At 70.2% G+C, this 53,754-nt stretch carries 66 protein-coding genes and 1 pseudogene (1 of these 67 only partly in view); 13 read left to right on the top strand and 54 right to left on the bottom strand.

The window, feature by feature from the left end; all coding sequences use genetic code 11:
- Positions 1-886: the 5' portion of an ABC transporter ATP-binding protein gene (locus AB0C87_RS24500; RefSeq protein ID WP_360579621.1), read on the bottom strand. It extends 89 nt beyond the left edge of the window; 886 of the gene's 975 nt are visible here — the first part of the coding sequence; its start codon is at positions 884-886; the stop codon falls past the left edge of the window.
- Positions 887-972: 86 nt separating this feature from the next.
- Positions 973-1,929 (bottom strand): DUF389 domain-containing protein, encoded by a 957-nt coding sequence (locus AB0C87_RS24495; RefSeq protein ID WP_360579619.1) that lies wholly within the window; start codon positions 1,927-1,929, stop codon positions 973-975.
- 135 nt (positions 1,930-2,064) lie between these two features.
- On the opposite strand from AB0C87_RS24495, the gene AB0C87_RS24490 reads away from it, so the two are divergent.
- Both AB0C87_RS24490 and AB0C87_RS24485 read left to right on the top strand, forming a co-directional pair.
- Positions 2,065-2,757 (top strand): HNH endonuclease family protein, encoded by a 693-nt coding sequence (locus AB0C87_RS24490; RefSeq protein WP_360579617.1) that lies wholly within the window; start codon positions 2,065-2,067, stop codon positions 2,755-2,757.
- Positions 2,758-2,983: 226 nt separating this feature from the next.
- The gene (locus tag AB0C87_RS24485) at positions 2,984-3,307 is read left to right on the top strand and encodes a hypothetical protein (protein WP_345176437.1); all 324 of its coding nucleotides are present in this window, start codon (positions 2,984-2,986) and stop codon (positions 3,305-3,307) included.
- Positions 3,308-3,344: 37 nt separating this feature from the next.
- On the opposite strand, the gene glmM is transcribed toward AB0C87_RS24485, so the two are convergent.
- The 3 genes from glmM to rplM all read right to left on the bottom strand — a co-directional run bounded on the left by glmM (position 3,345) and on the right by rplM (position 5,894).
- Entirely contained in the window at positions 3,345-4,688 is a 1,344-nt protein-coding gene (gene glmM, locus AB0C87_RS24480) for a phosphoglucosamine mutase (RefSeq protein WP_345176435.1), read from the bottom strand.
- Positions 4,689-4,830: 142 nt separating this feature from the next.
- Positions 4,831-5,340 (bottom strand): 30S ribosomal protein S9, encoded by a 510-nt coding sequence (gene rpsI, locus AB0C87_RS24475; protein ID WP_345176434.1) that lies wholly within the window; start codon positions 5,338-5,340, stop codon positions 4,831-4,833.
- A gap of 101 nt (positions 5,341-5,441) precedes the next feature.
- Entirely contained in the window at positions 5,442-5,894 is a 453-nt protein-coding gene (rplM, locus tag AB0C87_RS24470) for a 50S ribosomal protein L13 (RefSeq protein WP_345176432.1), read from the bottom strand.
- A 756-nt stretch (positions 5,895-6,650) separates the two neighbouring features.
- Here rplM and AB0C87_RS24465 point away from each other — a divergent pair.
- The 3 genes from AB0C87_RS24465 to AB0C87_RS24455 all read left to right on the top strand — a co-directional run bounded on the left by AB0C87_RS24465 (position 6,651) and on the right by AB0C87_RS24455 (position 10,244).
- A complete protein-coding gene (locus tag AB0C87_RS24465) occupies positions 6,651-7,436 on the top strand; it encodes a CAP domain-containing protein (RefSeq protein WP_360579615.1) in 786 nt (261 codons plus the stop codon).
- Between the two features lie 120 nt (positions 7,437-7,556).
- On the top strand, positions 7,557-8,723 hold the full coding sequence (locus AB0C87_RS24460; RefSeq protein WP_345176427.1) for a hypothetical protein: 1,167 nt from the start codon (positions 7,557-7,559) through the stop codon (positions 8,721-8,723).
- Between the two features lie 24 nt (positions 8,724-8,747).
- Positions 8,748-10,244, top strand: a complete 1,497-nt coding sequence (locus tag AB0C87_RS24455; protein WP_360579613.1) for a hypothetical protein — start codon at positions 8,748-8,750, stop codon at positions 10,242-10,244.
- A 30-nt stretch (positions 10,245-10,274) separates the two neighbouring features.
- On the opposite strand, the gene truA is transcribed toward AB0C87_RS24455, so the two are convergent.
- From truA to infA, 8 genes are all read right to left on the bottom strand, one after another.
- Positions 10,275-11,171: a tRNA pseudouridine(38-40) synthase TruA gene (gene truA / locus AB0C87_RS24450; RefSeq protein WP_360579611.1), complete on the bottom strand. Its 897-nt coding sequence runs from the start codon at positions 11,169-11,171 to the stop codon at positions 10,275-10,277.
- Positions 11,172-11,380: 209 nt separating this feature from the next.
- Positions 11,381-11,893 (bottom strand): 50S ribosomal protein L17, encoded by a 513-nt coding sequence (gene rplQ, locus AB0C87_RS24445; protein ID WP_345176421.1) that lies wholly within the window; start codon positions 11,891-11,893, stop codon positions 11,381-11,383.
- Positions 11,894-11,988: 95 nt separating this feature from the next.
- Positions 11,989-13,002 (bottom strand): DNA-directed RNA polymerase subunit alpha, encoded by a 1,014-nt coding sequence (locus AB0C87_RS24440; protein WP_067454600.1) that lies wholly within the window; start codon positions 13,000-13,002, stop codon positions 11,989-11,991.
- A 104-nt stretch (positions 13,003-13,106) separates the two neighbouring features.
- Positions 13,107-13,733 carry a 30S ribosomal protein S4 gene (gene rpsD / locus AB0C87_RS24435; RefSeq protein WP_345176417.1) on the bottom strand — a complete coding sequence of 209 codons (627 nt, stop codon included), beginning with the start codon at positions 13,731-13,733 and terminating at the stop codon, positions 13,107-13,109.
- A 20-nt stretch (positions 13,734-13,753) separates the two neighbouring features.
- Positions 13,754-14,155, bottom strand: coding sequence for a 30S ribosomal protein S11 (gene rpsK / locus AB0C87_RS24430; RefSeq protein ID WP_021596710.1), 402 nt, complete (start codon positions 14,153-14,155; stop codon positions 13,754-13,756).
- Positions 14,156-14,203: 48 nt separating this feature from the next.
- A complete protein-coding gene (rpsM, locus tag AB0C87_RS24425; RefSeq protein WP_345176414.1) occupies positions 14,204-14,584 on the bottom strand; it encodes a 30S ribosomal protein S13 in 381 nt (126 codons plus the stop codon).
- Between the two features lie 197 nt (positions 14,585-14,781).
- A complete protein-coding gene (rpmJ, locus tag AB0C87_RS24420; protein WP_021596712.1) occupies positions 14,782-14,895 on the bottom strand; it encodes a 50S ribosomal protein L36 in 114 nt (37 codons plus the stop codon).
- A 66-nt stretch (positions 14,896-14,961) separates the two neighbouring features.
- On the bottom strand, positions 14,962-15,183 hold the full coding sequence (infA, locus tag AB0C87_RS24415) for a translation initiation factor IF-1 (protein ID WP_034519601.1): 222 nt from the start codon (positions 15,181-15,183) through the stop codon (positions 14,962-14,964).
- A 260-nt stretch (positions 15,184-15,443) separates the two neighbouring features.
- On the opposite strand from infA, the gene AB0C87_RS24410 reads away from it, so the two are divergent.
- On the top strand, positions 15,444-16,001 hold the full coding sequence (locus AB0C87_RS24410) for a hypothetical protein (RefSeq protein ID WP_345176407.1): 558 nt from the start codon (positions 15,444-15,446) through the stop codon (positions 15,999-16,001).
- 171 nt (positions 16,002-16,172) lie between these two features.
- Positions 16,173-16,988 carry a phosphodiesterase gene (locus AB0C87_RS24405; RefSeq protein ID WP_345176404.1) on the top strand — a complete coding sequence of 272 codons (816 nt, stop codon included), beginning with the start codon at positions 16,173-16,175 and terminating at the stop codon, positions 16,986-16,988.
- Between the two features lie 52 nt (positions 16,989-17,040).
- Here AB0C87_RS24405 and AB0C87_RS24400 read toward each other — a convergent pair whose 3' ends face one another.
- The 32 genes from AB0C87_RS24400 to AB0C87_RS24245 all read right to left on the bottom strand — a co-directional run bounded on the left by AB0C87_RS24400 (position 17,041) and on the right by AB0C87_RS24245 (position 38,794).
- Positions 17,041-17,487: a DUF1707 domain-containing protein gene (locus AB0C87_RS24400; RefSeq protein ID WP_345176400.1), complete on the bottom strand. Its 447-nt coding sequence runs from the start codon at positions 17,485-17,487 to the stop codon at positions 17,041-17,043.
- 27 nt (positions 17,488-17,514) lie between these two features.
- Positions 17,515-18,342, bottom strand: a complete 828-nt coding sequence (map, locus tag AB0C87_RS24395; RefSeq protein WP_345176397.1) for a type I methionyl aminopeptidase — start codon at positions 18,340-18,342, stop codon at positions 17,515-17,517.
- A 129-nt stretch (positions 18,343-18,471) separates the two neighbouring features.
- Positions 18,472-19,122 carry an adenylate kinase gene (locus AB0C87_RS24390; RefSeq protein WP_149258925.1) on the bottom strand — a complete coding sequence of 217 codons (651 nt, stop codon included), beginning with the start codon at positions 19,120-19,122 and terminating at the stop codon, positions 18,472-18,474.
- On the bottom strand, positions 19,122-20,417 hold the full coding sequence (gene secY, locus AB0C87_RS24385; RefSeq protein WP_345176825.1) for a preprotein translocase subunit SecY: 1,296 nt from the start codon (positions 20,415-20,417) through the stop codon (positions 19,122-19,124). The genes AB0C87_RS24390 and secY overlap by 1 nt, the downstream gene beginning before the upstream one ends.
- 227 nt (positions 20,418-20,644) lie before the next feature.
- On the bottom strand, positions 20,645-21,130 hold the full coding sequence (gene rplO / locus AB0C87_RS24380) for a 50S ribosomal protein L15 (RefSeq protein ID WP_345176393.1): 486 nt from the start codon (positions 21,128-21,130) through the stop codon (positions 20,645-20,647).
- A gap of 1 nt (position 21,131) precedes the next feature.
- On the bottom strand, positions 21,132-21,314 hold the full coding sequence (rpmD, locus tag AB0C87_RS24375; protein ID WP_021596720.1) for a 50S ribosomal protein L30: 183 nt from the start codon (positions 21,312-21,314) through the stop codon (positions 21,132-21,134).
- Positions 21,311-21,934, bottom strand: coding sequence for a 30S ribosomal protein S5 (gene rpsE, locus AB0C87_RS24370; protein ID WP_149259522.1), 624 nt, complete (start codon positions 21,932-21,934; stop codon positions 21,311-21,313). The genes rpmD and rpsE overlap by 4 nt, the downstream gene beginning before the upstream one ends.
- Positions 21,935-21,965: 31 nt before the next feature.
- Positions 21,966-22,352 carry a 50S ribosomal protein L18 gene (gene rplR, locus AB0C87_RS24365; RefSeq protein ID WP_089314936.1) on the bottom strand — a complete coding sequence of 129 codons (387 nt, stop codon included), beginning with the start codon at positions 22,350-22,352 and terminating at the stop codon, positions 21,966-21,968.
- Between the two features lie 2 nt (positions 22,353-22,354).
- Entirely contained in the window at positions 22,355-22,891 is a 537-nt protein-coding gene (rplF, locus tag AB0C87_RS24360) for a 50S ribosomal protein L6 (RefSeq protein ID WP_345176387.1), read from the bottom strand.
- Between the two features lie 16 nt (positions 22,892-22,907).
- Positions 22,908-23,306, bottom strand: a complete 399-nt coding sequence (gene rpsH, locus AB0C87_RS24355; RefSeq protein WP_089314938.1) for a 30S ribosomal protein S8 — start codon at positions 23,304-23,306, stop codon at positions 22,908-22,910.
- A gap of 146 nt (positions 23,307-23,452) precedes the next feature.
- Positions 23,453-23,638: a type Z 30S ribosomal protein S14 gene (locus AB0C87_RS24350; protein ID WP_018657585.1), complete on the bottom strand. Its 186-nt coding sequence runs from the start codon at positions 23,636-23,638 to the stop codon at positions 23,453-23,455.
- 2 nt (positions 23,639-23,640) lie between these two features.
- Positions 23,641-24,216, bottom strand: coding sequence for a 50S ribosomal protein L5 (gene rplE / locus AB0C87_RS24345; RefSeq protein ID WP_185028472.1), 576 nt, complete (start codon positions 24,214-24,216; stop codon positions 23,641-23,643).
- A gap of 5 nt (positions 24,217-24,221) precedes the next feature.
- Complete coding sequence (gene rplX, locus AB0C87_RS24340; RefSeq protein ID WP_141580642.1) at positions 24,222-24,530, bottom strand: 50S ribosomal protein L24; 309 nt, start codon at positions 24,528-24,530, stop codon at positions 24,222-24,224.
- Entirely contained in the window at positions 24,530-24,898 is a 369-nt protein-coding gene (gene rplN / locus AB0C87_RS24335) for a 50S ribosomal protein L14 (protein ID WP_021596728.1), read from the bottom strand. The genes rplX and rplN overlap by 1 nt, the downstream gene beginning before the upstream one ends.
- A gap of 110 nt (positions 24,899-25,008) precedes the next feature.
- Positions 25,009-25,281 carry a 30S ribosomal protein S17 gene (gene rpsQ, locus AB0C87_RS24330; protein ID WP_345176381.1) on the bottom strand — a complete coding sequence of 91 codons (273 nt, stop codon included), beginning with the start codon at positions 25,279-25,281 and terminating at the stop codon, positions 25,009-25,011.
- Entirely contained in the window at positions 25,278-25,517 is a 240-nt protein-coding gene (gene rpmC, locus AB0C87_RS24325; protein WP_185028474.1) for a 50S ribosomal protein L29, read from the bottom strand. The genes rpsQ and rpmC overlap by 4 nt, the downstream gene beginning before the upstream one ends.
- Positions 25,517-25,936: a 50S ribosomal protein L16 gene (gene rplP, locus AB0C87_RS24320; RefSeq protein WP_089314943.1), complete on the bottom strand. Its 420-nt coding sequence runs from the start codon at positions 25,934-25,936 to the stop codon at positions 25,517-25,519. The genes rpmC and rplP overlap by 1 nt, the downstream gene beginning before the upstream one ends.
- Before the next feature lie 7 nt (positions 25,937-25,943).
- A complete protein-coding gene (rpsC, locus tag AB0C87_RS24315) occupies positions 25,944-26,804 on the bottom strand; it encodes a 30S ribosomal protein S3 (RefSeq protein ID WP_360579607.1) in 861 nt (286 codons plus the stop codon).
- On the bottom strand, positions 26,804-27,187 hold the full coding sequence (rplV, locus tag AB0C87_RS24310; RefSeq protein ID WP_179845945.1) for a 50S ribosomal protein L22: 384 nt from the start codon (positions 27,185-27,187) through the stop codon (positions 26,804-26,806). The genes rpsC and rplV overlap by 1 nt, the downstream gene beginning before the upstream one ends.
- 40 nt (positions 27,188-27,227) lie before the next feature.
- Positions 27,228-27,509, bottom strand: coding sequence for a 30S ribosomal protein S19 (rpsS, locus tag AB0C87_RS24305; RefSeq protein WP_089314946.1), 282 nt, complete (start codon positions 27,507-27,509; stop codon positions 27,228-27,230).
- 12 nt (positions 27,510-27,521) lie between these two features.
- The gene (gene rplB, locus AB0C87_RS24300) at positions 27,522-28,355 is read right to left on the bottom strand and encodes a 50S ribosomal protein L2 (protein WP_089314947.1); all 834 of its coding nucleotides are present in this window, start codon (positions 28,353-28,355) and stop codon (positions 27,522-27,524) included.
- Positions 28,356-28,400: 45 nt separating this feature from the next.
- Entirely contained in the window at positions 28,401-28,700 is a 300-nt protein-coding gene (gene rplW / locus AB0C87_RS24295; RefSeq protein WP_173394922.1) for a 50S ribosomal protein L23, read from the bottom strand.
- Between the two features lie 12 nt (positions 28,701-28,712).
- Positions 28,713-29,315, bottom strand: a complete 603-nt coding sequence (gene rplD, locus AB0C87_RS24290) for a 50S ribosomal protein L4 (RefSeq protein WP_345186960.1) — start codon at positions 29,313-29,315, stop codon at positions 28,713-28,715.
- The gene (gene rplC, locus AB0C87_RS24285; protein ID WP_179845942.1) at positions 29,312-29,962 is read right to left on the bottom strand and encodes a 50S ribosomal protein L3; all 651 of its coding nucleotides are present in this window, start codon (positions 29,960-29,962) and stop codon (positions 29,312-29,314) included. Before rplC ends, rplD begins: the two co-directional genes overlap by 4 nt.
- Positions 29,963-29,977: 15 nt before the next feature.
- The gene (gene rpsJ, locus AB0C87_RS24280) at positions 29,978-30,286 is read right to left on the bottom strand and encodes a 30S ribosomal protein S10 (protein WP_018657599.1); all 309 of its coding nucleotides are present in this window, start codon (positions 30,284-30,286) and stop codon (positions 29,978-29,980) included.
- Between the two features lie 108 nt (positions 30,287-30,394).
- On the bottom strand, positions 30,395-31,588 hold the full coding sequence (tuf, locus tag AB0C87_RS24275; protein ID WP_345186962.1) for an elongation factor Tu: 1,194 nt from the start codon (positions 31,586-31,588) through the stop codon (positions 30,395-30,397).
- An 82-nt stretch (positions 31,589-31,670) separates the two neighbouring features.
- Complete coding sequence (gene fusA / locus AB0C87_RS24270) at positions 31,671-33,782, bottom strand: elongation factor G (protein ID WP_345186963.1); 2,112 nt, start codon at positions 33,780-33,782, stop codon at positions 31,671-31,673.
- A gap of 43 nt (positions 33,783-33,825) precedes the next feature.
- Entirely contained in the window at positions 33,826-34,296 is a 471-nt protein-coding gene (rpsG, locus tag AB0C87_RS24265; RefSeq protein ID WP_179845939.1) for a 30S ribosomal protein S7, read from the bottom strand.
- Complete coding sequence (rpsL, locus tag AB0C87_RS24260) at positions 34,296-34,670, bottom strand: 30S ribosomal protein S12 (RefSeq protein ID WP_021597495.1); 375 nt, start codon at positions 34,668-34,670, stop codon at positions 34,296-34,298. The genes rpsG and rpsL overlap by 1 nt, the downstream gene beginning before the upstream one ends.
- A 539-nt stretch (positions 34,671-35,209) precedes the next feature.
- A complete protein-coding gene (locus AB0C87_RS24255; protein ID WP_360579604.1) occupies positions 35,210-36,736 on the bottom strand; it encodes a hypothetical protein in 1,527 nt (508 codons plus the stop codon).
- Between the two features lie 242 nt (positions 36,737-36,978).
- Complete coding sequence (locus tag AB0C87_RS24250) at positions 36,979-37,959, bottom strand: aldo/keto reductase (protein ID WP_345186968.1); 981 nt, start codon at positions 37,957-37,959, stop codon at positions 36,979-36,981.
- Positions 37,960-37,972: 13 nt separating this feature from the next.
- Positions 37,973-38,794 carry an EamA family transporter gene (locus tag AB0C87_RS24245; protein WP_360579602.1) on the bottom strand — a complete coding sequence of 274 codons (822 nt, stop codon included), beginning with the start codon at positions 38,792-38,794 and terminating at the stop codon, positions 37,973-37,975.
- A 34-nt stretch (positions 38,795-38,828) separates the two neighbouring features.
- Between AB0C87_RS24245 and AB0C87_RS24240 the strand changes: the two genes are divergently transcribed.
- Both AB0C87_RS24240 and AB0C87_RS24235 read left to right on the top strand, forming a co-directional pair.
- The gene (locus tag AB0C87_RS24240; RefSeq protein WP_360579600.1) at positions 38,829-39,311 is read left to right on the top strand and encodes an Lrp/AsnC family transcriptional regulator; all 483 of its coding nucleotides are present in this window, start codon (positions 38,829-38,831) and stop codon (positions 39,309-39,311) included.
- Positions 39,312-39,476: 165 nt separating this feature from the next.
- Positions 39,477-39,734 (top strand): hypothetical protein, encoded by a 258-nt coding sequence (locus AB0C87_RS24235; RefSeq protein ID WP_360579598.1) that lies wholly within the window; start codon positions 39,477-39,479, stop codon positions 39,732-39,734.
- Between the two features lie 220 nt (positions 39,735-39,954).
- Here AB0C87_RS24235 and AB0C87_RS24230 read toward each other — a convergent pair whose 3' ends face one another.
- Positions 39,955-40,407, bottom strand: a complete 453-nt coding sequence (locus AB0C87_RS24230) for a hypothetical protein (protein ID WP_360579596.1) — start codon at positions 40,405-40,407, stop codon at positions 39,955-39,957.
- Between the two features lie 327 nt (positions 40,408-40,734).
- On the opposite strand from AB0C87_RS24230, the gene AB0C87_RS24225 reads away from it, so the two are divergent.
- Both AB0C87_RS24225 and AB0C87_RS24220 read left to right on the top strand, forming a co-directional pair.
- Entirely contained in the window at positions 40,735-41,298 is a 564-nt protein-coding gene (locus tag AB0C87_RS24225) for a sigma-70 family RNA polymerase sigma factor (RefSeq protein WP_345186980.1), read from the top strand.
- A 2-nt stretch (positions 41,299-41,300) separates the two neighbouring features.
- On the top strand, positions 41,301-42,506 hold the full coding sequence (locus AB0C87_RS24220) for a CU044_5270 family protein (RefSeq protein WP_360579594.1): 1,206 nt from the start codon (positions 41,301-41,303) through the stop codon (positions 42,504-42,506).
- A 60-nt stretch (positions 42,507-42,566) separates the two neighbouring features.
- Here AB0C87_RS24220 and AB0C87_RS24215 read toward each other — a convergent pair whose 3' ends face one another.
- From AB0C87_RS24215 to AB0C87_RS24205, 3 genes are all read right to left on the bottom strand, one after another.
- A complete protein-coding gene (locus tag AB0C87_RS24215) occupies positions 42,567-42,815 on the bottom strand; it encodes a hypothetical protein (RefSeq protein ID WP_345186986.1) in 249 nt (82 codons plus the stop codon).
- Positions 42,816-42,945: 130 nt separating this feature from the next.
- The gene (locus tag AB0C87_RS24210) at positions 42,946-43,968 is read right to left on the bottom strand and encodes a DNA polymerase IV (RefSeq protein ID WP_360579592.1); all 1,023 of its coding nucleotides are present in this window, start codon (positions 43,966-43,968) and stop codon (positions 42,946-42,948) included.
- Between the two features lie 55 nt (positions 43,969-44,023).
- A complete protein-coding gene (locus AB0C87_RS24205) occupies positions 44,024-44,926 on the bottom strand; it encodes a phosphotransferase (RefSeq protein WP_360579590.1) in 903 nt (300 codons plus the stop codon).
- 147 nt (positions 44,927-45,073) lie between these two features.
- On the opposite strand from AB0C87_RS24205, the gene AB0C87_RS24200 reads away from it, so the two are divergent.
- On the top strand, positions 45,074-45,463 hold the full coding sequence (locus AB0C87_RS24200) for a hypothetical protein (RefSeq protein ID WP_353834815.1): 390 nt from the start codon (positions 45,074-45,076) through the stop codon (positions 45,461-45,463).
- Between the two features lie 51 nt (positions 45,464-45,514).
- Here the strand turns inward: AB0C87_RS24200 and AB0C87_RS24195 are convergent, their stop codons facing one another.
- Positions 45,515-45,883 carry a MerR family transcriptional regulator gene (locus AB0C87_RS24195; RefSeq protein ID WP_353834819.1) on the bottom strand — a complete coding sequence of 123 codons (369 nt, stop codon included), beginning with the start codon at positions 45,881-45,883 and terminating at the stop codon, positions 45,515-45,517.
- Between the two features lie 51 nt (positions 45,884-45,934).
- Here AB0C87_RS24195 and AB0C87_RS24190 point away from each other — a divergent pair, with 51 nt between their 5' ends.
- Positions 45,935-46,816, top strand: a complete 882-nt coding sequence (locus AB0C87_RS24190; protein ID WP_360579588.1) for an NAD(P)H-binding protein — start codon at positions 45,935-45,937, stop codon at positions 46,814-46,816.
- Positions 46,817-46,969: 153 nt separating this feature from the next.
- On the opposite strand, the gene AB0C87_RS24185 is transcribed toward AB0C87_RS24190, so the two are convergent.
- The 4 genes and pseudogenes from AB0C87_RS24185 to AB0C87_RS24170 all read right to left on the bottom strand — a co-directional run.
- Positions 46,970-47,887: an NADP-dependent oxidoreductase gene (locus AB0C87_RS24185; protein WP_345187002.1), complete on the bottom strand. Its 918-nt coding sequence runs from the start codon at positions 47,885-47,887 to the stop codon at positions 46,970-46,972.
- A gap of 532 nt (positions 47,888-48,419) precedes the next feature.
- Positions 48,420-48,656 carry a hypothetical protein gene (locus AB0C87_RS24180; protein WP_345187005.1) on the bottom strand — a complete coding sequence of 79 codons (237 nt, stop codon included), beginning with the start codon at positions 48,654-48,656 and terminating at the stop codon, positions 48,420-48,422.
- Between the two features lie 216 nt (positions 48,657-48,872).
- Positions 48,873-52,745 (bottom strand): DNA-directed RNA polymerase subunit beta', encoded by a 3,873-nt coding sequence (locus AB0C87_RS24175; protein WP_345187007.1) that lies wholly within the window; start codon positions 52,743-52,745, stop codon positions 48,873-48,875.
- 19 nt (positions 52,746-52,764) lie between these two features.
- Positions 52,765-53,754 (bottom strand): annotated as a pseudogene (locus AB0C87_RS24170) (DNA-directed RNA polymerase subunit beta); the annotation flags it as partial.

Below are 53,754 nucleotides of genomic sequence, written 5' to 3'. Positions count from 1 at the left end.
GGAAGACCTCTTCGATGTGGTGGCGGCGCTGCTCCATCCGGATCAGCCGGAGCCCGAGCTCGGCGACGCCGTCGCGGACCAGGTCGTAGGTCTGCTCGCCGGCGATGTCCACGACGAGGAACCGGCCCTCCGGACGGACGGCCACGCCCTGGTCGTAGAGGTGCTGCCCGAGCGTGTCGCGCCCCTCGTCCACCTCGACGGTGAGCACGCCGCTCTCGGCCGTGTACGCCTCGACGGCCTGGGAGCGCAGCAGCCTCCCGCCGTCGACGATGACGACGTGCTCGCAGACCCGCTCCAGCTCGCCCAGCAGGTGCGAGGTGACCAGGACGCTGATCCCGAACTCGGTGCCGATCCGGCGGATCAGGTCGAGCATCTCGTCGCGTCCGGCCGGGTCGAGGCCGTTGGTGGGCTCGTCCAGGAAGACGAGCTTCGGGTCGTGGACGAGGGCCTGCGCGAGCTTCACCCGCTGGCGCATCCCCGTCGAGTAGCCGCCGATGGGACGGTAGCGCTCCTCGTACAGGCCGACGTGCCGCAGCGTGTCGGCGGCGCGCTCGCGGGCCGCGGTCGGCGGCAGCCCGCACATCCGGGCCATGTGCACGACGAACTCGGTCGCGGACACGTCCGGCGGCAGGCAGTCGTATTCGGGCATGAACCCGACGCTCTCCCGGATCCGCAGGCCCTCGCGCGCGATGTCGAGGCCGAGCACGGTCGCGGTCCCGGAGGTGGGCGGCAGCAGCCCGAGGAGGATCTTGATGAGCGTCGACTTGCCGGCGCCGTTGGCGCCGACCAGGCCGACGACTCCGGGCTCGACGGCCACGGAGAGGTCGTCCAAGGCGGTCACCCGGGGGAACCTCATCGTCAGGCCCTGGGTGGCGATGATGGGCATACCGTCGAACCTAGCGGCTGGCCCCGCATGGCACGTCACCCTCAAGGGCGATCAGGGGCAGCCTTTGGTCCGATGCCGGAGGCGACCTAAGTCCCCCTCATCGCGTTCCTTCGGCCGCGGTGCCGCAGCACGACGGCCCACACGGCCCGCTGCAGGAGCAGGGTCAGCGTCCCCGCGATGATCATTCCGGCGACGTTCACGCCCAGCTGGAGCAGCGACCCGTTGATCTCGCTGCCGTGCTTGAGCGCCATCGCGACCGCGAGGTTGCCCGCCGCCGGCACGGTGGTGACCGAGATGAAGACCCCGACCAGCGCCGACGACTTGCCCGCGGTGAGCGACAGCACGCCCGCGGCGCCGGCGAGCAGCGCGACGATGAACGACCAGCGGTCCGGGCTGTAGATGAACGCGGTGAGCGGGCGTTCGTCCGGCAGGCGGTCCAGCTCGATCACCCCGGTCCACCGGGCGGCCAGCGCGCACACGTAGGTGACGGCGATCGCCACGGCGAAGCCGATGACCAGCGCCCGGATCGCGTGCACGATGCGTCCGGGCTGGAGCCGGACGAGCCCGTAGCAGATCGCCGCGATGGCCGCGAACTCCGGTCCGAGGACCATGGCGCCGACCACCAGCACCGGCGAGTCGATCAGCGCCGCGATCGCGGCGAGCTGCGTGGCGAGCACGAGGAACGCCACGAACGACCAGGTCAGCGCGGTTCCCTCGCTGACCTGCCGGTCCAGCTCCTCCCAGACGACGGCGTCGTCGCCGTGCCCCGGAGCCAGGTCCTTGGCCACCTCGGCGCGGTCCGACAGCGTCAGGTCGACCTTGTCGAGGGCGATCGACCCGTCCCGGTCGACGTCGAGGGCGCGCAGCGCGTCCAGCACCTCGTTGGCCGACTCGCGGGCGATGTCGGCGGTGACGAGGTCGCCGCGCGGGGCCCGGGCGGCGCCCTCGATCACGACGACGTTGGTGGCGCCGGCGCAGCCCGCCAGCTCCTTGCAGACCGCTTCCGTGCGGTCGGCCGGAACGATCGCTCTCAGATGCAACACGGGCCAATCGTGCCGTAAGCGTCGCGGTGGTGGGTCACGAGCCCGGCCGGAGGAAGCCCAGGCCAGAATGTTTGATCGATTATTTGCCTTCAAGTTGGCAAAAACGCCCAGAAACTCCCCCAGGACGGTGAAGTCATGAAACAGGCGCCGGTGCTGTTGAAGGCCGCGCGGACGGCCGCGGCGGGCCTCGCGCTCGCCGTCCCGCTGGCGACGGCGGGCTGCGAGGGCGATGTGGGCCTCTCGGAGTCGGGATCGCCCTCGTCCGGCTCGACCAAGCCCGCCTCCGGCGACGAGGCCAAGGCCCGCAAGAACCTGTCCGGGCTCCGGATCGCGTCCGAGGGTGATCGCGGCGGCTACCGGCGCGACCGGTTCGGCACACGCTGGAAGGACACCGACCACAACGGCTGCGACCAGCGCAACGACGTCCTCGCCCGCGACCTGACGAAGGTCGAGAAGAAGGGCCGCTGCATCGTGCTCGCCGGGAAGCTGGACGACCCCTACAGCGGCAAGCAGATCGCCTTCGAGAAGAAGGACGCCGCCGAGGTCCAGATCGACCACGTCTACCCGCTCGCCCTCGCCTGGCGGATGGGCGCGTCCCGCTGGAACGAGGACAGGCGCGAGCAGTTCGCCAACGACCACGACAACCTGCTCGCCGTCTGGGGCGTGCCCAACCGGGACAAGAGCGACTCCGGCCCCGGCGAGTGGAAGCCCCAGAAGGGGTTCCAGTGCGTCTACGCGATCAAGTACGTCGCGGTCGCGAAGAAGTACTCCCTGCCGGTGACGCGCTCCGACCACGACGCGCTCCAGGACTTCCTCGCCCGCTGCTGACCACCGCACAACCGGCGGGCCACACCACCGACCGGCGCTGCCGTTGACCGGCAGTGCCATCGGACGGCAGTGCCGCCGAAGGGCGGTGGCACTGACCGGCGGTGCCCTGGGCCGGTAGTGCCGTCGGACGGCGGCGCCGCCGAAGGGCGGTGGCACTGACCGACGGTGCCCTGGGCCGGTAGTGCCGTCGGACGGCGGTGCTGCCGGTGGGCCGTAGGCTCGGGCCATGAGCGAAGCGCGCGGCGAGGACGCCGAGAAGGACGTGGAGAGCGCCGGGCAGGAGCGGCCGCGGGTGCGGACGGAGCGGGGCGTGGGGGCGCGGGCGACCGGTGCGGAGGTGACCGGCGCGTCCGCGACCGGCCTCACGCTGCGGGCCGGGAACGGGCTCGGCTCCCTGGCGCTCGGGGCCATGGCCCTCGGCGCCGTCGCGGTCGGCGCGGTCGCGATCGGCAGGCTCGTCGTGAAGCGGGCGGTCGTCGACCATCTCCAGGCCGGGACCGTCGAGATCAGGCACCTGAAGGTCGGCCGGCTGGAGATCGACGAGCGCTAGCCGGGCGGGCCGTGCCCGTCCGGCCGTGCGCGTCCGGCTAGCCGAGGGTCGCGCGGACCACGCCGGCGAGGTGCTCGGCCACCGACTGGGCCTGCGTCTCGGAGGCCGCCTCCACCATCACGCGCACCATCGGCTCGGTGCCGCTCGGGCGGATCAGGACGCGGCCGGTGTCGCCGAGGTCGGCCTCGGCGGCGGAGACGGCGACGGCCAGCTCGGGAGAGGTCTTGGCACGGTCCTTGTCGACGTCCTTGACGTTGATGAGAACCTGCGGCAGCCGCGTCATCACCTTGGCCAGCTCGTCCAGCGGGCGACCGCGGCGCACCATCGCGGCGAGCAGGTGCAGGCCGGTGAGGACGCCGTCCCCGGTCGTCGCGTGGTCCAGCATGATGACGTGGCCGGACTGCTCGCCGCCGAAGCCGAAGCCGCCCTCCTTCATCGCCTCCAGGACGTACCGGTCGCCGACCGCCGTCTCCACGACGGTGATGCCCGCCTCGCGCATGGCCAGCTTGAAGCCGAGGTTCGACATCACGGTCGCGACCACCGTGTCGGCGGCGAGGGCTCCGGCCTCCCGCAGGTCCAGGGCCAGGATCGCCATGATCTGGTCGCCGTCGACGACCTCGCCGCCCGCGGTCACCGCCAGGCACCGGTCGGCGTCGCCGTCGTTGGCGATGCCGGCGTCCGCGCCGTGCTCGCGGACGGCGCGCTGCAGCGCCTCCAGGTGCGTGGAGCCGCAGCCGGAGTTGATGTTCAGCCCGTCGGGGGCCGTGCCGATCGTGATGACCTCGGCCCCCGCGCGGCGCAGCGCCTCCGGGGCGACGTCGCTGGACGCGCCGTTGGCGCAGTCGATCACGACGCGCAGGCCGTCCAGCGACACCGGGACCGTGGTCAGCAGGTGCGCGACGTACTGCTCGACCGCGCCGTGCGCCTCCCGGACGCGGCCGACGCCCGCTCCGGTCGGCGGCTTCCACGCCTCGCCGAGCCGCGCCTCGACGCGGTCCTCCAGCTCGTCGGGGAGCTTGTAGCCGCTGCGGTCGAAGAACTTGATCCCGTTGTCGGGGGCCGGGTTGTGCGAGGCCGACAGCATCACGCCGAGGTCGGCGTCCAGGGCGTGGGTCAGGTGCGCCACCGCGGGCGTCGGCAGGACGCCGAGGCGCAGCACGTCCACCCCGGCGCTCGCGAGGCCCGCCACGACGGCGGCCTCCAGGAACTCGCCCGAGGCGCGGGGGTCGCGGCCGACCACCGCGACCGGGCGGTGCCCCTTGAACGCGCCCTGCTCCCCCAGCACCCGCGCCGCCGCGACGGACAGGTCCATGGCGAGCGGGGCGGTCAGGTCTCGGTTGGCGAGTCCGCGCACGCCGTCGGTCCCGAACAGACGAGCCACAGTTCAACTCCCGATCAGAGAGAAGGTTCCGGAAAACAGGGAGAGGACACCCGGAAAAGCGGACGAGCCGCCGCACCCGGGTGCGCCGGCCGTACGGGCCGGCTGCGGAGAAGCCACGGGGTGCGACGGCTCGTGCCGTCGATCAACGCTTGCTGTACTGCGGAGCCTTGCGGGCCTTCTTGAGACCGGCCTTCTTGCGCTCGGGCACCCGCGCGTCGCGGGTGAGGAAGCCGGCCTTCTTCAGCGCCGGGCGGTGCTCGATGTTCGCGAACTGCAGCGCGCGGGAGATGCCGAGGCGCAGCGCGCCGGCCTGGCCGGTGGTGCCGCCGCCGTTCACGCGCGCGAGCACGTCGAACTGGCCCTCCAGGCCCAGCAGCACGAACGGCTCGTTCACGATCTGCTGGTGCACCTTGTTCGGGAAGTACTGGTCCAGGGTGCGGCCGTTGATCTTCCACTGGCCGCTGCCGGGGACGATGCGGACCCGCGCGATGGCCTGCTTGCGGCGGCCGGTGCCGGCCGCGGGGCCGGTGGCGACCGGCTGGCCGAGGTAGCTCTCGCCGGCGGCCTCGGGGGTCTCGGTGCTGTACTCGGAGGGCGCTTCCTCGTACGAGTCGATCTCGGCGGCCTGCTCGGCGCCGGTGGTGTCGTCCACGGTTCTCCTTGGGGTGTTCTAGCCAGGGCGGCTGGCCCGTCAGGCGGGTGCCCCGGCGGCCTCTGCTTCCGGGTCGCGCACGATCGGCTCGTGCGCGGGCGTCACTTCTTGATCTGGCTGACCTGGGTGATCTCGAACGGGACCGGCTTCTGCGCCTGGTGCGGGTGGTCCGGCCCGGCGTAGACCTTCACCTTGCCGAACATCTTCCGGCCGAGGGAGTTCTTGGGCAGCATGCCCTTGATCGCCTTCTCGACGGCCCGCTCGGGGTGCTTGGCCAGCAGGTCGCCGTAGCTCACCGAGCGCAGACCGCCCGGGTAGCCGGAGTGCCGGTAGGCGCGCTTCTGCTCCAGCTTGTTGCCCGACAGCGCCACCTTGTCGGCGTTCACGATGACGACGAAGTCACCGGTGTCGAGGTGCGGGGCGTAGATCGGCTTGTGCTTACCCCGGAGCAGCTGTGCGACCTGACTGGCGAGACGGCCCAGCACGACATCGGTCGCGTCGATGACGTACCACTGACGCTGGACGTCAGCGGGCTTAGGGGTGTACGTGCGCACGGTCGTAAGCCTTCGTTTCTCGTCGACTCTCAGCGGTTTCGATCCTCCACCCGTCCTCGCGGACGGGTGCCTCCTGGCAGCGGAATCCTGCTCGCGCCGATCAGAGGATCATCCGACCCGGCGCTCCGGGATGCCGGGGCCCGCACGCGGCCACGGGGGCACATGATGGGGACGCACCGACAGGTCGTCGCGCCTCCCGCCTGCAGCGAGCAGGCGCCGACGCACACAACAAACACGCAGGATACTCGGCCATGCGCACACGGGTCAAAACGAGCCGCCGTGGCGCTTCCAGCCGCGGGTCCAGTATGCCGCATGACCCGAATGCCAGGAAGTGGACGTTCAGCACCGCGACGATCACACTTCGTGGCGGATCGGCTCTTTCTGGATTCATTTCTATAACACAGGGTCTATGTCGGGATATGGTGCCGGGCGACCGGTCCACGCCGGCTCACGCCGGCCCGCACCCGGGAGCCCCCGCTGACCACTCCCCGCAGACCAGCCGATCCCGCCGGAGGTCGCCGGCCCGGCCACGCCGGGCGCCCCGGCCCCTCCGGGCGCGACGCCTCCGCGCCGCGCGACGTTCCCCCGCGGCCCGGTGTCCCTCCCTACCGCGACGAACTCGTCGCGAGCGGCCCGCGACGCGCCCGCCGGGAGCCCCCGCCCGCCGACCGGTCGCCTAGCGACGGCGACGCGTTCTGGAACGGCCGCCCGCCGCGCGGGAAGCGCCCCAAGAAGAAGGGCGCGAAGGGGATCGTCGTGGCCGCCACCGCGTCCGCCCTCGCCATCGGCACCGGCGTCGTGATCGACCGGCTCGTCCTGCCCCAGTTCCGGTCGGAGCGGACGTCCGCCTCCGGATCACGGCACAGCCCGACCGTGGAGGTCCCGGCCGGTCCGCAGAGCGACCCGCTCGCCGCGACCGGCAAGGGCTCTGGAACCGGGACGGGTTCCGGCTCCAGGACGGGGACGGGCGGCGGCCGGACCGGCGCCTCGCCCGCGCCGACCGCCGAGGAGCAGACGCCGCCGCTGAAGGTGATCCACCCGCCGAAGAGCGCGTCCGCCAAGCCCTCGAAGTCCAAGAAGTCCCCCGGGTCGGACGCTCCGTCGGCGCCGGGCGCGAGCAGGACTCCGGGAGGCGGTACCGGCGGCTCCGGCTCCGGCGGCTCGTCCGGCCCCGAGGCGAGCGTGGTGTCCCTCACCAACGCCGAACGCGCCAAGCACGGCTGCCCCGCGCTGCGCACCGACGCGCGGCTCGTCACCGCGGCCCGCAAGCACTCGGCGGACATGGCGGCCAACGACTACTTCGACCACACGTCCCGCAACGGCGACAGCCCGTGGAAGCGGATGGAGGACGCCGGATACAGCAGCCCCGGGGCGGAGAACATCGCCAAGGGCTACCCGACCGCGTCGGCCGTCGTGAAGGGCTGGATGGACAGCCCCGGCCACCGGGCCAACATCCTGAACTGCGGGCTGCGCGCCATCGGCGTCGGGATGGCCTCGGGGTCCGGCGGGCGGCTGTGGACGCAGGACTTCGGCTGGAAGTGACCGCCCCCGCCCGGCGGGGACGCGACCTTCGGCAAATCACCGGCGTCCGGTTCGCCCCCATGTCATGGTGGGTGTCGCGAAGGTCCAGAGCCCTGAACGAGGAACGGTAAGGTCCAACCCATGGGTTATCCGGGCGATCAAGGCAAACCCGGCGACTGGCCTCCCCGGCAGTCGCCGCACGCGCCGTACGGACCCGGAGCCGAAGCGCCGCCGTACGGCCACGACAACGACGAATCCCCTTTCGCCCCGCGCGACGAGGGCCCCGGCGCGCCGCCGGCGTTCGGCGGGGGCGGCTTCGGCGACGACACGTTCGGCCAGGAGAAGTTCGGCAATGACGCGTTCGGCGGTCCCTCCTACGGTGGCGGCGCGCCCGGTGGTGCGCCCGGCGGCGAGGCGCCCGGCGAGCGGACCGCGGCGTGGTCCGACCAGCCGCCCGCGTGGGGCGACGAGTCCGCCGCCGGCGGCGGCTTCGGCGAGAACGGCCCCGGCGAGGGCGGCTTCGGCTCCTACGAGGGCATGCCGCCCGGACCGTCCGGCGCGCCCGAGCGCCCCGAGCGCCGCCGCAACCTGCCGCTGATCATCGGCGGCGCCGCGGTCGCCGGGATCCTCCTCATCGGCGGCGGCGTCGGGCTGTCGTCGATGCTCAAGGGCGACTCCAAGCCGAAGCCGAAGCCGACGCAGGCCGCGTCCCAGCAGCCGCAGGCCACGCCGACCCCCACGCAGCCCGTCCTGACCCCGGTGAAGCTGCAGAGCCGCACCACCGACCCCGTGCCGCTGACCCTCAAGGAGATCTTCGGCAAGGCGACGTTCAAGGCGGGCAGCCACAAGTACGTGCGGACGGCCGCCGCCGGGAAGAAGACCTGCGCCGGCGCCGTCGGCGGCACGACCCTGGCCGCGGCGCTCAAGAAGGGGCGCTGCACCCAGGTGCTCCGGGCCACCTACGCGCTCAGCAACGGCTCCCTCGTCGGCACGGTCGGCGTGTTCAACCTGCAGACCGAGGCCGCCGCCAAGAAGGCCGTCAAGGCCGCCGCCGCCAAGGACGCGTTCCTGGTGTCGCTGCCCGGCACGGGCGTCAGCAAGAACATCGGCAAGGGCGAGGCGCTCGGCACCTCGCAGGCGCGCGGCCACTACGTCATCATGACCTGGGTGCAGCGGCCGGACGGCAAGAAGATCTCCAGCAAGTACCATGCCGCGGTCCAGGTCTTCGGCACCCAGCTGGTGAAGGGCAGCAACCTGGCAATGGCGCTGCACTACCGGGAGACCGAAGGCAAGCCCCTCCAGAAGTGACCCCCATGACTACCCTCACTGCTTATGTCTGGACCTAGAGACGCACGGGAGCCCGGCGAGCAGGCCGGCGAGGCCGCTCCCCTCAAGCTCCCCGCCTTCGGGCTGGAGGCCCCCTGGTGGGCCGCGGAGTCCGCGGACGCGGCCCCGTCGGCCGAGCAGGCCGCCGCGCCGGAGATGCTGTCGGCGCCCGTCGTCGAGGACGCCCTCACCGAGGAGGTCCAGGACGAGGCCGGCGCCTCCGCCTCCGAGACGCCCCGCCTCTCCGAGGTCCCCGCCGCTCCCCACGTCGCCTCGGCGCCGCCCGGGACGCTCGTCGCCGGGAGGGGCGTCCCGCGCGTCGACTCCCGCGGCGCCGTCCCCGCCGATCCGATCGTCAAGCCCCCGATCTCCCCCGACGAGACCGACCCCGAAGGCTTTCCGCCCATCCCGCCCGTCGAGGGCGGGTTCCGGGACGCGACGCCGCGAGGCGAGGCCGCGGGGGCCGTCACACCAGAGACCGAGGCCACCGTGGACCACCCCGCCGTGACCGACACCGCGACGGACATCCCCGCGTCGCTTGCGGCGTTCGAGAAGGCCAAGGAGGCGGAGGACGCCGCCTCGCTCGCGCCCGTGCTCGTCCCGGACGCCATCCTCCCGCCCGGCGTCGTCCCGCCCACCGGAAGCGGCCCGTTCCCGCACACCGATCCGGCCGCGGTGGGCCCGGCCGGCTCCGACCAGGGGGGCACGCCGCTCTTCCACGCCGAGGGCGCCGCCCCCGCCGACGCCCCGCCGCCCGGACGCCCCCCGCAGGGCATGCCCGTCACCGGCCGGGGTGGCGCCAAGGGACGCTCGGTGCTGATCGGCGGCGTCGCCGCGGTCATCCTCGCCGCGGTCGGGGCCCTGTTCCTCATCGGCGGCACGGGCTCGGACGGCGACCGCGGCAAGAAGGGCGAGACCCCCGAGGCCCCCGCGGCGGCGCAGACCACGCCCGCGGTCACACCGTCCGCCACGGCCGCCGCCCCCGTGGACATCAACAACGAGAAGACCGACACCGCCGACCTGACGTTCCGCGACGTCTTCCCGACCGAGACCATCCGGTTCGGCGACCGGACGTACCTGCGGGACCGCTGGTCGCTCAACCGGGACGTCACCTACGCGGCCCGCGGCTCCATGCTCGCGGCCCTCCGCAAGGACCAGTGCCGCAAGATCGTCCGCGCCACCTACATCGACCCGCAGACCAAGCTCGCCGTCACCTCCGGCATCGCGGTGATGCCGACGAAGGCGGCCGCGATCGCCGTGAGCAAGGCGGGCGACCCCGCCCGCTACGAGTGGTTCCGCGGCATGGCGGGCAAGCGGTCCCCCGACATCGACCAGGCCGGCGGGTACGCGGCCGCGACCGTGCGCGGCCGGTACGTCGCCTACGCCTACGTCCAGTGGGCGAACGGGAAGAAGGCCAAGCCCGGCGACCCGACGATCAAGAAGGCGGCGCAGCTGTTCCTCGACTACGACCTGCGCCCGATCGTGGCGCGGTCCCGCGGCTGAGCCCGTAGGCCCGGCCCCGGGGCCGGGGGGTCAGCAGCCCTGCCGGTGCGCGGCGCCGCCGGGCGGCGCCGGCTGGTCGGCGGACGCCGCGGCGGCCGTGGCGTTCAGCGTCCGGACGCGGCGGGTCTCCTGGGCCCGCCTGGCCAGGCTCTCGTCCTCGGGGTAGCGGATCTCCTCCAGCGACAGGCCGTGCGCGGGCGCCACGTTCACGCCCGAGTCGCGGACGCGCGCCGCGAGCACCTGCGCGGGCCACTCGACCTCGCGCCGCCCGTCCCCCACCATCAGCAGCGCGCCGACCAGCGCGCGGACCATCGAGTGGCAGAACGCGTCGGCCTCCACGGTGGCGAGCGCGAGATGCGGGTCGCGGTCGTCGCGCGCCCACTCGTAGCGCAGCAGCTCCCGGATCGTCGTCGCGCCCTCCCGCCTGCGGCAGTACGCGGCGAAGTCGTTCTCGCCGACCAGCCTGCGGGCGGCCTCGTTCATCCGGCCGAGGTTCAGGGGACGGGGATGCCACAGCACGTCGTGGCGGCGCAGCGGCTCCACCCCGAACGGGTTGTCGCACACCCGGTACACGTAGCGCCGCGACAGCGCGGAGAACCGCGCGTCGAACCCCTCCGGGGCGATCGACACGCGCCACACCCGCACGTCCGGGGGCAGCAGCCCGGCGAGGCGGCGCGGCATCGTCCCGTTGATCGCCGAGTAGGCGGCGACGGGGACGACGAGGTGGGCGACCTGGCCTCGGGCGTGGACCCCGGCGTCGGTGCGGCCGGCGACGGTGAGCATGGGGGGCGGGTCCAGCCGCAGCATCCGGGCCAGCGCGTCCTCGATGACGCCCTGGACGGTCCGCTGGTTCGGCTGCCTCGCCCAGCCCGCGAAGTCCGACCCGTCGTAGGAGATGTCGAGCCGGAGTCGTACCAGTGCGGTCATGTCAGCCGAGTCGTCCTTCTGCAACGTCCGTCCATCCCTCCGGGCACCCCGCGTTCGTCGGGCACTCCCCTGACACGCTCCCCGGTGAACCGTCGCCCTCCTGCCATGACCATGCGATCAAGTCTGGCAAAGTTCGGGCCCGCCGTCCCGATGGAAACGGCGGGCCCTCACGAACTTCGAGCAAACGCTCGCCCAGTTCAAGCGGCGGATTACTCCTTCTCGCCCTCGTCCTTGGCTTCCGCGTCGCCGGCGGCCTCGTCCTTGGCGTCCACGGCGGCCGTGTCGTCGGCCTCCGTCTTGGCCTCGGGCTCCTCCGCCTTCGGCGCCGGGGCGGCCGGAGCGGCCGTGCCGCCGGACGCCGCCAGCTGCTCCTGCACCAGCTCGATCACGGCCATCGGGGCGTTGTCGCCCTTGCGCGGCCCGATCTTGGTGATGCGGGTGTAGCCGCCGGGACGGTTCTCGAAGCGCGGCGCGATCTCGGTGAAGAGCTCGTGCAGGACGCCCTTGTCGCGGATCGTCTTGGCGACCAGGCGACGGTTGTGCAGGTCGCCCTTCTTCGCCTTGGTGATCAGCTTCTCCGCCAGCGGACGCACCCGCCGGGCCTTGGCCTCGGTGGTGGTGATGCGGCCGTGCTCGAACAGCGACGTGGCCAGGTTGGCCAGGATCAGGCGCTGGTGCGCCGCGCTGCCGCCGAGGCGGGCGCCCTTGGTGGGCTGGGGCATGTCGTTTCCTTCCTGCACCGGCCGTGTCAGGTACCGGTGTCAGCTGGTTCCGGCCGGCCGGGGACCGCGGGCCCCCGGCCGCCGGACTCGGGTTCCTAGTACTGCTCGGTCTCGGCGTAGCCCTGGTCGTCGTCGCCGTAGTTGTCGGCCGCCGCGCTCGGGTCGAACCCGGGCGGGGAGTCCTTCAGCGACAGGCCCATGTCGTTGAGCTTCTGCTTGACCTCTTCGATCGACTTGGCGCCGAAGTTGCGGATGTCGAGCAGGTCCTGCTCGCTGCGGGCGACGAGCTCGCCCACGGAGTGGATGCCCTCGCGCTTCAGGCAGTTGTAGGAGCGGACCGTGAGGTTCAGCTCCTCGATCGGCAGGGCCAGGTCCGCGGCGAGCGCGGCGTCCGTCGGGGACGGGCCCATGTCGATGCCCTCGGCCTCGACGTTGAGCTCCCGGGCCAGCCCGAACAGCTCGACGAGGGTCTTGCCGGCGGAGGCGACCGCGTCGCGCGGCAGCATCGCCTGCTTGGTCTCCACGTCCAGGATGAGGCGGTCGAAGTCGGTGCGCTGCTCGACTCGGGTGGCCTCGACCTTGTAGGTGACCTTGAGCACGGGCGAGTAGATGGAGTCGATCGGGATCCGGCCGATCTCCTGGCCCGGCTGCTTGTTCTGCGCGGCCGAGACGTAGCCGCGGCCGCGCTCGACCGTCAGCTCCATCTCCAGCTTGGCCTTGTTGTTCAGCGTGGCGATGTGCAGGTCCGGGTTGTGGACCTCCACGCCCGCCGGCGGCGCGATGTCGGCCGCGGTCACCTCGCCCGGGCCCTGCTTGCGCAGGTACATGACGACGGGCTCGTCGTGCTCGGAGGAGACGACGAGCTCCTTGAGGTTCAGGATGATGTCGGTGACGTCCTCCTTCACCCCGGGCACGGTCGAGAACTCGTGCAGGACGCCCTCGATCCGGATGCTGGTGACGGCCGCACCGGGAATGGAGGAGAGCAGCGTGCGGCGCAGCGAGTTGCCGATCGTGTAGCCGAAGCCCGGCTCCAGCGGCTCGATGGTGAACCGCGACCGGTACTCGTCGACCTGCTCTTCGGTGAGAGTGGGACGCTGAGCGATGAGCATGGTGGTGCCTTCTTTCCGCGGTGCCCGCTATTTGACTACCGCGTTCTGGATTCTTCCCCGATCCGCCGGGGCCCCAACGGGGGACCCCGGCGGGCGTTGAGCCCTTACTTGGAGTAGAGCTCGACGATCAGCTGCTCCTGGACGGGAGCGTCGATCTGCTGCCGGACGGGCAGCGAGTGCACGAGGATCCGCATCTTCTCGCCGTCGACCCCGAGCCACGCCGGAACCGGACGCTCGCCGACCTCGGCCTTGGCGACCTGGAACGGCGTCATCTCCAGCGACTTGGGCTTGACGTCGACGATGTCGGCCTCGCCGACCAGGGCCGACGGGATGTTGACCTTCTTGCCGTTGACCCGGATGTGGCCGTGCCGGATGAGCTGGCGGGCCATGTCGCGGGACTTGGCGAAGCCGGCCCGGTAGACGACGTTGTCGAGCCGGCGCTCCAGCAGCATGAGCAGGTTGTCACCCGTCTTGCCCTGCTGGCGGGTCGCCTCGACGTAGTAGTTGTGGAACTGCCGCTCCAGCACGCCGTAGATGCGCCGCGCCTTCTGCTTCTCGCGAAGCTGCAGCAGGTACTCGGTCTCCTTGGGCCGACCGCGACCGTGCTCACCCGGCGGGTAGGGACGGATCTCGATCGGGCACTTCGGGCCCTCGCACTTGCTGCCCTTGAGGAACAGCTTCATCTTCTCGCGGCGGCAGAGCTTGCAGTCCGCACCGGTGTAACGAGCCATTGTTCTAGATCTCCCCTGCCTCAGACCCGGCGACGCTTCGGCGGGCGGCAGCCGTTGTGCGGAACGGGCGTGACGTCCTGGATCGAGCCCACCTCGAGGCCGGTGGCCTGCAGCGACCGGATGGCGGTCTCGCGGCCCGAGCCCGGGCCCTTCACGAAGACGTCGACCTTGCGCATGCCGTGCTCCATCGCGCGCCGGGCGGCGGCCTCGGCGGCCTGCTGCGCGGCGAACGGGGTGGACTTGCGCGAGCCCTTGAACCCGACGTGGCCCGAGGAGGCCCAGGAGATCACGTTGCCGTTGGGGTCGGTGATCGAAACGATCGTGTTGTTGAACGTGCTCTTGATGTGGGCGTGCCCGTGAGCGACGTTCTTCTTTTCCTTGCGGCGCACCTTCTTGGCGCCGACACGGCTCTTAGGAGGCATGTGCTCTCTCTACTCTTGAGGTCATCGATCCGGAGGACCGACTCCGGACTACTTCTTGCCGGCCTTCTTCTTGCCGGCCACGGTCTTCTTCTTGCCCTTGCGGGTGCGGGCGTTGGTCTGCGTGCGCTGACCGTGCACCGGAAGCCCGCGGCGGTGCCGGATGCCCTGGTAGCACCCGATCTCGATCTTGCGGCGGATGTCCGCCTGGACCTCGCGGCGAAGATCACCCTCGATCTTGTAGTTCGCCTCGATCCAGTCACGGAGCTTGACCAGCTCGTCGTCGCCGAGCTGGTGCACGCGCAGGTCGCCGCTGATGCTGGTACCCGCAAGGGTCTCCAGCGCCCGCGTCCGGCCGATGCCGAAGATGTAGGTGAGAGCGACCTCGAGGCGCTTGTCGCGCGGGAGGTCGACGCCGAGGAGGCGTGCCATGTGGGCAGTTCCCTTCATTCGTCCGGAGGTATGGACGCACCGCCTCCGCATACACCCTGCCCGGGTGGCGGCCCCGGCCTCCGGAGTTCCGGGGGTGCCCCTCCACACGACACTGCCGTACGGCCGGATCCGGGAGTTCCCGGACCCGGCGCGTACGGCCGTGTGAAGGCTGCGGTGCGCTTGCTGGGTTGTGAGCGTCAGCCCTGACGCTGCTTGTGGCGCGGGTCGGAGCAGATGACCATGACCCGGCCGTGCCGGCGGATGACGCGGCACTTGTTGCAGATCTTCTTGACGCTCGGCTTGACCTTCACTGGGTCTCCTAGAGATAAGGGTCACCCCCGCGCCGCCACGCACGGGGAAGGCAACCCCAGTGGGATTTACTTGTAGCGGTAGACGATCCGACCGCGCGTGAGGTCGTAGGGGCTCAGCTCCACAACGACGCGGTCGTCCGGCAGGATCCGGATGTAGTGCATCCGCATCTTGCCGCTGATGTGGGCGAGCACCTTGTGCCCGTTGTCGAGCTCCACCTTGAACATGGCGTTCGGCAGCGACTCGATGACGGTGCCCTCGATCTCGATGGCCCCTTCTTTCTTGGGCATGTCCTCCGCGCTTCGCTGATCGGCTCATTGGACGCGGTCCGGCTCTCCAGGGGAGAATCAGCCGCGACCCGCACCGCGGCGCGGATGCGCCAGGAAGGGGAATCGAGCGGCCGTCGACGGACCGACAAGGGAGTCTACGTCAACCGGCCGTCCAATGCGAAATCGACGCATGATACGTGTCCGGAGACTCCTCCCGAGTCAAGCATACCTCGCCTGCGCGTTGTACCTTTCCAGGAGAGCGACGTTCGAGGAGGGTCAGCATGCCGAGCTATGACTTCGCGCTGATCCTCAGCCGTCCCCTCTACGAGGACGAGCTCGACCCGCTGTTCGACCGCACCCACGGCGCCGTCACCGTGTCGATCGTCAGCGAGCCGCAGCACGCCGACCGGCGCGGAAACGCCTCGTGCACCTGGCCCGGCGCCACCCTCGCCGCGGCGATCATGGAGGTGGTCGGGCACGTCGAGGAGAGCGCGCCCGGCCTGCACGTCCTGCAGGTGGAGGCCGACCCGCTGCTGACCATCCGCGACATCGCCGAGCGGGTGGGCCGGTCCCTCGACTCGGTCCGGCACGCGATCACCGGGGCGCGCGGCGCCACCGGCTTCCCGTCCTCGGAGATGTCCACCGCCGGTCACCGGCTGTGGCGGTGGTCCAAGGTCGCCGCCTGGTACGGGCTCGACGATCCCCAGCTCATCGAGGCCAAGCCGACCGTCCAGGCCATCAACGGCTGGCTCGCGCTGCGCGACGTCGTCCCCGACGTCGCCCCTGCTCCAGAGGACGTCACCTCGGCCCTGTCCCTCGTCATCCCCCACGTCGCCTGAGCGCGCGTCGCCCGGGCGAGGCGGAGGACGCCGCCCCGGCGACCGCGCTCCCGGCGGGGGCCGAGTCGACAGTCCCGGCGCGCGGACGCGAAGATCGTCTCGGCGCCCGCGCCCGGGGCTGCCCGGAACGCGGGGTTCCGTGATGTGCTGGGGGCGACGGGGAGGGGATCGATGGCGATCATCGCGCAGCTGAGCGACATCCATCTGGCGGCCGGACGCAACGGCGGGATGGACGACGACTCGGGGCCGGTCCGCGCGCTGCGGGCCGCCGTGTCGAGCCTGCTGTCGCTGCCCGCGCGGCCCGACGCCGTCGTGCTCACCGGGGACCTCGCCGACCGCGGCCTGCCCTCCGAGTACGCCCGGCTGCACGCGCTGCTGTCGCCGCTGCCGATGGCCGTCTACCCGATGTGCGGCAACCACGACGACCGCGACGAGATGCGCCGGACGTTCGCCGACCATCCGGCGGTCGCGGCGACGGGCACCGGGCCCGGGGCGCCCGTCCAGTACGCCGTCGACGTGGCCGGCGTGCGCCTGGTCTGCTGCGACACGACCGTCGACGGCCACCCCCACGGGCACATGAGCGAGGAGAGGCTCGCCTGGCTGGAGGAGACGCTGAGCGCCGCGCCCGGCGTCCCGACCGTCATCGCCACCCACCACCCGCCGTACCCGATCGGGATGCGGTTCATCGACGACCTGCGGTTCGTCGACCCCGCCGGGTTCGCGGCCGTGATCTCCCGGCACCCGCAGGTCGTCCGGGTGATCTCCGGGCACGCGCACCGGGCGACGGTCGGATCGCTGGCGGGACGGGTCTGCACCACCTGCCCGAGCACCTACCGGCAGCTGTTCCTCGACCTCACCCAGCGGGGCCGCGCCGCCGTCACCGGGGAGCCCGCCGGGTTCGCCCTGCACCTCGTCGGCGAGGACGGCACCGCCACCACCCACTTCGCCCCGACCGGGAACTACCGGCCCCTGATGGACGTGGAGTGACCCCGCCGGGCGGCACCGGGCGCGCCGGCCCGGCCCCTGCCGGACGGGCGCGTCAGCGGTCGCCCTGGCGCCCGCCGAAGACCGTGCGCATCAGCAGGACGGCGCCCCACGGGGCCGCCACCCAGATCCACCACGGGTAGACCGCGCCCGACGTCACCAGGATGATCAGCCACACCGTCAGGTTGATCGCGCTGACCGTCGCCCAGGCACCCCACATCGCCGCCATCCGCTGCGGTCCGAGGTCGCCCGACGGCCGCCGCGCCGGCGACGCGGTGCCCTTGCTCTGCGTCGCGGGGACCGGGAGCTGGTACAGGTCCTCCTCGGGCAGGTCGGACGTGACCTCCTGGAGCTGCCCGAGCGTCTTGGCGCCGTAGACCGCGTCCAGCCGCTCCTGCAGCTCGTCCATCGTGATCCGGCCCTCCGCGCAGTGCTCGCGCAGACTCGCGGCCACCCGGTCGCGGTCGGCGTCCGACGCCCGGATCTCAGGGTTCGGCGCCATCGCTCCTCCGCTCCTCAGGACCTGCCTTCACTCTCCATTCTGCGGCGCGGATCCGAGCTTCGCGAACCGGTCCCGGCCTTCGTCGAGCGCCGTCAGGACGCGGGGGCCGTCCGCCGTGACCGCGAACGTGTGCTCGAAGTGCGCCGAGGAGCGCCCGTCGGTCGTCACGACCGTCCAGCCGTCGTCGAGCTCGACGGTCTCCTTCGTGCCGAGGTTCACCATCGGCTCCACCGCGAAGCACATGCCCGGCTCCAGGACGGGCCCGTGCCCGGGCGCGCCGTGGTTGGGGATCAGCGGGTCCATGTGCATCTCGGTCCCGATGCCGTGCCCGCCGTAACCCTCGACGATGCCGTAGCGCCCCTGAGAGCGGATGTGGGACTCGATCGCATGGGAGATGTCCGTGAGGCGGGCGCCGGCGCGCCCGGCCGCGAGACCGCGCCACAGGGACTCCTCCGCGACCTCCAGCAGCCGCCGCTCCTCGTCGGTGATCTCCCCCACCGGGACCGTGATCGCCGCGTCGCCGTGCCAGCCCTCCACGATCGCGCCGCAGTCGATGGACAGCACGTCGCCCTCGCGCAGGATCTTGTCCGCCCGCGGGATGCCGTGCACGATCTCCTCGTTGACCGACGCGCAGATCGTCCCCGTGAAGCCGTGGTAGCCCTTGAACGACGGGACGCCGCCGTTGTCGCGGATGTGCTCCTCGGCGAGCGCGTCCAGGTCCAGCGTGCTCAGGCCGGGCTCGGCGGCCGCGCGCAGCAGCTCCAGCGTCCGGCCGACGAGCAGACCCGCCGCGCGCATCAGCTCGACCTGCTCCGCGGTCTTCATCTGGATCATGAGCCTGCGCCGTTTGAACATCTCTCCCCTTGCACCGGTCCTCGCGCCGAAACGGCCGCGCGGACGCGGGATCACCCGCGTCCGCGCCCACGACCCCCTCGGGGGGCCGTCACTTCTCCAGTGAACCCGTCGACCTCTCCAGCGGGCCCGTCACTTCTCCAACGGGCGCAGCGCGGTGAGGGCGCGCTTGGTGACCTCTTCGACCGGTCCGGTGGCGTCGATGCCGACGAGGATGTTCTCGTCGGCGTAGAACTGCACCAGCGGCGCCGTGTCGTGCCGGTACACCTCCAGGCGGTGCATGACGACCTCTTCCTTGTCGTCGTCCCGCTGGAACAGGTGACCGCCGCAGTCGTCGCAGATGTCGTCCTGCTTGTCGTCGAAGTCGACGTGCCAGATCCGGCCGCACTTGTCGCAGGTGCGCCGGCCCGACAGCCGCCGGACGACCTCGTCCTCGTCGACGACGAGCTCCAGCACGATGTCGAGGCGGGTGTCCCACTCGGCGAGGATCTTCTTCAGCGTCTCGGCCTGCGGGACGTTGCGCGGGAACCCGTCCAGCAGGAAGCCGTCGCGGGCGTCGTCCTCGCCGAGCCGGTCGCGGACCATCGCGATCGTGACCTCGTCGGGGACGAGGTCGCCGCGGTCCATGTACTGCTTGGCCTGTCGGCCGAGCGGCGTCCCGCCGCTGACGTTCGCGCGGAAGATGTCACCTGTCGAGATCTTCGGGACCGACAGATGAGATGCGATGAACTGGGCCTGCGTCCCCTTGCCCGCACCCGGGGGGCCCACCAGGACGATACGCACTACCGGAGGAAGCCCTCGTAGTTGCGCTGCTGGAGCTGACTCTCGATCTGCTTCACGGTATCCAGTCCGACGCCGACGACGATGAGGATGCTCGTGCCGCCGAACGGGAAGTCCGAGCTCGCCTTCATGAGTGCGAAGGCGACCATCGGGATGAGGGACACGAGCCCCAGGTAGAGCGCACCGGGTGTGGTGATCCGGGTCAGCACGAAGTCGAGGTACTCGGCGGTCGGCCGACCAGGACGGATACCTGGGATGAATCCACCATACTTCTTCATGTTGTCGGCGACTTCAGTGGGGTTGAAGGTGATCGCCACATAGAAGTACGTGAAGAAGATGATGAAGACGAAGAAGATCCCCATGTGCCAGGCGTTGTCCTGCTGGAGATAGGGCTGGACCTTTTGCAGCCACTTGGTGTTGGGCCACAACTGGGTGGCCAGTACCGGCAGGTAGAGCAGCGAGGACGCGAAGATGATCGGGATGATGCCGGCCTGGTTGACCTTCAGCGGGATGTAGGTCGAGGTGCCGCCGTACATGCGGCGTCCCACCATCCGCTTGGCGTACTGGACCGGGATGCGCCGCTGGGCCTGCTCGACGAACACGACCCCGGCCATGATCGCCAGACCCACCAGGATCACGACCGCGAAGACGAAGCCGTTCTTGGTCTTGTAGATGCTCCAGAACTGGGCGGGGAAGACCGCCACCACCTGGGTGAAGATCAGGATCGACATGCCGTTGCCGACGCCGCGGTCGGTGACCAGCTCGCCCAGCCACATGATGACGGTCGTGCCCGCCACCATGATGATCACCATCGTGATGATCGGGAAGATGCCCTTGTCGTACAGGATGTCGCCGCTGCCGGAGATGCCCTGGAACAACTGACCGGTGCTCGCCATCGCGACGATGCCGGTCGCCTGCAGGATCGCCAGCCCGACCGTCAGGTACCGCGTGTACTGGGTGATCTTCGTCGTGCCGGCCTGGCCCTCCTTCTTCAGGGCCTCCAGCCGCGGGATCACCACCGTCAGCAGCTGCAGGATGATGCTGGCCGTGATGTACGGCATGATGCCGAGCGCGAAGACCGACAGCTTCAGCAGCGCGCCGCCGCTGAACAGGTCGACCAGGCCGTAGAGCTGGCTGCTGCCCTTGGCCGCGTCCGCGGTCTCCTTCAGCACCTTCACGTTCACGTTGGGCGTCGGCAGGATCGAACCGATCCTGAACACCACGATCATGAACAACGTGAAAAGGATTTTCTTACGCAGGTCAGGCGTACGGAAAGCCCGAGCGAACGCGGTCAGCACCATTCCTCCTGCGCGACTGGCGGGTTCATGGCCGCCGAGGGGGCGGTTTCAGGTCCATGAGTTCGGGCGGAGAATACCCGGTGTGACGGCAGAGTGCGCAATCTCACGCGGAGTACCTTCGCTCGTGTGACTCTAACAGCAGATGACACCGGGGCCGCCCCGCCGGACCCGGCGGCCTCACGGCCCCGGGCCTCATGCGGGCGCGGCCCCGGCATCAGGTGTCCTTCTTACAGCTCGTCGGCGGATCCGCCGGCGGCCGCGATCTTCTCCTTGGCGGCGCCGGAGAAGGCGTGCGCCTTCACCCGGACCGCGACGGAGATGTCGCCCGTGCCGAGGATCTTGACCGGACGGCCGCGGCGCACCGCGCCCTTCGCCGCCAGGTCCTCCGCCGTGACCTCGCCGCCCTCGGGGTAGAGCGCGGCGAGCTTGTCCAGGTTCACGACCTGGAACTCGACCCGGTTCGGGTTCTTGAAGCCCTTGAGCTTCGGAACCCGGCGGATCAGGGGCATCTGGCCGCCCTCGAAACCGACGGGGACGGTGCTGCGGGCCTTGGTGCCCTTGGTGCCGCGACCGGCGGTCTTGCCCTTGGACGCCTCGCCACGGCCCTTGCGGGTCTTGGCCTTGTTGGCGCCGGGGGCCGGACGCAGGTCGTGCACCTTCAGCGGGGCGCCCTCGGTCTCCGCAGCGGAGTCCTTACCGAGATCAGCCGCCATGTCAGTCGACCTCCTCGACGGTGACCAGGTGCGCCACCGTCCGGATCATGCCGAGCACCTCGGGGCGGTCCTCGCGGACCACGCTCTGCCCGATCTTCTTCAGGCCCAGGGTGCGCAGCGTGTCACGCTGGTTCTGCTTCTCGCTGATCACGGACTTGGTCTGCGTGATCTTCAGGTTGCTCACGACGACGCGACCTCCGCCCTCGGCTCGCTGCCCGCGGCGCGCGCGCGCAGCATGGCCGCCGGGGCGACGTCCTCGATCGGCAGGCCGCGCTTGGCCGCGATCTCCTCGGGACGCTTCAGCGACTTCAGACCCGCGATCGTGGCGTGCACGATGTTGATCGCGTTGTCGCTGCCCAGCGACTTGCTCAGCACGTCGTGGATGCCGGCGCACTCCAGGACCGCGCGCACCGGACCGCCGGCGATGACGCCGGTACCGGGGCTGGCCGGACGGAGCAGGACCTCGCCCGCCGCGTCGCGCGCCTGCACCAGGTGCGGGATGGTGCCCTGGATCCGCGGCACCTTGAAGAAGTGCTTCTTGGCCTCCTCGACGCCCTTGGCGATCGCCGCGGGCACCTCCTTGGCCTTGCCGTAGCCGACGCCGACGGTGCCGTTGCCGTCACCGACGATCACCAGAGCGGTGAAGCTGAAGCGACGCCCGCCCTTGACGACCTTGGCGACACGGTTGATCGCCACGACCTTCTCGATGTACGACTGGCCCTTGTCGGCGCCACCGCGGCGGTCGTCGCGGCGGTCGCGACGGTCGCCACCCTGACCGCCACCACGCCTCTGCGCTGCCATCAGTGGTTCCTCTCGTTCACCTTGTAAAGGGCCATCAGAGCTCCAGGCCCCCCTCACGCGCACCGTCCGCGACAGCGGCGATACGGCCGTGGTACTTGTTGCCGCCGCGGTCGAACACGACCGCGTGGACGCCGGCCTGCTTGGCCCGCTCGGCGACGAGCTCGCCGACCTTGCGGGACTTGGCCGTCTTGTCGCCGGAGTCGGCGCGCAGGTCCGCCTCCATCGTCGACGCGCTGGCCAGCGTGTGGCCCTTGTCGTCGTCGATGACCTGGACGAACACGTGCCGGCTGGAGCGGGTCACGACCAGGCGCGGCCGCGCGGCGCTGCCCACGACCTTCTTGCGGACCCGCAGGTGCCGACGCTTGCGAGCAAGCTGGCGACCGCTCGTGGCCTTGCCGGCCAGGGTCTTGGTGCCTGCCATGACTACTTACCAGCCTTTCCGACCTTGCGGCGGATCTGCTCGCCCTCGTAGCGCACGCCCTTGCCCTTGTACGGGTCGGGCTTGCGCAGCTTGCGGATGCGAGCGGCGATCTCACCGACGAGCTGCTTGTCGATGCCCTCGACGACGAGCTGCGTCGGCCTCTCCACCGTGAAGGTGATGCCCTCCGGCGCCTCGAACGGGATCGGGTGGCTGTAGCCGAGCGAGAACTCCACGTTCTTGCCCTTGGCCACCACCCGGTAGCCGACGCCCTGGATGACCAGGGTCTTCTTGTAACCGTCGGTGACCCCGACGACCATGTTGTTGATCAGCGTCCGAGTGAGCCCGTGCAGGCCGCGCACCTTGTTGACGTCGTTGGGCCGGGAGACGACGAGCTTGCCGTCCTCCTGGCTGACCTCGATGGGGTCGGCGACGGTGTGCGAGAGCGTGCCCTTCGGGCCCTTGACGGTGACCTCGCGGCCTTCGAGCTTGACCTCGACACCGCTGGGCACGCTGATGGGGAGACGTCCGATACGAGACATTAGAAGTGCCCTCCCCTCACCAGACGTAGGCGAGGACTTCCCCGCCCACTCCGCGCTTGCCGGCCTGACGGTCCGTCATCAGGCCCGAGGACGTCGAGATGATCGCGACGCCCAGCCCGCCCAGGACCTTCGGCAGGTTGTCCTTCTTCGCGTACACACGCAGACCCGGCTTCGAGACGCGCTTGATGCCGGCGATCGAACGCTCGCGGGTCGGGCCGAACTTCAGCTCGATCAGGAGCTTCTTGCCGACCTCGGCGTCCTCCACGGTCCAGCCCGAGATGTAGCCCTCCTGCTGGAGGATCTCGGCGATGTGCGCCTTGATCTTCGAGTACGGCATCGCCACCGAGTCGTGGTACGCCGAATTCGCGTTGCGCAGACGCGTCAGCATGTCTGCGATCGGGTCGGTCATCGTCATGGCCTACTGGCCCTCCCTCGCCACGGTTTCCTCGGGTTGATGCGGCCCGTGGACCTTTGGCGCGGTCGTGGACACCCTCTCAGGCGCCCGGTTGGTCATTACAGGCCGGCTTCCGCCGCCCCCGGAGCCGCGCTCCGGGGACGCGGTCACCAGCTGGACTTCGTGATGCCAGGCAGCTCGCCGCGGTGGGCCATCTCCCGGAAGCACACGCGGCACAGGCCGAACTTCCGGTAGACGGAGCGCGGACGCCCGCAGCGCGAGCACCGAGTGTACGCGCGCACGCCGAACTTCGGCTTCCGCGCCGCCTTGGCGATCAGCGACTTCTTCGCCATGCTCAGCTCTCCTTGAAGGGGAAGCCCAGGAGCTTGAGCAGCGCCCGGCCCTCGTCGTCGGTCTTCGCGGACGTCACGACCGTGATGTCCATGCCCCGCGAGCGGTCGATCTTGTCCGGGTCGACCTCGTGGAACATGACCTGCTCGGTCAGCCCGAAGGTGTAGTTGCCGTTGCCGTCGAACTGCTTCGGCGACAGCCCGCGGAAGTCGCGGATACGGGGCAGCGCCGTGGCGAGCAGGCGGTCCAGGAACTCCCACATCCGGTCGCCGCGCAGCGTGGCGTGCGCGCCGATCGGCATGCCCTCGCGCAGCTTGAACTGCGCGATGGACTTGCGGGCCCGGTTCACCGCGGGCTTCTGCCCGGTGATCGCCGCCAGGTCGCGGATCGCGCCCTCGATCAGCTTGGCGTCCTTGGCCGCGTCGCCGACCCCCATGTTGACCACGATCTTGGTCAGCGAGGGGATCTGCATGACGTTGGCGTAGCCGAACTGCTCGCGCATCTGGCCCGCGATCTCCTCGCGGTAGCGCAGCTTCAGCCTCGGCGTCGGAACGGGACGCTCGGTAACGGTCTCGGTCATCGGTCTCAGATCTCCTTACCGCTACGGCGCGAGATCCGAACCTTCGTGCCGTCGTCGTTGGTGCGGTAACCGACCCGTGCCGGCTTGCCGTCCTCGACGATCGCGACGTTGCTGACGTGCAGCGGCGCCTCGACCGTGACGCGACCGCTCTCCTTGCCGGCACGCTGCTGGTCGGCCTTGATGTTCTTGGTGATGAGGTTGACGCCCTCGACGACGACCCGCTCCTCGCGGGGGATGACGCGCAGGACCTTGCCCGTCGCGCCCTTGTCCTTGCCGGCGATGACGATGACCTCGTCGCCCTTACGGATCTTCATCAGAGCACCTCCGGCGCGAGCGAGATGATGCGCATGAACTTCTTCTCGCGCAGTTCGCGGCCCACCGGGCCGAAGATACGGGTGCCGCGGGGGTCGCCGCCGTCCTTGATCAGGACGGCGGCGTTCTCGTCGAAGCGGATGTAGGAGCCGTCCGGGCGCCGGCGCTCCTTGCGGGTGCGCACGACGACCGCCTTGACGACGTCACCCTTCTTCACGCCCGCGCCGGGAAGGGCGTCCTTCACCGTCGCGACGATGATGTCGCCGACTCCCGCGTAGCGCCGACCCGAGCCGCCGAGAACCCGGATGCAAAGGATCTCCTTCGCACCCGTGTTGTCGGCGACCTTGAGTCGCGACTCCTGCTGGATCACGTCTAACTCCTGTTCGTCACACCGGTTCTCGGCGCCCCCTTCGCGGGCGCCGAGCCTGGTGGAACCAGACTGTGGTCAATAGCGGGACTGCGTCCCGCGGGCCTGCGGCCCTACTTGGCCTTCTCGAGGATCTCCACCACGCGCCACCGCTTGGTGGCCGACAGCGGCCGGGTCTCCATGAGACGGACGCGGTCGCCGACGCCGCACTCGTTGGCCTCGTCGTGCGCCTTGTAGTTCTTCGTGCGGCGGATCACCTTGTGGTACTTGGGGTGCTTCACGCGGTCCTCGACGGACACGACCACGGTCTTGTCCATCTTGTCGCTGACCACCAGACCCTCAAGGATCTTGCGGCTGGTCCGCTGCTCGGTCGTCTGCTCGGTCATTCGTTGCCCTCCGCGGCGTCCTCGACCGTCACGATGCCGAGCTCGCGCTCCCGCATCACGGTGTAGATGCGGGCGATCTCGCGCTTGACGGTGCGCAGCCGCCCGTGGCTCTCAAGCTGGCCGGTGGCGGCCTGGAAGCGGAGGTTGAACAGCTCCTCCTTGGCCTCCCGGAGCTTGGTGACCAGGACGTCCTCGGGCTCGGTCCGCAGGTCGTCGGCGGTAAGACCCTTGGCCATCAGGACTCACCCACCTCTCGCTTAACGATCTTGCACTTCATCGGCAGCTTGTGGATCGCGCGGGTGAGCGCCTCCCGAGCGACCTGCTCGTTCGGGTAGGAGATCTCGAACAGCACGCGGCCCGGCTTGACGTTCGCCACCCACCACTCCACGGAGCCCTTACCGGAGCCCATGCGGGTCTCGGCGGGCTTCTTGGTCAGCGGACGGTCCGGGAAGATGTTGATCCAGACCTTGCCGCCGCGCTTGATGTGGCGGGTCATGGCGATACGCGCGGCCTCGATCTGCCGGTTGGTCACGTACGCGCTTTCGACGGCCTGGATGCCGTACTCGCCGAACGTCACCCTCGTGCCGCCCTTGGCCATGCCGCGGCGCTTCGGGTGGTGCTGCTTGCGGTGCTTGACCTTGCGAGGGATCAGCATCGGTTACTCAGCTCCCCTCACCCTGCGGAGCAGCCTCGGCGGTCGGCGCCGGCTGCTCGGAACCCTGCTGCTGCTTCTGCTCGCCGCCACGGCCGCCGCCGGCGCCACCGGCACCACCGGCACCACCACGGCCACCGCGACCGCCGCGACCGCCGCCGCGACGCTCACCGCCGCGGCGCTCGCGGCCACCGCCGCCGCCCGCGGCGCGCTGCTGCGCGGCCTGCTGCTCGCGCTCGGCGCGCGTCTGCGCGGCCTCGCCCTTGTAGATCCACACCTTGACGCCGATGCGGCCGAACGTCGTCCGGGCCTCGTAGAACCCGTAGTCGATGTCGGCGCGCAGCGTGTGCAGCGGGACCTGGCCCTCGCGGTAGAACTCCGACCGCGACATCTCGGCGCCGCCGAGACGGCCGCCGCACTGGACCTTGATGCCCTTGGCGCCGGACTTCATCGCGGACTGGATCGCCTTGCGCATGGCACGGCGGAACGCGACGCGGCTGGACAGCTGCTCGGCCACGCCCTGCGCGACGAGCTGCGCGTCGATCTCGGGGTTCTTGACCTCGAGGATGTTCAGCCGGACCTGCTTGCCGGTCAGCTTCTCCAGGTCGCCGCGCAGGCGCTCGGCCTCCGCGCCGCGACGGCCGATGACGATGCCCGGCCGGGCGGTGTGGATGTTGACCTCGACACGGTCACGGGTCCGCTCGATCTCCACCTTGGAGATGCCCGCCCGGTCCATGCCCTTCTGCAGCATGCGCCGGATCTGGACGTCTTCCTTGACGTAGTCCTTGTAGAGCTTGTCGGCGAACCACACGGACTTGTGGTCGGTGGTGATGCCGAGCCGGAACCCGTGCGGGTTGATCTTCTGACCCACTACCGGGCCCTCCTCGTCTTCTTACCGCCGCCGGACGCGGCCACAGCGTCGTCTCGCGACTCCACGACCACGGTGATGTGGCTCGTGCGCTTGTTGATGCGGTAAGCCCGGCCCTGGGCGCGGGGGCGGAAACGCTTCAGCGTCGGCCCCTCGTCCACCCACGCGCGACTGACGACGAGCGTCCCCGAGTCGAGCTTGAAGTTGTGCTCGGCGTTGGCGATGGCACTCGCCAGCACCTTGCCCACCGGCTCACTCGCAGCCTGGGGGGCGAACCGCAGCACCGCCTGAGCCTCCGCGGCAGGCAGGCCGCGGATGAGGTCCACCACGCGGCGGGCCTTCCTGGGCGTGACGCGGATGAACCGCGCCTGGGCCCTGGCTTCCATCGCTGTTCCCTCTCTCCTACGTGCTAACTGCTCTGCCTGCTCAGCCTCGGCGGCTGCGGCGGTCTTCCTTGACGTGGCTGCGGAACGTCCGCGTCGGCGCGAACTCGCCGAGCTTGTGTCCCACCATCGAGTCGGTGATGAACACCGGGACGTGCTTGCGGCCGTCGTGCACGGCGATCGTGTGACCGATCATGTCCGGCACGATCATGGAGCGCCGCGACCACGTCTTGATGACGTTCTTGGTGCCCTTCTCGTTCTGCACGTCCACCTTCTTGATGAGGTGGTCGTCCACGAACGGGCCCTTCTTCAGGCTACGTGGCATAGCGAGCGACTCCTACCGCTTCTTCTTGCTGCGACGACGGACGATCAGCCGGTCGCTCGACTTGTTCGCCTGGCGAGTGCGGCCTTCCTTCTTGCCGGCCGGGTTCACCGGGTGCCGGCCACCGGAGGTCTTGCCCTCACCACCACCGTGCGGGTGGTCGATCGGGTTCATGGCCACGCCGCGGACGGTCGGGCGCTTGCCCTTCCACCGCATGCGGCCGGCCTTGCCCCAGTTGATGTTCGACTGCTCGGCGTTGCCGACCTCGCCGACCGTGGCGCGGCAGCGCACGTCCACCATCCGCATCTCGCCGGAGGGCATACGCAGCGTGGCGTACTTGCCCTCCTTGGCCAGCAGCTGGACGCCGGCGCCCGCGCTGCGGGCGATCTTGGCGCCGCCGCCGGGGCGCAGCTCGATGGCGTGCACGACCGTACCGGTCGGGATGTTGCGCAGCGGAAGGCAGTTGCCCGGCTTGATGTCCGCGCCCGGCCCGTTCTCCACCCGGTCGCCCTGGCGCAGACCGCGCGGGGCGAGGATGTAGCGCTTCTCGCCGTCCGCGTAGTGCAGCAGCGCGATCCGCGCGGTGCGGTTCGGGTCGTACTCGATGTGCGCGACCTTGGCCGGAACGCCGTCCTTGTCGTGCCGGCGGAAGTCGATCACGCGGTACGCGCGCTTGTGCCCGCCGCCCTGGTGCCGGGTCGTGATGCGGCCGTGGTTGTTGCGGCCGCCCTTCTTGGGGAGCGGACGCAGCAGCGACTTCTCGGGCTCGCGGCGCGTGACCTCGACGAAGTCGGCCACGCTGGACCCGCGACGACCCGGAGTCGTCGGCTTGTAATTACGGATGCCCATCTTTTTCGTTCATCCCTTGTCTGTCTTCGGGACGACCTGGCCTGTCTAGGCCGGGCCGCCGAAGATGTCGATCCGCTCGCCCTCGGCCAGGCTGACGATGGCGCGCTTGGTGTCCTTGCGCTTGCCGTAGCCGAACCGGGTGCGCTTGCGCTTGCCCTGCCGGTTGATCGTGTTCACGCTCGTCACCTTGACGCCGAACACCGACTCGACCGCCTGCTTGATCTGGGTCTTGTTGGCGTCCGGGCGGACGACGAACGTGTACTTGTTCTCGTCCAGCAGCCCGTAGCTCTTCTCCGAGACGACCGGCGCGATGATGATGTCGCGGGGGTCAGCGATCTTGTTCATGTGCGACCCTCCTCACTTCTTCTTCGCGCGCGAGACGAACTCGTCGTACGCCGTCTTCGTGAAGACGACGTCGTCGTTCACCAGCACGTCGTACGTGTTGAGCTGGTCGGAGACGATCACGTGCACGCTCGGCTCGTTGCGCAGGCTCTTCCAGGTCACGTCGTCCTCGCGGTCCAGGACCAGCAGGACGCGCTTGGCCGCGGTGACGTCGCGCAGCGCCTTCAGCGCCGTCTTCGTCTTCGGGGTGTCGCCCTCGATGAGGCCGTCGACCACGTGCACCCGGCCGAACCGGGCGCGGTCGGACAGGGCGCCGCGCAGCGCGGCGGCCTTCATCTTCTTGGGCGTCCGCTGCGAGTAGTCCCGCGGCTGCGGCCCGTGGACGACGCCGCCGCCGGCGAACTGGGGCGCGCGGGTCGAGCCCTGACGGGCGCGGCCGGTGCCCTTCTGCCGGTACGGCTTCTTGCCACCGCCGGAGACCTCGCCCCGGGTCTTGGTGGCGTGCGTGCCCTGGCGCGCCGCGGCCAGCTGCGCCACCACGACCTGGTGGATCAGCGGCACGCTGGTCTTCGCGTCGAAGACCTCGGCGGGCAGTTCGATGTCGAGCTTCGAAGTCACTTGCCCGCTCCCTTCACTGCGTCGCGGACCAGCACCACGCCGCCGTTGGGACCGGGAACCGCGCCCTTGATGAGCAGCAGGTTCTTCTCCGCGTCGATGGCGTGGACGGTCAGGTTCTGCACGGTGGTACGGGCGTTGCCGTGCCGTCCCGCCATGCGGAGGCCCTTGAAGACGCGACCCGGGGTCGCGCAGCCGCCGATCGAACCCGGCGAGCGGTGCTTGCGCTGGGTGCCGTGCGAGGCGCCGAGGCCCTTGAAGCCGTGGCGCTTCATGACACCGGCGGTGCCCTTGCCCTTGCTCGTCCCGGTAACGTCGATCTTCTGGCCGGCCTCGAAGACGCTGGCGGTGATCTCCTGGCCGAGTTCGAACTCGGTGGTGTCGTCGGCCCGCAGTTCGACGAGGTAGCGGCGCGGCGTGACGCCGGCCTTCTCGAAGTGACCCGTGCTCGGCTTGTTCACCTTGCGCGGGTCGATCTGCCCGAACCCGATCTGGACGGCGGTGTAGCCGTCCTTCTCCTGGCTCTTGAGCTGGGTGACGACACACGGCCCGGCCTGGACGACGGTCACCGGAACGATCCGGCCCTCATCGTCGAAGACCTGGGTCATGCCGAGCTTCTCGCCCAGGACGCCCTTCCTCTGCGTACTCATCTCTCGGTGCGTCCCTTAGAGCTTGATCTCGATGTCAACGCCGGCCGGAAGGTCGAGTCGCATCAGCGAGTCGACCGTCTTGGGCGTCGGGTCGATGATGTCGATCAACCGCTTGTGCGTGCGCATCTCGAAGTGCTCGCGGCTGTCCTTGTACTTGTGCGGCGAGCGGATGACGCAGTACACGTTCTTCTCGGTCGGCAGCGGCACCGGGCCCGCGACCTTGGCGCCCGTCCGCGTCACCGTCTCAACGATCTTCTTCGCGGAGGTGTCGATGACCTCATGGTCGTAGGCCTTGAGCCGGATGCGGATCTTCTGTCCCGCCATGGTGGCCTCGGTGTCCTTTGCTGTAGTGCCGCTGTTTACTTCAGTGGTCGTGACACGGCGGCCCGGTTGGGGTTGCCCGACGACCGGGCCGCCGTGTGACGAGAGGTGCTACTTGATGACCTTGGTGACGCGACCGGCGCCGACCGTCCGGCCACCCTCGCGGATGGCGAACTTCAGGCCCTCCTCCATGGCGACGGGCTGGATCAGCTCGACGCGCATCTCGGTGTTGTCGCCCGGCATGACCATCTCGGTGCCCTCGGGGAGGTTCACCACGCCGGTGACGTCCGTGGTCCGGAAGTAGAACTGCGGGCGGTAGTTGTTGAAGAACGGCGTGTGCCGGCCGCCCTCGTCCTTGGACAGGATGTAGACCTGCGCCTCGAACTCGGTGTGCGGGGTGTTCGTGCCCGGCTTGATGACACACTGGCCGCGCTCGACGTCCTCGCGCTTGATGCCGCGCAGGAGCAGGCCGACGTTGTCGCCCGCCTGGCCCTGGTCGAGCAGCTTGCGGAACATCTCGACGCCGGTGACGGTGGTCGAGGTGGACTCCGGCTTGATGCCGATGATGTCGACGGTCTCGTTGACGTTCACGACACCGCGCTCGATGCGGCCGGTCACGACGGTGCCGCGGCCGGTGATCGAGAAGACGTCCTCGATCGGCATCAGGAACGGCTTCTCGGTGTCACGCACCGGCTCCGGCACGTTCTCGTCGACGGCGTCCATCAGCTCGACGATCGACGCGGACCACTTCTCGTCGCCCTGCAGCGCCTGGAAGGCGGAGACGCGCACGACCGGGACGTCGTCGCCCGGGAACTCGTACTCCGACAGCAGCTCGCGGACCTCGAGCTCGACGAGCTCCAGGATCTCCTCGTCGTCCACCATGTCGCACTTGTTCAGGGCGACGACGATGTAGGGGACGCCGACCTGGCGGGCCAGGAGCACGTGCTCCTTGGTCTGCGGCATCGGGCCGTCGGTGGCGGCGACCACCAGGATGGCGCCGTCCATCTGCGCCGCACCGGTGATCATGTTCTTGATGTAGTCGGCGTGCCCCGGGCAGTCCACGTGCGCGTAGTGCCGGGCCTCGGTCTGGTACTCGACGTGCGCGATCGAGATCGTGATGCCGCGCTCGCGCTCCTCCGGCGCCTTGTCGATGTCCTCGAACGGCGTGAAGGGGTTGAGGTCCGGGTACTTGTCGTGGAGCACCTTGGTGATCGCCGCGGTAAGGGTGGTCTTACCGTGGTCGATGTGTCCAATGGTGCCGATGTTCACGTGCGGCTTCGTCCGCTCGAACTTGGCCTTCGCCACTGGTTGCTCCTTGTTGCGATCCTCGGCCGCCTAGACGACCGCTTCGTTTACGTCTTGGTGATCTGTGGGCAGGCCCGGGTGCTTACTCGCCCCGCGCCTTGGCGATGATCTCCTGCGCGACGTTCCCGGGAACCTCGGCGTAGGAGTCGAACTGCATGGTGAAGACAGCCCGGCCCTGGGTCTTGCTGCGCAGATCACCCACGTAGCCGAACATCTCGGACAGAGGCACGAGCGCCTTGATGACGCGCATGCCATGCCGCTCGTCCATGGACTGGACCTGACCGCGACGGCTGTTGAGGTCGCCGATCACGTCGCCCATGTTGTCCTCGGGCGTGGTGACCTCGACGGACATCATCGGCTCCAGCAGCGTGGGGGACGCCTTGCGGGCGGCCTCCTTGAACGCCATGGAACCGGCGACCTTGAACGCCATCTCCGACGAGTCGACCTCGTGGTAGGCGCCGTCCTGCAGGGTGACCTTGACGCCCACCATCGGGTAGCCGGCGAGGACCCCGAACTCCGCGGCCTCCTGGCAGCCCGTGTCGACCGAGGGGATGTACTCCCGCGGGATGCGGCCGCCGGTGACCTTGTTCTCGAACTCGTAGCCGTCCGACCCGCCGCCGAGCGGCTCCAGGTCGATGATCACGCGGCCGAACTGGCCCGAGCCACCCGTCTGCTTCTTGTGGGTGTACTCGACCTTCTCGACCTTGCGAGTGATCGTCTCGCGGTAGGCGACCTGCGGCTTGCCGACGTTGGCGTCGACCTTGAACTCCCGCTTCATCCGGTCGACGAGGATCTCCAGGTGGAGCTCGCCCATGCCCGAGATGACGGTCTGGCCGGTGTCCTCCTCCGTGCGGACCTGGAAGGAGGGGTCCTCCTCGGCCAGGCGCTGGATGGCGGTGCCCAGCTTCTGCTGGTCGGCCTTGGTCTTCGGCTCGATCGCGACGTGGATCACCGGCGCCGGGAAGTTCATCGACTCCAGCACGATCGGGTTCTTGTCGTCGCACAGCGTCTCACCGGTGGTGGTCTGCTTGAGACCCATCACCGCGACGATGTCGCCGGCGCCCGCGCGCTCGATCTCGGTGCGCTTGTTGGCGTGCATCCGGTAGATCTTGCCGATGCGCTCCTTGCGCTCCTTGACGGAGTTCATCACGTTCGCGCCGGACTCCAGGACACCGGAGTAGACGCGCACGAAGGTGAGCTTGCCCAGGTGCGGGTCGCTCGCGATCTTGAACGCGAGCGCGGAGAACGGCTCGTCCTCGCTCGGCTTGCGGATGAGGACCTTCTCCTCGTCGCGGACGGCGTGGCCCTCGATGGCCTCCACGTCCAGCGGCGACGGCAGGTAGCGGACGATCGCGTCCAGCAGCGGCTGCACGCCCTTGTTCTTGAAGGCCGTGCCGCAGGTCACCGGGGTGAGCTTCGCGGCGATCGTCGCGCGCCGGATGCCGTCGTGCAGCTGCTCCACGGTGGGCTCGTTGCCCTCCAGGTACAGCTCCATGATCTCGTCGTCGTTCTCCGCGAGGGTCTCGACGAGCTTGTCGTGCCACTCGCGGGCCGTCTCGGCGTGCGACTCGGGGATGTCGAGGGTGTCGTACATCTCGCCGAGCTTGGCCTCCTCGTTCCACAGGAGGGCCTTCATCCGGACGAGGTCGATGACGCCCTTGAAGTCGGCCTCGGCGCCGATCGGGAGCTGCAGCACCAGCGGCGTCGCGTTGAGCCGGTTCTCGATCATGTCGACGCAGCGGTGGAACTCCGCGCCGACCCGGTCGAGCTTGTTGACGAAGCACATGCGCGGCACGCCGTACCGGTCGGCCTGGCGCCACACCGTCTCGGACTGGGGCTCCACACCGGCGACCCCGTCGAACACCGCCACCGCACCGTCGAGCACCCGCAGGTTGCGCTCCACCTCGATGGTGAAGTCGACGTGGCCGGGGGTGTCGATGATGTTGATCGTGTGCTTGACGTCGTCGACGGGCCACTCGCAGGTGGTGGCGGCGGAGGTGATGGTGATCCCCCGCTCCTGCTCCTGTTCCATCCAGTCCATGGTGGCGGCGCCGTCGTGCACTTCACCGATCTTGTAGCTCATCCCCGTGTAGTAGAGGATGCGCTCGGTCGTGGTGGTCTTGCCCGCGTCGATATGGGCCATGATCCCGATGTTGCGGACCTTGGCCAGGTCTACACCGGTTTTGGTAGCCACTGCCGTCCTCGCGTCGTCTCTCGTCGTTGCAGATCCGCCGGGATTACCAGCGGTAGTGGGCGAAGGCCTTGTTGGACTCCGCCATCTTGTGCGTGTCCTCGCGCTTCTTGACAGACGCGCCGAGGCCGTTGCTCGCGTCGAGCAGCTCGTTCATCAGCCGCTCCATCATGGTCTTCTCACGCCGCTGCCGGGCGTAGAGCACCAGCCAGCGCAGCGCGAGGGTGGTGCTGCGCGCCGGCCGGACCTCGACGGGGACCTGGTAGGTCGCGCCACCGACGCGGCGGCTGCGCACCTCCAGAGTGGGCTTGACGTTGTCGAGCGCGCGCTTGAGCGTGACGACCGGGTCGTTGCCGGTCTTCTCGCGGGCGCCCTCCAGGGCGTCGTACACGATGCTCTGCGCGATGGAGCGCTTGCCGTCCAGCAGAACCTTGTTGATGAGCGCGGTGACCAGCGGCGAGTTGTACACCGGGTCAGCGATCAGCTGGCGCTTGCCAGCGGGGCCCTTGCGCGGCATCAGCTCTTCTCCTTCTTCGCGCCGTAGTGGCTGCGCCCTTGCTTGCGGTTCCGGACGCCCTGGGTGTCGAGGGAACCGCGGATGATCTTGTACCGAACGCCGGGGAGGTCCTTCACACGGCCGCCGCGCACGAGCACGATCGAGTGCTCCTGCAGGTTGTGGCCGACGCCGGGGATGTAGGCCGTGACCTCGATCCCGCTGGTCAGCCGGACACGGGCGACCTTCCGGAGCGCGGAGTTCGGCTTCTTTGGCGTCGTGGTGTAGACGCGCGTGCAGACGCCCCGGCGCTGGGGGCTGCCCTTGAGCGCGGGCGTCTTGTTCTTGGTCACCTTGTCCTGGCGGCCCTTGCGGACCAGCTGCTGGATCGTGGGCACCGCGTCTCCGTCTTCCTCGTACCGAGCCGGTAAGTCCTATTGCTGCAATCACCACCTCAGGTGAGGCTGTGACCTGCCGGTTTCCCGACCTCTCCGACCCACGCGGTCGGGCGTGTCGCCGCCCCACGGAAATTCAACCGCGCGAAACCGACACAGACCGCCCGGCCCTAACTGGGCCGAATCAAGCCGGGGAGTAGATGCGGCGCGCTGGGGCCGGCCAACCGGCCTCGCCGACACGCACGCATAGCGGCCCGCACACAGCGGGCACAAGTGAAGAGGTTACCGACCGCTCCGCCAAAGTGCAAAGCGAGGAGAAGAGCCGTGCTCGTCGCGGCGCCGCATCGCTTCGTCTCGCCTGGCGGCGCGCCGCGCGTTCAGGTTCTCGCCTCGCTCGAACCTGGCGTCGCACGGGATCGCGGGGCCCGGGTCGTCGACGGCCGGGGCGCCTCTGCTGCATTGTGACCCACGTTCCCACTTTTGGGGAAGTCGTGGAGCAGCTTTTGCGTCCCGGCCGTCTCGCGTTCTGGGAGTTTCGCGTCCTACAGGACGAAGGCGACCACCAGCACGACGATGATCACCACGGCCGCGACGGCGCCGCCGACCATCAGGAGCGTGTTCTTGCTGCCCTTGCTCTCTTCGCCGCCGTAGGTGGACGGCTGGCCGTACTGCCCCTGCTGACCGTACTGCTGGGGCTGACCGTGCTGGCCTTGCTGACCGTACTGCTGCTGACCGAACTGCTGGCCCTGCTGCTGGCCCTGCTCGCCGCCGGGCTGGCCGAACTGCTGCTGACCATAGCCCTGCTGTTCGCCATAGCCCTGCTGCTGGCCGTACTGCTGCTGCCCGTATTGCTGGCCCTGCTGCTGGCCCTGCTCGCCGTACTGCTGCTGACCGTAGCCCTGCTGCTCGCCGCCCTGGCCGTAGCCCTGCTGCTGCTGGCCGTAGCCCGGCTGCTGCGCCTGCTGCTGGCCCCACTGCTGCTGGCCCATGTCAAGCCGGGTGTGCTCGGCCATGCCGGGCGACTCGGCGGCGTGGCGCCCCTGGGAGGCGGCGGACGGGTCGAACGCCTCGGTCGGGCGCGCGTCCTCCACGTTGCCCTCACCGGGCGGACGGTACAGGTCGTCCACCGAGGGACCGGTCTGCTGCGCCCCGGCGCCGTAGCCGGACTCAGGCGGCGGAACCATCATCGTCCGCTCGTGGTCGGCCTGCCCCTGCTGCCCGCCGGGCTGGGACGACTCCGGCGACCACGGCTCGGGCGTGGACGGAGGCGTCGGGGCCTGCCACGGCTCGGCCGGAGGCTCCTGCCTGCGCTCGGGGCCGGTGGCGACGGGGATGTCGGTGCCGGGCGACCAGTGCAGCGTCGCCTGGTCGTCCACCACCGGGCGCTGCGGCTGCTGCGGCTGCTCGGGCGCACCGCCGGCCGGACCCGGGACGATCAGCGTCCGCTCTCCCCCGCCGTCCTGCGGCTGCGCGGGCCGCGGCGGCTGCTCGCCGTACTGGGGCTGGCCGTACTGCGGCTGCTGGTCCTGGGGCGCGCCGTGCATCGGCTGCTGCGGGTACCCGGACTGCTGCTGCGGAGGCTGCGGAGGCTGCTGCCCGTACGGCTGCTCGGGTTGTTGCCCCCACGGGGACTGTTCCGGCTGCTGCCCGTACTGCTGCTGCGGCTGCTCGTACTGCTGCGGCTGCCCGTACTGGGGCTGCTGCTCCTGCGGGGGCGGGTATCCGCCCGGCCCGGGAGGCGTGCCGTAGGGCATCTGCGGCTGCTGCCCGTACTGGGGCTGCTGCTCCTGCGGTGCGCCGTAGGGAGGCGGGGGCGGGGGCTGCTCGCCGAACTGCTGCATCGGCTGTTCGACCATCGTGGGGGGCGGCGGGGCGGGCGCCTGCCGCTCCTCATCGCGAGGCTGCGCCGGCTGTGCCGGGGGCCGGCCGCCCAACTGCGGAGCACCGAACACCACGGTGCGGTCACCCAGCGGCCGGGCGGGGGGCTCCTGGCCCTCCGGCGGCCTGGGGTGTCCCTCGTCCTCAGGCATCGGCCGCTGCGGACCCTGCGTGCCGTCGTTCTCGGTCATCGTCGGGCTCCTTCAGCGCCGTCGTCCCGGGGCTCCTCAGCTCCCGGAAGTCCGGAGACGCGCGGCGCATAACGCGGCCTCCGAACCTTGTCACCCATGTCCCCACCTGGCGGGCTTGCCATGCGTGGGCGTTCTCGCCACCAGCCTGCCCCGATCGCCGGTGGTATCGCAAATCACCACCCCTGATAGACGCGGGACGCCTCCGGAGCGTTCCGCCCCGGAGGCGACCTCCGCCGTGAACGTCAGGAATGCCCGATAACGCGATGGGGCCGGTACGGGGCCTGCATCCGGTCGATCTCCGCGTCCTCCAGCCGCAGGTCCGCCGCGGCGATCGCGTCGTCCATGTGCGTGAGCTTCGTCGCTCCCACGATCGGCGCGGTCACCCCCGGCTTGGCGAGCAGCCACGCGAGCGCCGCCTGCGCCGCCGGGACGCCCCGCTCCGCCGCGACCCCGCGCACGGCGTCCACGACGTCGAAGTCCGATTCCTCGTACAGGCTGTCGCCGTAGGAGTCGTTCTGGGACCGGACGGTCTTGCGCTCGCCGCCCCTCTCCCGGTTGCCCGCGAGCATCCCCCGCGCGAGCGGGCTCCACGGGATGACGCCCACCCCTTGGTCGAGACAGAGCGGAATCATCTCCCGCTCCTCTTCTCTGTAGACAAGGTTGTAGTGGTTCTGCATGGCCACGAATTTCGTCCAGCCGTGTTTGTCGGCGACGTGCTGCGCCTTGGCGAACTGCCAGGCGAACATGCTGGACGCCCCGATGTAGCGGGCCTTGCCCGACTTCACGACGTCGTGCAGTGCCTCCATGGTCTCCTCGATGGGCGTCCCGTAATCCCAGCGGTGGATCTGGTACAGGTCGACATAGTCGGTGCCGAGACGCGTGAGGGACGCGTCGATGCTCGCCATGACGTGCTTGCGCGACAGTCCCCGGTCGTTCGGGCCGTCTCCCATGGGGAGGCACACCTTGGTCGCCAGCACGTAGTCGTCCCTGCGAGGGAAGAACTTCGGCAGAAGCCGTCCGGTCACCTGCTCACTGACACCCATCGAGTACACGTCGGCGGTGTCGAAGAACGTGACGCCGCCGTCCACGGCCCGCCGGACGATCGGCTCCGCCGCGTCCTCGTCCAGGGCCCACGGCCGCACCGCCGGGTCGCCGTAGCTCATCATGCCGAGGCAGATCCGCGAGACCTTCATCCCGGTCTTCCCGAGCCGCACCTGTTCCATGACCTGTCTCCTCTCAACGTTCTCCACGGTGCCCCGCCACCCCAAGGATCACCAACCCGACTCCGGCGATCTCCGCCGGTCCGGGGACCTGCCGCAGCACCACGAGCCCGGTCACGGTCGCGGTCGCGGGGAGCAGCGACACCATCAGCGCGTAGGTGGCGCGGCCGAGACGCGCCATCGCGAGTTGGTCGCACACGTACGGGATGACGGACGAGGAGACCCCGACGCCGATCCCCGCGGCGAGCGCGACGGGATCGCCCAGCACCGGCACGGCCTGCACACCGCCGATGGGAAGGACGACCACGCTCGCGGCCACCATCGCCATCGCCAACCCGTCGATGCCCCCGGCGTCGGACCGCGCGGCCTTGTGGGCGACGACGATGTACACAGCGAACAGTGCGGCGTTGGCGAACGCGAAGACGAACCCGAGCGGCTCTCCTTCGATCCGGACCTCCGTCAGGACGTACACGCCTCCGACGGCCGCGCCGAGCGCGACGACGTTGCGCCCTGTCCTCACCCCTAGAGCGGCCAGGAGGATGACGGGCAGGAACTCGATCGCCGCCACCGTCGCCAGGGGCAATCGTGCGATCGCCAAATAGAAGGACGCGTTCATCGCCGCGAGCACAACGCCCCACAGCAGGACCGTCCGCCGGCTCCTGCCTTTGGACTTCCGCCATAGCCTGCGCCAGATTACGAAGACGGCGGCGGCGCTCCAGATTCGTATCCCTGCCACGCCCAGGGGCCCGACACGGGGGAACAGCAGCACGGCGAACGACGGCCCCAGGTAGTGGAAGACCGCACTCCCGACAAAGTACGACCAGGGCGGAAACGGCATGGTCGTATCGTCGGGCTGTCCGTACGTTGGGGGAATGGCGAACCGAAGGGGCCGACCGGGTCGCGCCTACGAACCCAAGCCGTTCGATCCGACCGACCTACAGATCCTCACCGAGCTGCAAAGGGACGGCCGAGCGTCCATCGCCGAGCTGGGCCGCCGCGTCGGGCTGTCCGCCCCGGCCGTCGCCGAGCGCGTCCAGCGCCTGGAGGACACCGGCGTCATCACCGGCTACCACGCCACCGTCGATCCGGTCACGCTCGGCTTCCCGATCGCGGTCCTGGTCCGGGTGAGCCCGAGCCCGCGCGAGCTGAGCCGCATCCCCAAGATCGCCGACGAGGTCCCGCAGATCGTCGAGTGCCACCGCATCACGGGCGACGACTGCTTCTACTTCATCGCGCACCTGCGCGCCGTCGAGGAGCTGGAACCGATCCTCGACCGCTTCACCCCGTACGCGAAGACCACGACGTCGATCCTCCAGTCGTCCCCGGTCCCCCGCCGCCCGCTGCCCCTCGCCTGACGCCCGCTAGGGATCCCCTGCCAGAGGCAGTGGGCGGGTCCCCGAGCGCGGTGAGGGACGCGGCTCATAAAATCCCCGGGCCTCCGCATCACATCCGCGGAGGGCCGCCGTCGCAGCGCCGAGGTCGCCGCGACACCTCGCAACGAAGAGAAGGGACACGGCAAGATGGAATTCCAGCGCTTGTCACAGGCAGCCGCCCTTGAGGTGGTGGCCGGTACCGATATCGACCCGTCCGAAGCGGCCCAGGCGATCAGCCGGGTCGACCAGTACGGCCGCGACGCCGTCATCAGCGCGATGGCGGCGGGCGCCACTGGTGACGAGGCCGTCGACGCTCTGGAACGGGGAGTCGACATGGGTCGATACACCCAGCAGGTCGGGTACGGGCGTCCGCACGAGGAGGCCATCCTCCGGAGCCTTACCTGATCCGGAGGAGGCCGAGAAGATGGCGACCGCAGAAGCGATCGTCGTGAGTTCCGCCTTCTGAGACCCCGGCAACCGTTCACCCCTGCCGGCCTCCGTACGCACTGTGCGGGGGCCGGACTGCCCACCCGGGGCAGAATGGCCCCTCGCGCACGCGAGGGGCCACCTGGTATGGGGCCGTCACCGGAGTGATGGCGGCCTGGTGTGGATCACAGCGCGGACGTCACGCCGTCGGCCACTTGCCCGACTGCTTGACGGTCACACCCTCCACCTTGTACTTCTTGTGGTCCTCCGCGTCCGGCACCACCACCACCTTGTACACCGCGTCCTGCGGCGTGATGTTGGCCTCCGAACCGAAGAACCCGGTCGCGAAGCGCTCGATCTCGGACTCGACCTCAACGATGTTGCCGCCGCGGACGGACGGAAGGTCGACCCGGCGTTCGACGGTGTTCGGCCGGTCGGGCCAGTCACGCCGGACGGTCACTCCCTCGACCGCGTACAGCTTGGAGTGGCTGAACCCTTCGTTCGTCAGCTTCGCGTGGTACTGGTCGGGGAACGCCAGCTCGGCGTCCGGGCCGAAGAACTCACGCGCCAGTCGTTCGATCTCCGCTTCGATCTCGGCGGCGTTGTCGCCGGTCACGCGGGTGATCTGAAGGGCGGGTTGCGGGTAGCTCATGAGAGCTCCTATGGGAAGGGGCGACGCGGCCGTAGAGACGGCGCCGCCCGATTTCGTTTGCTTCTCGCAGTGGGAACAGCCCGGTCAGTCCGAAGTTCCACTAGCGGACGTCCACGTGGGTTCGGGGTTCCGCCTGCTCAGCGCAGATTCCTCGCAGCTCGCCTACATCCGGTTGACGGCTAAGCCGTCTTCGGACGCGCTGCCCTGGTCCGCGGCCGGGTGGCAGGCGGAAAAACAAATAGGCGCAACCGGGGGGCGGGGTTCGGGATAGAGGGGGTGTCAGCACTCCCCCCGGACACGGAGACCGCACTCCATGAAGAGACGCCTATGGCCATGGTGAGCCATGCCAGGGACGAGCTGGACGATTCGCGGATCGTCGCCGCCTCCCTGGAGGACCCCGAAGCGTTCGGCGAGCTGTTCCGCCGCCACTCGCCGCGGCTCCACGCCTACGTCAGGCGGCGCCTCGGCGGGTCCCTCGCCGACGACGTGGTGGCGGAGGCCTTCGCGACCGCGTTCCGGCGGCGCGACAGGTACGACGGGCGCGCGGAGTTCGGCGCCTGGTTGTGGGGCATCGCGAGCAACCTGATCGCCAAGCACCACCGCCACGAGACCCGCATGTACCGGGCGTTCGCCCGGACCGGCGCCGACCCCGCGGAGGACGGCGTCGCCGACAGGGCGAGCGAGCGCGCCTCCGCGGCGGCGTGCGGCCCCGGCCTGGCGCGGGCGCTGGCGTCGCTGGGCGCGCAGGACCGCAACGCCGTCCTGCTGCTGGCGTGGGGCGAGATGTCCTACGCCGAGATCGCGGTGACGCTCGGCCTGCCGGTCGGCACCGTCAAGGCCAAGATCCACCGAAGCCGGGCCAAGCTGCGCAAGGCCCTCTCCGAGGAGTGACCATGGATGAAATCGACGCCCTGCGGCAGATGCGGACGGGGCTCGCCGTGGAGGAGGCCCCGGAGCTGCTCGCCCGGCGCATCGACTGGCGGGCCGGCGGAGCGCCTTCCCGGCCTCGGCGCCGTCTCCGGATCCAGCTGGTGAGCGTGGCGGCGACGGCCGCCGTGGCCGCCGGGACGGTCGCCGCCGTCGTCTCCACGGGGGACGGCGACCCGGACGGCGCCCCCCGCGTGGAGAGCACCGTCCCCCTGAAGGGCAATGCGCTGCTGGTCGCCGCCACCAACGCGTTGAAGGCGCCCACCGGCAGGTACTGGCACACCAGAACCGTCATGGGGGACATCTACGCGGTCGGCAAGAGCGCCGCGGACCACTACAAGGTGGACTCCAGGCAGGGGAACGAGGCCTGGTTCGGCCCGGACGGCAAAGGGCGCAGCACCCACATCGAGTTCGCCGACGTCCCGGTCACCGCCCAGGACAAGCGGAAGTGGGAGGTGGCGGGGTCTCTCAAGATGGTCCCCGTCCCGGACCCGGAAGGCACGGGGCAGACCGTGTTCCTCGACATGGCGTCCGAGGGAGGGCCGCCGAACTGGATGCCGGCCGACGACGACTTCGACGGCATGACCATGAAGCAGCTCACCGAGCTGCCCACGGAGCCGGAGGCGCTGAAGGAGGCCCTGCTCGGGCTCAGGGGGCACTGGCACGCCGTTTCCAAGAACGGCGAGAAGGCGGAGCCGATCCGCGCCTTGCGGGGGCAGGAGCGTGTGCGAGCTCTGAGCGACGTCGCCGGGGACCTGCTGTCCACCGCGCCGGCGCCGCCCAAGGTGCGCGCGGCGGTGTTCCGGATGCTCGCCGACCTGCCCGGAGTCAGGCCTGAGGGCCGGACGACCGACCCGCTCGGCCGCACCGGAACGGTGGTGTCGCTGCCGCTGACGACCACCGCGCCGCTCGGCCTGTTCACCGCCCCCAAGCAGCTCGGCACCTACCGGCGCCAGTTCATCGTCGACCCCGCCACCGGTTCCCTTCTGGCCATCCGCGACCTCGTGGCGAAGCCGCCCCACGGCAGCCGGCCGCTGCCGCCGGGTGACGACGGCCGGCCGCGCGCGCTGGAGGCGAAGGACATGCCCGACCGGTTCCACAAGCCCGGCGAGGTCGCCGCCTACCGGGCCTTCGAAGTCGCCGGATGGACCGACGCGCGTCCCCCGCGCTGACCCGGCCTGACGCCAAGGGGCCCGCTCCGTCCGGAGCGGGCCCCTTTCGCGGGTGGCGCCCTACGCGAAGGCGGAGCACTCCACGGTGGCGCGGCGTTCGGTCATGCCCTGCTGGACCGACGAGGTCACGCACGCGCGCTGCTTGTCGTTCAGCTTGGGCTGGCCGCACTCCTTGACGCTGGAGTAGGTGCGGCAGTCCTGGCGCGTGTTCTGGCCCCCCGGATCGGACGCCTGGGCGGCGGCCGCGCCGCCCACTCCCCCGATCCCGACCACAGCGGCGATCAGTGCCCCGGTCATGACCCTCTTCATGTGCTCTCTCCCCCGTCGCGTACTTCGAGCAACGACCGCCTTCATCCCCACCGCCAAAAACCCCAAAACCCGCCAAAGGATCAAGAAAACGACGTCCACCTTCCCGCCATCCTCCGGGCAACTTCCCAGGTCATCGGGTGAACTCGGCGCGGACGCCCAGCAGCCGCACCGGACGCCGCCCGGTGAACCGGTCGAGCGCGGCGAGGGCGGCCTCCCGGATCCGGTCCGGCTCGCCCGACGGCGCCTCCAGCGTCCGGCCGTGGGTGCGGGTGGTGAACGGCACGTACCGGACCTTGACGACGACGCGGGCGACGTCCCTGCCGTCCGCGGCCGCGTCTCCCGCGACCCTCCGCGCCAGCCGGACGACCTCGCGCCGCACGTCCTCCCAGTCGTCCAGATCGCGCTGGAAGGTGGTCTCGCGGCCGCACGAGCGCGGGACGTACGGGGCGTCGCTCACCGGGGAGCCGTCCCGCCCCTGGGCGAGCCGCACCAGCCACGGCCCGGTCGCGGGACCGACCTCCCTGGCCAGGGCATCGGGATCCGCGGCCGCGAGATCGCCCACCGTGGCGATGCCGAGCCCCTTCAACCGCTTGGCCGTCTTGGCCCCGATGCCCCACAGCGCGTCGGTCGGCCGGTCACCGAGCACCTCGAACCAGGTCTCCCCGGTGAGCCGGAAGACTCCGGCGGGTTTGCCGAAGCCGGTCGCCAGCTTCGCCTGGAGCTTGTTCTCCCCGATGCCCACGGTGCATTCGAGCCCCGTCGCCGCCCGCACCCGGTCGCGGATCTCCCGTGCCAGGTCCTCCGGGTCGTCGCCGTCGAGGGCCAGGAACGCCTCGTCCCACCCCAGCACCTCCACCACGACGCCGAGGCCGCGCAGCGTGGCCATGACCTGTGCCGAGACGGACTCGTAGAGCTCCCTGTCGACGGGCAGGAACACGGCGTCCGGGCATCGCCGCACCGCCGTGCGCAGGGGCAGTCCGGAATGGACGCCGTACTCGCGCGCCTCGTATGAGGCCGTGCTGACCACGCCGCGCTTGGCCGGATCGCCGTCCCCTCCGACGACGACCGGCCGCCCGCGGAGCTCCGGGTGCCGGAGCACCTCGACGGCGGCGATGAACTGGTCCAAGTCCACATGCAGGACCCACCGACCCACACCCCCATTGTCCCGCACCGGACCGAAGGCGCTCCTTCGGCCGGGCGTCGCGCTCCTAGCCGCCTTCCGCGGGGAAGAGCCATTCCAGTGCGGCGAGGGACTTGTCGAGGTATTCGCGGTGCCCGGTCTGGAGTCCGTAGGCCATGTCCTCCAGCACGCCGCACCTGGCGTAGAAGCCCGCGCGCGCCGTGATGTCTTCGACGTCGGCCCGGTATCCGCTCAGGGCCCGGTCAAGGGCCTCGGGTCCGAGGTCTCGGTAGAGCAGGCCGAAGTCACGGGCCGGATCGGTGATCGCGGCGTCGCTCCAGTCGATGACCCCGGTCACGGTCCACGCGTCCGGGTCGACGAGGACGTGTTCGATCCCCAGGTCGTTGTGGGAGAACACCAGCTCACGCGGGGCGGCCGGAGGCAGGGCGCCGAGAAACGCCTCCACGGCGGGACGGTGCGCGGGCGGCACCACCACCTGGGAGATCGAGGCGTAGATCTGCGCGGACTCCTCCGCCCACACCGCCATCGGCGCGTCGTCGGTCTCCACCAGGCCCGCCATCTCGGCGACCGGAACCGCGTGCAGCGCGCCGAGGAACTCCCCGAGCGCGACGGCGACGGAGCCGCCGTGGCCCGATCGCCGCGCCGGATCGGCATCGATCAGGGGGAGACCGGGGAGCTTGAAGTAGGCCAGGCAGCCCTGCTCGGCGACGGTGAAGCTCGGCTCGGGCACCGGTATGGGCGACACGTCCGCGACGGCGGCGAGCAGGCGGGCCTCGTCGCGGACCACCGCGGCCCGGCTCGCGGGGTCGGGCTCCTTGCTGAAACGGACGATCAGCTCGTCGTTGACCTGGAAGGCGATGTTGTCCTCGCCCTCTCCCAGCAGCACCACGGAGTGGATGTCGTAGCCGGGCATCTGCGCCGCCACCACGTCCCGGACGTCCGCGGCCCGGCCGCTCCCCTGCGTCACCATGTGCCTACGCCCGCCCCGCCCTCGATCCTCGTCACCCTTCGACGCTATCGCCTGAGATCAGCCACCAGACGAAACACCGGCCGTTTCGCCGACGGTTTCCGGCCGGGTCCGGGATCCTTTCATCGAACGACTTACGGAGGCGGCCGCATGAGCACACCGCACCATCCCGCCGGTGGCGCCCGGCCCTGGCCCACCGACAAACTGAACGCGCTGCGCCTCGGCCGGCGGCTGGTCACCGAGGTTCCCGTCACCCGAACCGGCCGGCGGGCCTTCGTCGACATCACCCCGCTCAGCACCCTGGCCGACGCCCAAGCCCGGCGAGAAGGCTGGAGACAAGCCGCCCACGGCCGCACCTTCCGGTTGCAGCACTGGGACTATGACGCCGAGCGCATCGCCGGCTTCGACTACGACATCGGAGCCGTTCTGGTCAAAGCCACGACGGTCGCCGGTGAAGGTGAGCTGACCGCGACGCTCGAAGCGTGGCAACTGCACCCTGACCAGTTCCTGTATCCCTGGGAGACCGACGACCCGAAGTAGCCGCAGGACGTCGCGCGTTCGACGGGCCGGCTGTTGCGGGCCGACGCAGATTCATGCTTCGCGGACGAAAGTGGCGCAGTCCGGGCAGTCGTCGAGGTAGCGGTGCCGGCACTCGACGGTGTGCCGCAGAAAGGTGATCGCCTGCTGTCGGTGGGCGACCTCGCTCTCGAGTGCGCCGATCTTCGCCTTCACGACCGCCTGTGCCGCCGACCGCGTCGGCGCCATCGCGGCGGTGACCTCGGGCAGCGAGAGCCCGACCCGCCGCAGTTTCAGCACCGTGCGCGCCTGCTCCAGAGCACTGTCGTCGTAGACGCGGTAGCCGTTGCCGTCGCGACGCACGGTGAGCGCTCCGGCGTCTTCCCAGTGCCGCAGCACGTGGGCCTCGACCCCGAGTTCGGCGGCCGCTTCCCCGATCTTCATCACCACGCGCGCCTTGCCTTCATGTCGACCTGAACCCCTAGCGTCTCGATCATGCCTGACAGCACCCCTAAAGCGGGCCCCCGCCCCCCTTCATCGATCCTGGTCACCGGCGCGGCCGGCAATCTCGGCCGGGAGGTCGTCACCCGTCTCCAGGCGCATGGCGGGCACGTCCGGAGCCTTGTGCGCCGTCCGATTGGTCCGCGTGCCGGAGTGGAGTCCGTGGTCGGCGACCTCACGGATCCCGCCGTTGTCCGCGAGGCGCTCGTGGGCGTCGACGCCGTCTTCCTCATCTGGCCGCTGCTCGATCCCGTCCCCGCCCACGACCTGGTCGCGGAGCTCGCTGCGGCAGGACCCCGTGTCGTCTACCTGTCCACGACCGCCATAGACGACGGATCCGCTCGCCAGAGTGATCCCATCGCCCAGGTGCACATGGACATGGAAGGCCTGCTCCACGAAGCCGGCCTGCACCCGGTGGTGCTGCGCAGCGACACGCTGGCCTCCAACACACGTGGCTGGGCGCCGCAGTTGCGGGCGGGCGACGTGGTCTCAGGCCTGGACATCGCGCGCACAGCCGTCGTGGACGAGCGCGACGTCGCTGATGCGGCCGTAACCGTACTGCTCGCGCGCCATGACCGGCTAGACCAGGCGTTGCACGTGCTGACCGGCCCCGAGGTCCTCAGCCGCGCCGACCAGGTCGCTCACCTCGGTGCTGCTCTCGGACGGCCGCTGCGCTTCCAGGCGCTGCCCGCCGATCTGGCGCGATCGAAAATGCTCGCGGACGGTCGTCCCGAGCCGCTGGTCGACGCGCTGATCGCTGCCTCGGTGCGGCGGCCTGAGTCGAACCGCGTCACCGATCACGTCGAGCGCCTGACCGGCCGGCCGGCGGGCGCCTTCGCGAAGTGGGCGCTGGACCACGTCGCCGACTTCGGGTGAGTGGCCGCTCCGGTCAGACTTCCCAGAGGGCGAGGACGGCGGTGACGTGGTCGACGGCTTCCCGGCAGAACCGTGGCATGCACTCCCGGAGCGGCTCGACGATCGCATCGGGAACGGTCCCGGTCCACGGCCGGACGGGCGTCTCTCCGCCGGTCAGGGGCGGAGGACGATCTTGCCGTGCGTGTGGCGCCGTTCCAGTTCGCGGAAGGCGTCCCGCACCTGGGCCAGCGGGTAGACGTTGGCGATCGTCACTTCCAGCTCTCCCCGTGCGGCGAGGCGGGCCAGCTCGCCGAGGACGGCCGCGCACGCCGCCGTGCTCTCTCCGGCGGTCTGCGCGCCGACCCTGGCCGCGGTCCCCCAGTCGCGGATCGTGTTGATCCGCTCGGGCCGCACGCCCAGCTCCACCGCCAGGTCGACGTAGCCGGTGCCGAACGTGTCGATGAACGCGTCGACCGTCCCGCCGGAGGCCTGCTCGATCCGCTCGGCCACGCCGTCCCCGTACTCGACCGGGATGACGCCGTGCTCCTTCAGCCAGGCGTGGTTCGGCTCGCTCGCCAGCCCGATCACCGTGGCGCCGCGCCGCCGCGCGAGCTGCACGGCGAGGGACCCGACGCCGCCCGCCGCGCCGGAGACCACGACCGTGTCGGACGGTCCGGGGTCGACCGCGAACACGCAGGCGTACGCGGTCGCGCCCGCCACCTGCAACGATCCGGCCACCTCCCAGGACAGCCCCGCCGGGCGCGGCGTCAGCCGGACGTCGTCGACCGCGACGAACTCCGCGTGGCTCGCCCTGTCGTGGGTGAAGCCGAGGACCTCGTCGCCCACCGCGAACCCGCGCACCTCCGGCCCGAGCTCCACGATGACACCGGCCAGGTCGGTGCCCTGCCCGGAGGGGAACGTCGCGGGCCAGCGCGCGTGCAGCCCGCCCTCCCGGATATGCGTCTCGCCGGGCTGGATCCCCGCCGCGCGGACCTCCACCAGCACCTGCCCGGGACCGGGCACCGGACGCTCCACATCCTCCACCCGCAGGACGTCGATCCCGCCGTACTCGTGGAACCGCACCGCCTTCATCGCGTGATCACCGCTCTTCCTCGTCCGTCGCGGCCTTCGCTGGCCGCGCTTCCGAGCCTGCCCTGTTTCCCGCAGCGGAGGAACGGACCGTTCTCCCTAGGATCGCCAGTCCGAGGATGCCCGGGACGCACCACGGCGGGCCAGCCGATTCTCCGCGGCGGCCGTCGCGCTGGTCGTGGCGGCCGGCCGGTCGGCGTGACTCCTGCGCCGTCCAGCCTCGGCGCCTCCCTCCGTGGCCGCGACGGCCGCCTGGACGACGGCGGGCGCGTCTCCCCTGCTCGTCCTCGTGGCGCTGGTCGGGCCGGGACGGCTGCGTCCGCTGCTGACCTGGGTCCCCGACGCCCTCCATCGCCCCCTGCGCCGCCGCGGCGGCCGGGGCCGCACTGCCGGTCCTCCGCCTCGTCCTCGCCGTCCGCGCACGCCGCAGGAGCCCGTAACGGAGCGGCCAACGCGATGGGAAAAGGGCAAGACCCCGTCACAGTAGAAGCGGGCCCGGCATCGCCGGACCCGCTTCACGTCAACGGTGATCAGCTCACCGCTGCTGCTCCTGGGCGTGTTGCCTCCGCGCCTCCGTGCGCAGGTCGTTCGCGACGGCGTCGACGGAGGTGCCCGGGCTGACCGAGACGATCAGCTCCCTGGAGTGGATGCCTTCGACGACCTCGCCGCTGACCTCCAGGTCCACTGTCCGGCCGGTGGCGACGGCCGTCTCCAGCGCCTCGTAAGCGGCGGCCCGGGGGTCGCTGCTCTGGGACGTTACGCGTTCGCGCATTACGTCTCCTTCTGGGGTGTTTCAATTGGCTCCCGCAAGCGGGACTTCACACGGGAGACCGTCCCAGGGGAGGTGGACGACGCCAGTCGGCGCGGGGCCACTGCCAGCAAGGACTGCCTGGATGTGGAAGTCACCCCGGCGGAAACGGGCGAGGCCCCTTCCGGAGATTCCGGAAGGGGCCTCGCCTTTGCGCTGCTTCGGTGCGCGTCAGCCGCCTCAGCGGTTGTACTGACCGAAGTCGTACTCCTCCAGCGGGACGGCCTCGCCGGAGCCCTGCCCGAAGGCGTACTCGGCGCCGTCGTCGTAGGAGCCGACGGAGTACACCGCCGCCTTCGCCTCCTCGGTCGGCTCGACCCGGACGTTGCGGTACTGCGGCATGCCGGTACCGGCCGGGATGAGCTTGCCGATGATGACGTTCTCCTTGAGGCCGAGCAGCGGGTCGCTCTTGGCGTGCATCGCGGCCTCGGTGAGCACCCGGGTCGTCTCCTGGAAGGACGCCGCCGACAGCCACGACTCGGTCGCGAGCGAGGCCTTGGTGATGCCCATCAGGACGGGGCGGCCGGCGGCGGGGACCCCGCCCTCGGCCACGACGTTCCGGTTCGTCTCCTCGAAGATCGGCCGCTCGACCAGGTCACCCGGGAGCAGGTCGGTGTCGCCCGACTCCAGGATGTTCACCCGCTTCAGCATCTGGCGGACGATGATCTCGATGTGCTTGTCGTGGATCGACACGCCCTGCGACCGGTACACCTCCTGCACCTCCTGGACGAGGTGGAGCTGCACGGCGCGGGGACCGAGGATGCGCAGCACCTCGTGCGGGTTGATCGCACCCGCGATGAGCTGCTGGCCGACGCCCACGGCCTCGCCCTCCTTGACCAGGAGGCGGGACCGCATCGGCACCGGGTAGGCGATCTCGTCGGAGCCGTCGTCCGGGACGATGACGACCTTGCGGGCCTTCTCCGTCTCGTCGATCTTGACGCGGCCGGCGACCTCGCTGATCGGGGCCACACCCTTGGGGATGCGGGCCTCGAACAGCTCCTGGACACGCGGCAGACCGTGCGTGATGTCGCCGCCCGCCACACCGCCGGTGTGGAAGGTGCGCATCGTCAGCTGCGTGCCGGGCTCGCCGATGGACTGCGCGGCGATGATGCCGACGGCCTCGCCGACGTCCACGCGCTTGCCGGTGGCCAGCGAGCGGCCGTAGCAGGCGGCGCAGACACCGATCTTGGCCTCGCAGACCAGGGCGCTGCGGGTGCGGACCTTCTCCACGCCCGCCTCGACCAGGCGCGTCACGACCGCGTCGGACAGGTCGGTGTCGGCGGGGAAGATGACCGTCCCGTCGACGACGACGTCCTCGGCGATGGTGCGGCCGACCAGGCTCGTCTCCGAGGTGGCGAGCTTGACCAGGGTGCCGTCCTGCAGCCGGTCGGCGACCTCGAAGGGGATCGTGCGGTCGGTGCCGCAGTCCTCCTCGCGGACGATGACGTCCTGCGCGACGTCCACCAGGCGCCGGGTCAGGTAACCCGAGTCGGCGGTGCGCAGCGCGGTGTCGGCCAGGCCCTTGCGGGCGCCGTGCGTCGAGATGAAGTACTCGACGACCGACAGGCCCTCGCGGAAGGACGACTTGATCGGACGCGGGATGGTCTCGCCCTTGGGGTTGGAGACCAGGCCGCGCATACCGGCGATCTGGCGGAGCTGCAGCGGGTTGCCTCGGGCGCCCGACTGGATCATCATCCAGATCGGGTTGGCCTTCGGGAACGCCTTCTCCATGTCCACCGCGACGTCCGCGGTGGCCTTGTTCCAGATCTCGATGAGCTCCTGCTTGCGCTCGTCGTCGGTGATCAGGCCGCGGTTGAACTCCCGCTGCACCTTCTCGGCGCGCGCCTCGTAGCCGCCCAGGATCTCCGCCTTGTTGGGCGGCGTGATGACGTCGTCGATCGCGATCGTGACGCCGGACCTGGTCGCCCAGTGGAACCCGGTGCTCTTCAGCGCGTCCAGCGCGTTGGCGACGGCCACCTTCGGGTAGGTCTCCGCCAGCTCGTTGACGATCGCCGAGAGCTGCTTCTTGCCGATCTCGTCGTCCACGAACGGGAAGTCGTCCGGCAGCGTCTCGTTGAACATCGCGCGGCCGAGCGTCGTCTCCAGCCGGTAGGGCCGGCCGGGCTCGTAGCCCTCGGGCGCCTTCCAGCCGCGCGGCGGCGGGACGTCCTTGAGCCGGATCTGGATCCGGGCCTGCAGGTCCAGCTCGTGCCGGTCGTAGGCCATGATGGCCTCGCCGATCGAGCCGAACGCGCGACCCTCGCCGACCGCGCCGTCCTTCTGCGTCGTCAGCCAGTACAGGCCGATGACCATGTCCTGGGTGGGCATGGTGACGGGCTTGCCGTCCGACGGCTTCAGGATGTTGTTGGTCGACAGCATCAGGATCCGCGCCTCGGCCTGCGCCTCGGCGGACAGCGGCAGGTGCACCGCCATCTGGTCGCCGTCGAAGTCCGCGTTGAACGCGGTGCAGACCAGCGGGTGGATCTGGATGGCCTTGCCCTCGACCAGCTGCGGCTCGAACGCCTGGATGCCGAGCCGGTGCAGGGTCGGCGCCCGGTTCAGCAGCACCGGGTGCTCGGTGATGACCTCTTCCAGCACGTCCCACACGACCGGGCGGGCCCGCTCGACCATCCGCTTGGCGGACTTGATGTTCTGCGCGTGGTTGAGGTCGACCAGCCGCTTCATGACGAACGGCTTGAACAGCTCCAGCGCCATCTGCTTGGGCAGGCCGCACTGGTGCAGCTTCAGCTGCGGGCCGACGACGATGACCGAACGGCCGGAGTAGTCGACGCGCTTGCCCAGCAGGTTCTGCCGGAACCGGCCCTGCTTGCCCTTGAGCATGTCGGACAGCGACTTCAGCGGACGGTTGCCCGGCCCGGTGACCGGGCGGCCGCGGCGGCCGTTGTCGAACAGCGCGTCGACGGCCTCCTGCAGCATCCGCTTCTCGTTGTTGACGATGATCTCGGGAGCGCCCAGGTCGAGCAGGCGCTTGAGCCGGTTGTTGCGGTTGATCACCCGGCGGTACAGGTCGTTCAGGTCGGACGTGGCGAACCGGCCGCCGTCCAGCTGGACCATGGGACGCAGGTCCGGCGGGATGACCGGGATGCAGTCCAGCACCATGCCGAGCGGGCTGTTGCGGGTGTTGAGGAACGCCGAGACGACCTTCAGCCGCTTGAGGGCGCGGGCCTTCTTCTGGCCCTTGCCGGTGCGGATGATGTCGCGCAGCTTCTCGGCCTCGGCGTCGAGGTCGAAGTTCTGCAGCCGCGCCTGGATGGCCGCGGCGCCCATGCCGCCCTCGAAGTACTTGCCGAAGCGGTCGCGCATCTCGCGGTAGAGCAGCTCGTCGCCCTCCAGGTCCTGGACCTTGAGGTTCTTGAAGCGGCTCCAGACCTCGTCGAGGCGGTCGAGTTCGCGCTGCGCGCGGTCGCGCAGCTGCTTCATCTCCCGCTCGGCGCCGTCGCGCACCTTGCGCTTCTGGTCGGCCTTCGCGCCGGCCTCCTCCAGCTCCGCCAGGTCGCCCTCCAGCTTCTGCTGGCGGGCCTCGACCTGCGCGTCGCGGGCCTGCTCGATCTGCTGGCGCTCCACGGAGATGTGGGCCTCCAGCGTCGGCAGGTCGCGGTCGCGCCGCTCGGCGTCCACGCTGGTGATCATGTAGGCCGCGAAGTAGATGATCTTTTCGAGATCCTTCGGAGCCAGGTCCAGCAGGTAGCCGAGCCGGGACGGGACGCCCTTGAAGTACCAGATGTGCGTGACGGGCGCGGCCAGCTCGATGTGGCCCATCCGCTCACGGCGCACCTTGGCGCGAGTCACCTCGACGCCGCAGCGCTCACAGATGATGCCCTTGAACCGGACGCGCTTGTACTTGCCGCAGTAGCACTCCCAGTCGCGGGTAGGACCGAAGATCTTCTCGCAGAAGAGCCCGTCCTTCTCCGGCTTGAGGGTCCGGTAGTTGATCGTCTCCGGCTTCTTCACCTCGCCGTGCGACCACTGGCGGATGTCGTCGGCGGTCGCCAGACCGATGCGAAGCTCGTCGAAGAAGTTGACGTCAAGCAACTGTTTTCCCCTTGAGTTCTCAGACCTCGTCGACGCTCATCGCGCCCTCGTTCGGACGGCGGGAGAGGTCGATGCCGAGCTCCTCCGCGGCGCGGAAGACGTCCTCGTCGGTGTCGCGCATCTCGATGGACATGCCGTCGCTGGAGAGCACCTCGACGTTGAGGCACAGCGACTGCATCTCCTTGATGAGCACCTTGAAGGACTCGGGAATGCCGGGCTCGGGGATGTTCTCGCCCTTGACGATGGCCTCGTAGACCTTCACACGGCCGAGGACGTCGTCGGACTTGATGGTCAGCAGCTCCTGGAGGGCGTAGGCGGCGCCGTAGGCCTCCAGTGCCCAGACCTCCATCTCACCGAAGCGCTGGCCGCCGAACTGGGCCTTACCGCCGAGCGGCTGCTGGGTGATCATGGAGTACGGGCCGGTCGAGCGCGCGTGGATCTTGTCGTCGACCAGGTGGAGCAGCTTGAGGATGTAGATGTAGCCGACCGAGATCGGGTCCTTGTAGGGCTCGCCGGTCCGGCCGTCGAACAGCCGCGCCTTGCCGCCCGGGCCGACCATCCGCTGGCCGTCGCGGTTCGGGAGCGTGCTCTCGATCAGACCGGTGACGTCGTCCTCGCGGGCGCCGTCGAACACCGGAGTGGCGGTGTTCGTCCAGGCCGGAGCCTCGTCGGCGCCGATGGCCCTGAGGGCCTGCTTCCACTCGGCGTCGTCGCCCTCGACCTTCCAGCCGCGGGAGGCGACCCAGCCGAGGTGGGTCTCCAGGACCTGTCCGACGTTCATGCGGCCGGGCACGCCCAGGGGGTTCAGGACGATGTCGACGGGGGTGCCGTCCTCCAGGAACGGCATGTCCTCCACCGGCAGCACCTTGGAGATGACGCCCTTGTTGCCGTGCCGGCCCGCGAGCTTGTCCCCGTCGGTGATCTTGCGCTTCTGCGCCACGTACACCCGGACCAGCTCGTTCACGCCGGGCGGGAGCTCGTCGCCGTCGTCGCGGGAGAACACCCGAAC

The sequence above is a fragment of the Actinomadura sp. NPDC048021 genome, from assembly GCF_040653135.1.
Lineage (GTDB): Bacteria > Actinomycetota > Actinomycetes > Streptosporangiales > Streptosporangiaceae > Spirillospora > Spirillospora verrucosospora.
This window is presented reverse-complemented; position numbering and strand designations above follow the sequence as displayed.

Coding starts and splice junctions, on each gene's coding strand:
- AB0C87_RS24225 (WP_345186980.1), top strand. CDS start 40,735: ATGGCCATGGTGAGCCATGCCAGGGACGAGCTGGACGATTCGCGGATC.
- rplE (WP_185028472.1), bottom strand. CDS start 24,216: ATGACCGAGACCGTTACCGAGCGTCCCGTTCCGACGCCGAGGCTGAAG.
- rplF (WP_345176387.1), bottom strand. CDS start 22,891: ATGTCTCGTATCGGACGTCTCCCCATCAGCGTGCCCAGCGGTGTCGAG.
- rpsS (WP_089314946.1), bottom strand. CDS start 27,509: ATGCCACGTAGCCTGAAGAAGGGCCCGTTCGTGGACGACCACCTCATC.
- rplB (WP_089314947.1), bottom strand. CDS start 28,355: ATGGGCATCCGTAATTACAAGCCGACGACTCCGGGTCGTCGCGGGTCC.
- AB0C87_RS24185 (WP_345187002.1), bottom strand. CDS start 47,887: ATGAAGGCGGTGCGGTTCCACGAGTACGGCGGGATCGACGTCCTGCGG.
- rpmC (WP_185028474.1), bottom strand. CDS start 25,517: ATGGCCAAGGGTCTTACCGCCGACGACCTGCGGACCGAGCCCGAGGAC.
- AB0C87_RS24235 (WP_360579598.1), top strand. CDS start 39,477: ATGGAATTCCAGCGCTTGTCACAGGCAGCCGCCCTTGAGGTGGTGGCC.
- AB0C87_RS24240 (WP_360579600.1), top strand. CDS start 38,829: ATGGCGAACCGAAGGGGCCGACCGGGTCGCGCCTACGAACCCAAGCCG.
- rplP (WP_089314943.1), bottom strand. CDS start 25,936: ATGCTGATCCCTCGCAAGGTCAAGCACCGCAAGCAGCACCACCCGAAG.
- AB0C87_RS24255 (WP_360579604.1), bottom strand. CDS start 36,736: ATGACCGAGAACGACGGCACGCAGGGTCCGCAGCGGCCGATGCCTGAG.
- AB0C87_RS24485 (WP_345176437.1), top strand. CDS start 2,984: ATGAGCGAAGCGCGCGGCGAGGACGCCGAGAAGGACGTGGAGAGCGCC.
- AB0C87_RS24245 (WP_360579602.1), bottom strand. CDS start 38,794: ATGCCGTTTCCGCCCTGGTCGTACTTTGTCGGGAGTGCGGTCTTCCAC.
- rplW (WP_173394922.1), bottom strand. CDS start 28,700: ATGAACAAGATCGCTGACCCCCGCGACATCATCATCGCGCCGGTCGTC.
- AB0C87_RS24195 (WP_353834819.1), bottom strand. CDS start 45,883: ATGAAGATCGGGGAAGCGGCCGCCGAACTCGGGGTCGAGGCCCACGTG.
- map (WP_345176397.1), bottom strand. CDS start 18,342: ATGTTCAAACGGCGCAGGCTCATGATCCAGATGAAGACCGCGGAGCAG.
- rpsM (WP_345176414.1), bottom strand. CDS start 14,584: ATGGCACGCCTCCTCGGCGTCGACCTCCCGCGCGACAAGCGCCTCGAG.
- rplV (WP_179845945.1), bottom strand. CDS start 27,187: ATGGAAGCCAGGGCCCAGGCGCGGTTCATCCGCGTCACGCCCAGGAAG.
- AB0C87_RS24410 (WP_345176407.1), top strand. CDS start 15,444: ATGCCGAGCTATGACTTCGCGCTGATCCTCAGCCGTCCCCTCTACGAG.
- AB0C87_RS24190 (WP_360579588.1), top strand. CDS start 45,935: ATGCCTGACAGCACCCCTAAAGCGGGCCCCCGCCCCCCTTCATCGATC.
- rpsD (WP_345176417.1), bottom strand. CDS start 13,733: ATGGCTCGTTACACCGGTGCGGACTGCAAGCTCTGCCGCCGCGAGAAG.
- rpsK (WP_021596710.1), bottom strand. CDS start 14,155: ATGCCTCCTAAGAGCCGTGTCGGCGCCAAGAAGGTGCGCCGCAAGGAA.
- AB0C87_RS24215 (WP_345186986.1), bottom strand. CDS start 42,815: ATGAAGAGGGTCATGACCGGGGCACTGATCGCCGCTGTGGTCGGGATC.
- AB0C87_RS24180 (WP_345187005.1), bottom strand. CDS start 48,656: ATGCGCGAACGCGTAACGTCCCAGAGCAGCGACCCCCGGGCCGCCGCT.
- rpsJ (WP_018657599.1), bottom strand. CDS start 30,286: ATGGCGGGACAGAAGATCCGCATCCGGCTCAAGGCCTACGACCATGAG.
- rplO (WP_345176393.1), bottom strand. CDS start 21,130: ATGGCGGCTGATCTCGGTAAGGACTCCGCTGCGGAGACCGAGGGCGCC.
- AB0C87_RS24400 (WP_345176400.1), bottom strand. CDS start 17,487: ATGGCGCCGAACCCTGAGATCCGGGCGTCGGACGCCGACCGCGACCGG.
- rplC (WP_179845942.1), bottom strand. CDS start 29,962: ATGAGTACGCAGAGGAAGGGCGTCCTGGGCGAGAAGCTCGGCATGACC.
- rplQ (WP_345176421.1), bottom strand. CDS start 11,893: ATGCCCCAGCCCACCAAGGGCGCCCGCCTCGGCGGCAGCGCGGCGCAC.
- AB0C87_RS24205 (WP_360579590.1), bottom strand. CDS start 44,926: ATGGTGACGCAGGGGAGCGGCCGGGCCGCGGACGTCCGGGACGTGGTG.
- AB0C87_RS24250 (WP_345186968.1), bottom strand. CDS start 37,959: ATGGAACAGGTGCGGCTCGGGAAGACCGGGATGAAGGTCTCGCGGATC.
- rpsH (WP_089314938.1), bottom strand. CDS start 23,306: ATGACGATGACCGACCCGATCGCAGACATGCTGACGCGTCTGCGCAAC.
- AB0C87_RS24200 (WP_353834815.1), top strand. CDS start 45,074: ATGAGCACACCGCACCATCCCGCCGGTGGCGCCCGGCCCTGGCCCACC.
- AB0C87_RS24230 (WP_360579596.1), bottom strand. CDS start 40,407: ATGAGCTACCCGCAACCCGCCCTTCAGATCACCCGCGTGACCGGCGAC.
- AB0C87_RS24350 (WP_018657585.1), bottom strand. CDS start 23,638: ATGGCGAAGAAGTCGCTGATCGCCAAGGCGGCGCGGAAGCCGAAGTTC.
- AB0C87_RS24440 (WP_067454600.1), bottom strand. CDS start 13,002: ATGCTCATCGCTCAGCGTCCCACTCTCACCGAAGAGCAGGTCGACGAG.
- truA (WP_360579611.1), bottom strand. CDS start 11,171: ATGACCGCACTGGTACGACTCCGGCTCGACATCTCCTACGACGGGTCG.
- AB0C87_RS24405 (WP_345176404.1), top strand. CDS start 16,173: ATGGCGATCATCGCGCAGCTGAGCGACATCCATCTGGCGGCCGGACGC.
- rpsQ (WP_345176381.1), bottom strand. CDS start 25,281: ATGACCGAGCAGACGACCGAGCAGCGGACCAGCCGCAAGATCCTTGAG.
- infA (WP_034519601.1), bottom strand. CDS start 15,183: ATGCCCAAGAAAGAAGGGGCCATCGAGATCGAGGGCACCGTCATCGAG.
- rpsG (WP_179845939.1), bottom strand. CDS start 34,296: ATGCCGCGCAAGGGCCCCGCTGGCAAGCGCCAGCTGATCGCTGACCCG.
- AB0C87_RS24455 (WP_360579613.1), top strand. CDS start 8,748: ATGTCTGGACCTAGAGACGCACGGGAGCCCGGCGAGCAGGCCGGCGAG.
- rplX (WP_141580642.1), bottom strand. CDS start 24,530: ATGAAGATCCGTAAGGGCGACGAGGTCATCGTCATCGCCGGCAAGGAC.
- rplR (WP_089314936.1), bottom strand. CDS start 22,352: ATGGCAGGCACCAAGACCCTGGCCGGCAAGGCCACGAGCGGTCGCCAG.
- AB0C87_RS24220 (WP_360579594.1), top strand. CDS start 41,301: ATGGATGAAATCGACGCCCTGCGGCAGATGCGGACGGGGCTCGCCGTG.
- AB0C87_RS24490 (WP_360579617.1), top strand. CDS start 2,065: ATGAAACAGGCGCCGGTGCTGTTGAAGGCCGCGCGGACGGCCGCGGCG.
- AB0C87_RS24460 (WP_345176427.1), top strand. CDS start 7,557: ATGGGTTATCCGGGCGATCAAGGCAAACCCGGCGACTGGCCTCCCCGG.